Source organism: Bradyrhizobium sp. C9 (assembly GCF_002532045.1).
In the GTDB taxonomy this organism is placed as follows: Bacteria; Pseudomonadota; Alphaproteobacteria; order Rhizobiales; family Xanthobacteraceae; genus Bradyrhizobium.
In genome coordinates this window covers 53,965-110,456 of the sequence record NZ_NWTG01000010.1, presented here as the reverse complement: position 1 = coordinate 110,456, position 56,492 = coordinate 53,965, and the positions used below count along the sequence as shown (strand labels likewise).

Here is a 56,492-nt window from a genome sequence, read left to right as displayed (position 1 = left end):
CGGTCGCCGCCTGCGGCGGCGTCGCAGCGTTCGGGGAGAAGATGCTGTCGATCAAATTGGTCAGGCCGTTGCCGGCCGATTGCGCTTGGGTCGCGCCCGGCAGCAGCAGGGCCAGCGCGATCAGGCTCGCGCTGCATAGCCTGGTCCTTGGTGTTCCGGTCGAGCGCATATGTCGTGTGCCTGTCAAAATCGTGCCGCCTCAGAAGGCCCCGTCACGGTTTCCAATAGCTTAACAAAGCGCAGCATTTGGGGCGTGGCGAAATCGCGCGCGACGGTTTTGACCGGGACAAATTGTCCGGCGCATCAATCCGCTTTCACCTGATCCTTGAGACCGGCCAGAACCGCTTCGGCATTCTCGAAGCAGTCACCACCCGGCGGCGTGGCTTCGATCCGCGCGATCACGGCCTCCAGCCCGGCCTGGGTTTCAGCCAGTCGATGCCGCAAGGCTGCAACCTCGACCACCTTGGCCTTGAGCGCCGCCACCAATCTGTCGCGGCTCCAGTCACCCTTGCCGTGCGGCGGCAGCAGGTTCCGGATCTCGTCGAGCGAAAATCCGGCCTGCTGGGCCATCACGATGATCTCGAGGACCTGCCTGGTTCCGCGCGAATACTGCCGATAGCCGTTCAAGCCGCGATCGATCGATCCGATCAGGCCCTCTCGCTCATAGAAGCGGATGCGCGACGGCGCGAGGCCGGACTCCCGAGCCAGTTCCCCGATCTTCACTGCGACGCTCCATCGGCTGCTTGACCTTAAAGTTTACTTTAAGGTTAGGGTGCGGGCAGATCAACACGGAACTCGATAAGGAAGCCGGCTCATGTCGCCGTTCGATTCACTCACTTTGCCCAACGGGACCAGCGTTCCCAACCGTATCGCCAAGGCGGCGATGGAGGAGAACATGGCTGACGCCGGGCATCTCCCGTCGGCCGAACTGCTGCGCCTCTACCAGGCATGGGCCGACGGCGGCGCCGGCCTCATCATCACCGGCAATGTCATGATCGATCGCCGCGCCATGACTGGACCGGGCGGCGTCGTGCTGGAGGATGGCACCCCGCTCGAAGCGTTCCGGAACTGGGCGCGGATCGGCCGCGCAAAGGGCGCGCAAATCTGGCTGCAGCTCAGTCATCCAGGCCGGCAGATGATGAAAAACATGGGCCAGCCAACCCTCGCGCCATCGGCGGTGGCGCTTGATCTCGGCAAGCATTCGAACCTGTTTGCAATGCCCAAAGAGATGACCGAGCAGGACATCGACGAGGTGATCGCGCGCTTTGTCACGGCCACGAAACTCGCCGAGCAGGCCGGTTTCTCCGGCGTGCAAATCCATGCCGCGCACGGTTATCTGATCAGCCAGTTCCTGTCGCCCTTGAGCAACCGGCGTACCGACGGCTGGGGCGGCTCGCTGCAAAACCGGGCGCGTCTCTTGATCGAGACCGTCAAGGCCGTCCGCGCAGCGGTGTCGCCGGGCTTCTCTATTGCGGTCAAATTGAACTCGGCCGATTTCCAGCGCGGCGGCTTCGATGCAGCCGACGCGAAGACGGTCGTCGAGATGTTGAACGAACTGCCGGTGGATCTGGTGGAACTGTCGGGCGGCAGCTACGAGGCGCCGGCGATGCAGGGCGAAGCGCGCGATGGCCGCACGCTGGCGCGCGAAGCCTATTTCCTCGACTTCGCACGCGACATTGCCGGGGTCGCCAGGATGCCGGTGATGGTCACCGGCGGCATTCGCCGCATCGGCATCGTGCAACAGGTGCTCGACAGCGGCGTCGCCATCGCGGGTATCGCTACCGCGCTTGCCATCAGGCCGGATCTGCCGAATGCGTGGCGCCGGGCTGAGGATCTGCGGCCAGAAGTCGCGCCGATCCGCTGGAAGAACAAGCCGATGGCCTCGCTTGCCGCCATGGCTGTCGTGAAATTCCAGCTGCGGCGATTGAGCCGGGGCCGCACGGCCAATCCGAACGTTTCGCCGCTGAAAGCGTTGGTTCTCGGGCAATTGCGCACCGCGTCGCTCACCCGCAAATATCGCCGCTGGATCGCGACATCTGCCAACGCGACTGCTGCGTCTCACGGCACGTCGGTGCGGTCGCGCGCCAATGTGCGGGCCGTCGGGATGCCGCGGTAAGCCATACGCATGGGTGGAAAAAGACGGATCCGTGCACATCACACATCCGCCTTTGTTCTCGGCTGCAAAACGGGTACCAAGGAGCGATTGCATTTCGCGCCGTCCCACCCGTTGCAAGGCCCCCGATAATCCCATGAAGATCCGCAAAGCCGTATTTCCCGTCGCCGGTCTCGGTACCCGTGTGCTGCCCGCTACCAAGGCGATGCCGAAGGAGATGCTGACGATCGTCGACAAGCCGCTGATCCAGTACGTGGTCGATGAGGCCCGCGAGGCCGGCATCGAGCACTTCGTGTTCGTCACGGGCCGCAACAAGGGCGTCATCGAGGATCACTTCGACCGCATGTTCGAGCTCGACACCACGCTCGCGCAGCGCGGCAAGAAGACCGAGCAGGACATCCTGGCGCAGAACCAGCCTGAAGCCGGCGCGATGAGCTTCACCCGGCAGCAATCGCCGCTCGGGCTCGGCCACGCGGTGTGGTGCGCGCGCGACATCGTCGGCAACGAGCCGTTCGCGGTGGTGCTGCCGGACGAGCTGGTGCTGAACACGCCGGGCTGCCTGAAGCAGATGATCGACGCCGCCAACAAGCTCGGCGAGAAGTCGAACGTGATCGCAGTCGAGGCGGTGCCCGACGAGCTGACCCATCAATACGGCATCTGCGGCGTCGGAAAACGCACCGGCAACATCTTCGAGGTCGACGGCATGGTCGAGAAACCGCCGCAGGGCACCGCGCCGTCGAACCTGTCGATCACCGGCCGCTACATCCTGCAGCCGGAGATCTTCAGCATCCTGGCCACGCAGGAGCGCGGCGCCGGCGGTGAGATCCAGCTCACCGATGCCATGATTGGCCTCGCCAGGACGCAGAAGTTCTACGGCGTCGAGTTCGAGGGCGAGCGCCACGATTGCGGCTCCAAGCCCGGCTTCCTCCGCGCCAACATCGCCTTCGGCCTCAAGCGCCCCGAGCTGCGCGACGGTCTGATCGCCGAGATGAAGAAGTATCTGGAGAAGTAGCGGCGCCGCCTCATCTCGCCATTCGCCGTGAGGATGCGGACGTATCGTCACAGGCCGCGCAACACATTCGATGTCGTCCCTGCGAGGCAGGGACGACAATGGTGAGTGTGGAGCGATGTGTGTGCCAAACGAGGACTGCAACCTAACGCATCGCCCTACCTATCACGCGACCTTCCTTCGCCCCGCGCGCTTCGTGTCCTTCGCCCCATCCTGCATCGGCGCACGCAGCTCGCGGGCGGCGAGCGAGACCACCTCGGCGATCTGCTGCAGCTGCGCGGCGAGCGGGCTGGTCTTGCGCCAGACCATGCCGATGGTGCGCGAGGGCTGCGGGTTCTTGAAGCGCGAGACCGTGACGGGCGCCGAGCGCGTCTCGACCGTCACCGCCATCTCGGGGATCAGGGTGACGCCGATGCCGGCGCCGACCATCTGCACCAATGTCGACAGCGAGCTCGCATCCAGCACCTCGCGCGGCGGCGACGACGATTGCATGTTGCAGAACGACAGCGCCTGGTCGCGGAAGCAATGGCCTTCCTCGAGCAGCAACAGCCGCATCTCGCGCAGCATCTCGGCGCTCGGCACCGGCGTCTTGGCATCCTCGCCTGGCCGCACCAGCAGGAAATTCTCGGAGAACAGCGCGACCTCGGTCAGCGACGGTTCATGCACCGGCAGCGCCACGATCGCGGTGTCGAGCCGGCCTTCGGCGACTTCCTTGATCAGCTTCGGCGTCAGCGTCTCGCGGACATGGATGTCGAGCTCGGGATGCAGCCGCGCCAGCGTCTCGATCACCCGCGGCAGCAGATAGGGCGCAATGGTCGGGATCATGCCGACGCGCAGGCGGCCGGCGAGCTTGTCGCGCGAGGCGCGGGCGAAGTCGCCGAGCTCGTCGACCGAGCGCAGGATGTCGCGCACGCGATGCAGCAGGTCCTCGCCGAACGTCGTCAGCGTGACCTGCCGGGCATTGCGTTCGATCAGCACGCCGCCGACCGCGCGTTCCAACTCGCGGATCTGCATCGAGAGCGCCGGCTGCGACACCGCGCAGGCATCCGCGGCGCGCCCGAAATGCCCGTGCTGGGCCAGCGCATCGAAATACCTCAGTTGCCGGAGTGTGACATTTATCATCAGATAATCTTATCGGCGCGATCACTAAAGTCAATTTCACCTGATGGATTGGGGCGCGTAGAATCGTTCTTGGAAGAGCTCCAGCGCATTCCAGAATCCATCACCTCGGAGAAGAAACATGGACGCAAAAACCGACGACGGCGCGGGCAAATGCCCATTCACGGGCGGGCCCCGCGGGCACGCGAATCGCGACTGGTGGCCGGAGACGCTCGACGTTCAGGTGCTGCATCACAATTCCAACCTGTCCGATCCGATGGGCAAGGGCTTCGACTACGCCAAGGAATTCAAGTCGCTCGATCTCAACGCCGTGATCAAGGACCTCACGGCCCTGATGACGACGTCGCAGGAATGGTGGCCGGCCGACTTCGGCCATTACGGCGGCTTGATGATCCGCATGGCCTGGCACTCGGCGGGTACCTATCGCATCACCGACGGTCGCGGCGGCGCCGGTGCCGGACAGCAGCGTTTCGCCCCGCTCAACAGCTGGCCCGACAACGCCAACCTCGACAAGGCGCGCCGGCTGCTGTGGCCGATCAAGCAGAAATACGGCCGCAAGATCTCGTGGGCCGACCTGATGGTCCTCGCCGGCAACGTGGCGCTGGAATCGATGGGCTTCAAGACCTTCGGTTTTGCAGGCGGCCGCGCCGACGTGTGGGAGCCGGAAGAACTGTACTGGGGTCCGGAAGGCACCTGGCTCGGCGACGAGCGCTACAGTGGCGAGCGTCAGCTCTCCGAGCCGCTCGGCGCGGTGCAGATGGGCCTGATCTACGTCAACCCGGAAGGCCCGAACGGCAATCCGGACCCGGTTGCAGCTGCCAAGGACATCCGCGAGACGTTCTTCCGCATGGCGATGAACGACGAGGAGACCGTTGCGCTGATCGCCGGTGGCCACACCTTCGGCAAGACCCACGGTGCGGGTGATCCTTCGTTGATCGGTCCGGAGCCGGAAGGTGGCCCGATCGAGGATCAGGGCTTGGGGTGGAAGAGCAAGTTCGGCACCGGCGTCGGCGCTGACGCGATCACCGGCGGTCCTGAGGTCACCTGGACCCAGACCCCGACCAAGTGGAGCAACCATTTCTTCGAGAACCTGTTCAAGTACGAATGGGAGCTGACCAAGAGCCCGGCGGGTGCGAAGCAGTGGAAGGCGAAAGGCGCGGCGGCGGACATTCCGGACGCGTTCGATTCGTCGAAGAAGCATGTCCCGACCATGCTGACCACTGACCTCTCGCTGCGCTTCGATCCGGCCTATGAGAAGATCTCGCGCCGATTCTATGAGCATCCGGATCAGTTTGCGGACGCCTTCGCCCGCGCCTGGTTCAAGCTCACGCACCGCGACATGGGTCCGATCCAGCGCTATCTCGGCCCGCTGGTGCCGAAGGAGACGCTGATCTGGCAGGATCCGGTGCCGGCGCTTGATCACGCCGTGATCGACGACAAGGATATCGAGGCGCTCAAGGCGAAGATCCTGGCCTCGGGTCTCTCAGTCTCCGAACTCGTGTCGACCGCGTGGGCCTCGGCCTCCACGTTCCGCGGCTCCGACAAGCGCGGCGGCGCCAATGGCGCGCGCATCCGCCTTGCTCCGCAGAAGGACTGGGATGTCAACGAGCCGGCCCAGCTCAAGGGTGTGCTTGCCAAGCTCGAAGCCATCCAGAAGGAGTTCGGCAAGAAGGTCTCGCTGGCCGATCTCATCGTGCTCGGCGGCGCGGCTGCGATCGAGAAGGCGGCGAAGGACGGCGGCACCAATGTGAAGGTCCCCTTCACGCCGGGCCGCACCGATGCGACGCAGGACCAGACCGACGTCGAATCGTTCGCTCCGCTCGAGCCGCGGGCTGACGGCTTCCGCAACTATATCAGCGGCAAGCATCAGTTCCTGCAGCCCGAAGAGGCATTGGTCGACCGTGCGCAGCTCCTGCGGCTGACCGGACCGGAATTGACGGTCCTCGTCGGCGGCCTGCGCGTGCTCGGCGCCAATGCCAAGAAGTCGAAGCACGGCGTCTTCACCGGCAAGCCGGGGACGCTGACCAACGACTTCTTCCTCAACCTGCTCGACATGGGCACGGTGTGGAGCGATGCCGGCCAGGGCGTCTATGAGGGCCGCGACCGCAGGACCAAGGCGGTGAAGTGGACCGGCACCCGCGTAGACCTGATCTTCGGCTCGCACTCGCAGCTGCGCGCGTTCGCCGAGGTCTACGGCTCGTCGGATGCCAAGGAGCAGTTCGTGAACGACTTCGTCGCGGCCTGGGTCAAGGTGATGAACGCCGATCGCTTCGACCTTGCGAAGTAAGCGGTCGGTACGCAACGACAATTAGTACAGGGCGGCGCTTCGGCGCCGCCCTGTTTCATTTCGGGGACGCCATTGGAAGAGATAAGGCTCTCTGCGCCTTGCTCAGTCGTGCAGCTTCATATCCCGGATCATCTCCTCGAACTCCGCCTGGGTCGGAATCGCCGCTGGCGATTGCGACGCGCTGCTCGTCACGATGGGGGCATCGCACTGCGAGGCCCCGCGCGAAGGCTCGAAGATTGCGGTCAGGCTCGCCCAGCACACGAGGAGAGCCACGATCCAGTCCAGCATATTGGATGCCGTCATTGCAGCACCAGCATCAGCATTTCCATGCACCGATGGTGCAGCCTGTGCGACGCCTGCGCAATTCGGAAGCTACGAAACGTGACTTCGGCGTCACCGAGGGGAGTGTGCCGAAGGCTGGACGCTATCCGGTCCGCGCCCGGCGCCCTTCGATCGGATAGGCGGGATCGTTGAAGCCCGGCGTCGAGGGATGGCCGGCGACGACGAGGCGGTCGATCAGGGCTTCGTCCTCGGCGGTGAAGCGATAATCGAGCGCGCGGATGTAGTCGTCCCACTGCGCTTCGGTGCGTGGGCCTGCGATCACCGCGCTGACGAACGACGAGTTCAGTACCCACGATACCGCGAACTGCCCGGCGGTGATGCCGCGGCTCTCGGCGTGGCGCTTGATTTGCTGCGCGAGCTGCAGCGATTCCGGCCGCCACTCGGTCTGCATCATGCGCTTGTCGTTGCGGCCGGCGCGGGTATCGGCGGGCGGCGCGGCATCGGGCGCATATTTGCCGGTCAGCACGCCGCGCGCTAGTGGGCTGTAGGGCACGATGCCGAGGCCGTAATAGGCGCAGGCCGGGAAATGCTCGACCTCCGGCATCCGGTTCATCGCATTGTAATAGGGCTGGCTCGCGACGGGACGGTCGATGCCGAGCCGGTCGCAGATGTTGCAGATCTCGGCGACGCGCCAGGCGCGGTAGTTGGAGACGCCGAAATAGCGCACCTTGCCGGCGCGGATCAGGTCCCCCATCGCGCGCACCGTCTCGTCGAGCGGCGTGGTGTGGTCTTCCTTGTGCAGATAATAGATGTCGATGTGGTCGGTGCCGAGCCGCCTCAAGCTTTCGTCGGCGGCCTGGAACACCCAGCGCCGCGACAGTCCGCCATGGTTCGGATCGTCGCCGATCGGATTGGCGAGCTTGGTCGCGAGCACCCAGTTCGACCTTCCGTTGGAGATCGCGCGTCCCACGACCTCTTCAGACTTGCCGCCGTTATAGGCGTCGGCGCTGTCGATGAAGTTGATGCCGGCCTCGCGTGCCTTGGCCACGATCCGCGACGAGGTCGCCTCATCGGTCGGGCCGCCGAACATCATGGTGCCGAGGCAGATCGGCGAGACCTTCAGGCCGCTGCGGCCGAGCTGGCGATATTGCATCGATCGTTCCTCCGGAATGACGGGGACTAACTCTCGTTCTTCAGGATCTTGAACACGCCATTGGCCATTGCAATGCAGCGCTTGTCGACGGTCACCTCTGCGGTGATGAAGATCAGGCTGCGGGTCGAGCGTACCACACGGGGGCGCGTGGTCAGGATCTCGCCGATCTTGCCGGCCTCGACGAAATGAGTGTCGAGTTGCACCGTCGCAAGCGTCGGCTTGCCCGAGACGAAGCGTGCGGCCATGCCGCAGGCGCGATCGGCGAAGGTCATGATCACGCCGCCCTGCACCAGGCCGCGGCGGTTGTGATGCTTGTCCTCGGTGATCAGCGCGAGCTCGAGCGCGCCGTCCTTCAACCGCTCCCATAGCGGGCCGATCAGCGTCAGGAAACCCGTGGTGTCGGCGATCTTCCAGCCGTCGGATTTGAGTTTGTCCGCGGCCTTGGCCGTCATGAGGAGGGATTCCTTGCTTGCAAATGATTGATCGCAGGAGGCATGTCGTTCCGCTCATTTCATCAAACGCTGTTGTGTTGTAGTCAAGCTTAATGGCCCGCACATTTGACGATGCCACCCGGCGGAATATCGCAGAGCTCTGTACCGCGTTCGCGCGCCTGGCGCCGGCGGACGCAGCGCCGACGCTGAAGCGCGCGGCGGTCGCGATCGCGCTGACCGAAGGCGATGACGACAGCAGCACCGCCTTCCTGCTGACCCGCCGCAGCGCGCGCCTGCGTGCCCATAGCGCGCAATGGGCGCTGCCGGGCGGGCGCTGCGATGCCGGCGAGACCCAGCCCCAGGCCGCGCTGCGCGAACTGCACGAGGAGCTTGGGCTCGCGCTGTCCGAGCGCGACGTGCTCGGCATGCTCGATGACTATCCGACGCGCTCCGGTTATCTGATCACGCCGGTCGTGGTCTGGGCCGGTGCGGATGCGGCGATTACGGCGAACCCGGACGAGGTCGCTTCGGTCCATCGCATCGGCCTCGATGCGATCGAGCTCGACGATGCTTTCACCTTCGTCACGATCCCGGAGAGCGCGCGGCGCGTGATCCGCTTCCGGCTCGGCGGCCAGCAGATTCATGCGCCGACCGCCGCGCTGATCTATCAGTTCCGTGAGGTGCTCGCCGGCCGCAACACCCGCGTCGCCGATCTCGAGCAGCCGGTGTTCGCATGGAGGTAGGCCGCAACGATACGGCTATTTGTGACGCCGCTCGCGGGCGTTCATCTTCGTTACCTTGCCTTGTGCAACAGGCGGATGCGTCGCGGTCGCGGGTTCCGGCGGCGCCCGCGACACATTCTCGTAACAAGTGAGCCGTGAACGCGTATCCGGAAACGACCCGCAATCCGGACGCTCGGCGCGCGAAGGTGCGGCGAGCGTCAAAGCGCCGGCGGCGGCGAGCCAGAGTGCCATCCTCATCGCAATCTCCAAGGCATTCCTGGGAAGCGCATTCTTCGGAGAACACCGCATTGTGGCGAAAATTCTGGACCTGATCGCGGCATCGGGCCGCTTGCGCTCCGGACATTTCCGGGCTGACTTCGCGGCGGCGCTTGCTACAACGAGGCCATGCGCCCGCAATTGATTCGCCTCGTTCCTGGATTTGTCGCGCTCGCGCTCGCCGCCAGCGCGCCGTCCGTATTGGCCGGCGAGGCCGATGCGTTGCCGCCGTCCGTCGCCAATGCGATGGCGCAGGCCTCGCCGCAGGCGATCATGGAGTATCGCCGCAAGCTGCAGGAATATCAGGCGGCGCGCGACGCCTTCGAGCAGGATGCCAGCGCCTATTGGAGCGCGATCGCGGACAAGCGGCGCGGCCGCAACGCCAAGCGCCGCGACCGCGTGCAGATTTCGCTGGACGATTACGTGCTTCAGCAGCCGCCGGTCTATGAGGGCCCGAAGCGGCCGGTCAATCCGGCGCCGGAAGAAGAGGGCGGCAAGCCGCCGCGTCCGCCCAAGACGATCCCCGTCGTCTCGGATCTCGTCAGGGCGGCGGCCGAACAATTCCAGTTCACGCCGCAGCGCCCGACGAGCGAGGTGGAGTTCAAGCGCGCTTATGCCCGTTACGCGCGCGCCGCGGGGCTGACGCCGGAGCAGGCGGTGCGGGTCTATTCGTTCGAGACCGGCGGCACCGGCAATTACGACGTGCAGGCGGGCATCGAGCACGGCGGCAAGCGCGCGATCTCCACCGCGATGGGCTACAACCAGCTGCTCACCACCAACACCGTCGAGCTTTTGGCCGAGCAGGGCCATGAATTCGTGCGGGATCTGTCCGCGCGGGTGGCCGCGACGCAGGGGCCGGCGCGCAAGGCCATGGAGCACAAGCTCGCGGTGCTGAAGAAGATGGTCGCGTTCACGCTGACCGTGCCCGACGACTGGTCGGCGCATCAGCGCCTCGCCGACACGCCGCAGGGCTGGGCCTGTCACGCCATGGTGCTCGACATCGATATCGGCCCGATGCTGCAGACCCACAAGCTGCTGACCTCCGTGATCTTCGCCCGTAACAAGGGCTATACACGGCCGCTGACCGCGGCCGAGCTCGAGATGATGAACCTGACCGGCGACGGCACCGGGCTCGACATGGTGACCATGCCGCAGGCGATGCGCGAGCAGGTGCCGACCTCGAACTTCTTCCAGCGCTCGGGCTACGAGCGCAATCCGGTCGCGATCCGTCACAACACCGTGGCCAGGCTGCTCGCCGTCACCAACGAGCGGATGGATTTCAACAGCAACAAGCCCGGCGCGCGGGAATTGGCCGCGGCGTTCTGAGGTCTGCCGAAGACGCTAGAGCATTGTCGGTTCTGATTGAATCAGAACCGAAGCTCCAGGCGCTTCTCTTGACGCGTTATCTTCACGCGAACCGGCGTCCACTTCGCTCGAAGACGCGCTAATTCGAGCCGAACATGAACTTGCCGTCACCCTCGAGATAGGGCCCGGAGCGCATGTAGAGCTGGCCGTTATGGCCGATGAAGAACAGCGTCCCCTTCGGCACCTTCTTGGCGCCCTTCAGCAGCGTGTTGGCATTGTTGGTCCCCATCTTGTACGCCCAGGTCTTGCCGTCCTTGTCATAGGCGTAGCCCATGTCGGTCTTCAGCTCCCAGGGCGCAGCCTCCTGCGCGAATGCGCATGTCGTCAGCGCGGCAAACGCCGCAGTCGCAATAAAGGTCTTGGTCAAAAAATGCGTCATGATCCACCTCCGGCCGAAAAACGGCGTCGTCCCCACGCTTTTTGAACAAATCACGAACGGCATTCGCACGTCAATACGACAATCGGCGCGACCGCTGCCATCGATCACTGACTTTGTGATTTCCCGCATCAAGCTTGGCGACTATTTTCGCGTTACCGTTTACAAACGCTTCGGTTGGCGGAAACACTACCTGGGGATGATCGCAATGAACCACGTCATGAAGATCGGTATCGGTGTCGCTCTGTCGTTCATGGCGCTGGCGTCAGTCGCGCGGGCGGACGAGTTCAAGCTCTCCAACAACCAGCGGATCTCCTGCAGCCGCGGCCTGTCGGCCGGCAAGCTCAACACCGCGACCTGCAAGTCCTACGCCTATCTGTTCAACGCCAAGACCTCTGAATATTTCCGCTGCCAGGTCTCGCTGGCGCTGACGCGGGACAACAAGGAGGTCATCAACGTGCAGGCCGACGGCGGCTGCACCAAGAAGCCGCGCATCTTCGAGACCGACGGCAATTATACGTTCGACGCCACCGAGACCGAGCCGCCGAACACCAATTCGTTCTTCGGTCCGGGCGGCTATGCGATCTGGGCCAGCGATACCAACACCCAGAAGATCCGCGGCTGCATCACCATCTCGTCCGGCCTCGGCTCCGACATCTCGAAATGCCTCGACATGACGTTTCAGTGATGGCCGTGCGGGCGGCGTGATGCGCAAGCTGCGCCCGGCCGCGCTGTGCCGCTCCTGGCTGTTTCTCGAAGGCGCTAACGAGGCGGTGCTGCAGAGCGCGGCAGCCGGCGGCGCCGACGTGCTGATCCACGAGCTCGAGGACTTCACCCCGCTGCCGCTGCGCCCGAAGGCGCGGCTGCTCGCGGCCGAGCTCTACGCCGCCTGGCGCGACCGGGGCGTGGTGGTCGCGGTCCGGGTCAATCCGCTGGACCAGGACGGCATGGACGATCTTGCTGCCGTGATGCGTGGCCGTCCGGATATCGTCGCGCTGCCGAAGGTCGCCGAGCCGCATCATGTCGTCAGACTCGACGAGGCGGTGACGCGGTTCGAGCGCGACTATGGCATCGCCGAGGGATCGACGTCGCTGCTGCCGAACATCGAGTTCGCGCGCGGCCTGGTGCAGACCGGCGCGATCGCGGCGGCGAGCCGGCGCACCATCGGTTGCCTGATGGCTTCCGAAGACCTCGCCGCCGATCTTGGCGCCGAGCGCGGCAGCGATGGCCTGGAGCTCGCTTACGCGCGGCAGCGCTTCATCGTCGAATGTCGCGCCGCCAATGTCGTCGCGGTCGACTGTCCCTACACCTGGAGCGACGTTGCAGGCGTCGAACGCGACACGATCTGGGCACGACGGCTGGGTTACACCGCAAAGAGCCTGGTCGATCCCGCGCATGCCGCGATCGTCAACGGCGTGCTCACGCCGAGCGAGGACGAGTTGCATCAGGCGGGCAGGATCGTCGCTGCTTTCGAAGCGGCGCGGTCACAGGGCCTTGGGCGCGTTGAACTTGACGGTTCGCTGCTGGAAGTCCCGACCTATTCCAACGCAAGGCGCCTGATCGCGCGCGGCGAGGCGCTGCGCGCGATCGATCGCAACGCTCGAGCCTGACCGGAGGCCATGCCTCAGGACGCCGGCTGTTTCTCCGAGAAGTGCATGCGCGAGCGGGCGAACTTCTTGACGCCCATCGGCTTGCCGAACAGGTAGCCCTGGACCTGATCGAAATCCATCTCGTGCGCGGCGAGAAAGTCCGCGCGCGTCTCGACTCCCTGCGCAATAACCTGCGCACCGACGTCGTGTGCGAGCTCGACGATGCGCCGGCACACCGTCTGCTTCAGGCGCTGATCCGCGCAACCGGTGACGTATTGATGGTCGACCTTCAGCTGGACGAACGGAAAATTCGGCAATCCCAGCAGGGAGGGCCAGTTCGCGCCGACATTGTCGATCGAGATGCCGATATTGTGCAGGCGAACGCGCCGGGCGACATCGATCGCCAAATCGAGATTGTCGACCACCTCGTTGCTGTCGATCTCGATCAGCAGGCCGGCGAAGGCGGCATGATCCGGAATCCGGTAGCAAAGCTCGCGCACCGCGGCATCGTCGGCGAGAAACGAGATCGGCAGGTTGATCGAGAGATCGACCGGTCCGATCTGTTCGAGCAGATAGCGCCAGTCTTCGATCGCGCGCTCGATCACGAACTCGGACAGCGCATGAAAATGCGGATCGCTTTCGTCGGGGATGAAGTAGGCCGGCGGCACGACGCCCCATGCGGGATGGCGCATCCGGATCAGCGCCTCGGCGCCGCTCGGAACCAATGTCCGCAAATGAATTTTCTGCTGATACCACAGCTCAAGCCAGCCGGCCTTCAGCGCTTCGGGCACATCCACTGCAGGGCTCGGTGCGGGCTCGAGCGGCATCAATGACGCAAGACTGTCACGAAGGGTTCCGGCGCTGAACGGGGTCGAGAGGGCCGGCAGCATGGCGATACCGTACTCGTCGCCGATCTGCCGGACCGCTTTGACGATGATCGAGTCCGGCTGGCCGATGACGAGGACCTTGCCGCCGTAGTCCTTTCTCACCAAAGTCTCGAGAATTTTACTGACTTCGATGCCGTCCACGGACACGCCGAGCACCAGAAGATCGGGCCGTTCCGCGTCCAGCACGGTGTCGAGTTCCAAGGCCTGGCCGCATTCGCTGGTGATGAAGCCGAGGTCTTCCAGCGCCTCTGCGAGGAAGGTCCGAAGGTGTTTTTTGCTGTCCGCAATGCATGCGCGTGGGGTCAGCTTGCGATGTCCGAACCAGCCGGCTCGCGTGCGTTCGATGTGACTGATGTGGTTCATGCCCCGCCTTATCCGTAATTACCCCGCCCTGACTCGTACATCCAAGAGCCGCGGCAATCATGGAAATTTCTGGTTCATACATTGATTGGCTCGCTAACCTTAAAGGATTCAATTCGACTCAAATGATGCCGGAATCGCTACGTCTCGCCGCGGTTACGCGCGCAACAAATGCGTCATCTGGCGTTCATGAGAGCCATCGTGTCCGACTTCGCACCTTGTTGGAAACGTTGCGCGCGTGTGTCATCGCGAGACGGCGTTAATGACTGTGTTGTTGCGTCGATACGGACGCGGAATTGCACCATTGTCGGACATCGGATCGCGTTGCCGTCGAGCACCGCCGCCGAATCAGATCATCCGCTCTGCGGTGCCAATGAAGTCGTGCGTGACGTTGTCGTTGCCGTTCGCAATGTCTCCGGCATCAACGCGCAGTAGCCGATCAATCCGCCACAAGCGACGGCCGCGAGGAACAGGAATGCGGCGCTGTAGCCGGCGTGAACGATGATGAATCCGGCAACCGCCGTGCTCAATGCGCCGCCGAGGCCGGTTGCGGTGGCGATCGCGCCCTGGCTGATGTTGAAATGCCCGGTACCGTGCGTGAGATCGGCGACGACAAGCGGGAACAGCGCGCCGAAAATTCCGGCGCCGACGCCGTCGAGCAATTGCACCGACACCAGCCAGTATGGATTGTCCGACAACGGATAGAGCGCGCCGCGAATAGCCAGCACCGCGAGCGCCATGGCAAAGATCGGCTTGCGGCCCCAGACGTCGGCCTTGCGTCCGACCCGCATCGCGACCGGCACCATCACCAGCTGCGCGGCGATGATGCAGACCGACATCAGCGAGGTCCCGAGGTTGCGGTTGACCAATGCGAGCTTCTGCCCGACCAGCGGCAGCATCGCCGCATTGGCGAAATGAAAGACCACGGTCGCGGCAGCGAAGATCAGCAGCGGCTTGCAGGTCAGCAGCACGCGAAAGCCGGATGGCCGGTCATGCCGCGCGCCATGCTCCTCCGCGCCATCGTCGAGCCCGCGGGCGACCTGGTGATCGATCGCAGCTGGCGGGATCGACAGCGTCGCGGCGATGCTCGCGAGCGCCATCGCCGCGAGCAGCCAGAACACCACGACGGGACCGAACCAGTAGGCGGTGCCGCCGGCGATCGCCGCGGCCACCGCATTGCCGGCATGATTGAACGCCTCGTTGCGGCCGGTCCGCGCCGCGAACGCCTTGGGTCCGACAATGCCGAGTGTCACCGCGGCGATCGCCGGCGCGAACACCGAGCCCGAGGCGGCGGCGAGCGCCTGGGTCGCGGCGACCAGCGCGAAGTGGTCGAGCAGCGGCAACAGCAGGCAGGAGGCAGTCACGGCGACCGCGGCTGCGATCATCAAGGCGCGCTTGGCCCGACTGCGGTCGATCAGGGCGCCGGCCGGTGTCTGGGCGACGATCCCGGCGATTGCCGCGATCGACATCACCGACCCGATCGAGGCCTCGTCCCATCTCCGTTCGGTCAGGAGGTAGATCGCCAGATAAGGGCCGAGCCCGTCCCGCACGTCGGCGAGGAAGAAGTTCAACGCATCAAGCGCGCGCTCAACGGGCGTCCCGGACGGCTGCAAGTGATACCTCGCGGCGAGATTGCGGATCTCAACCCGCTCGCAGGCACTGGGTTCCTGCGCAGGTAAAGTGGTGCTGCCATCAGGGGTTTCGGCCCTGCATGCGTCATTTGGATGGGTTGACCCGGCAGGGGTGTGCGGCCAATTTCCGGCCCGGCTTAGGGGAGAATAATACTCATGAATTCAAGGTTGATGGCTGCCGCGATCGTGGCCGCCAGTGTTTTGTCCGCGCCTGTCGCACAGGCCCAGCAGTTCATTAACGTGCTCACCGGCGGCACCTCCGGCGTCTACTATCCGCTCGGCGTCGCGATCGGGAAGATCTACGGCGACAAGATCCCTGACGTGAAGACCCAGGTGCAGGCGACCAAGGCCTCGGTGGAGAACCTGGTGCTGCTGCAGCAGGGCCGCGGCGAGATCGCCTTCACGCTCGGCGATTCGCTGAAGGCGGCCTGGGAAGGCGACGCCGAGGCCGGCTTCAAGACCAAGCTCGACAAGCTGCGCACCATCGGCGCGATCTATCCGAACTACATCCAGATCGTCGCCACCGCCGAAAGCGGCATCAAGACGCTCGCCGATCTCAAGGGCAAGAGCCTGTCGGTCGGCGCGCCGAAATCCGGCACCGAGCTCAATTCGCGCGCGATCCTCGCGGCCGCCGGCATGAGCTACAAGGATCTCGGCAAGGTCGAGTATCTGCCGTTCGCCGAATCGGTCGACCTGATGAAGAACCGCCAGCTCGCCGCCACGCTGCAGTCCGCCGGCCTCGGCGTCGCCTCGCTGAAGGACCTCTCGACCTCGGGCGAGATCACTGTGGTCGCCGTCCCGAAGGAGACCGTCGACAAGATCGGCCCGCCCTTCGTCTCCGTGATCATTCCGGCCAACACCTATACCGGCCAGGACAAGGACGTGCCGACCGCGGCGGTCGTGAACTACCTCGTCACCTCGAGCGCGGTGTCGGACGATCTCGCCTACCAGATGACCAAGCTGGTCTACGAATCGCTGCCGGAACTCGCCAATGCCCACGCCGCGGGCAAGGAGATCAAGCTCGCGACCGCTGCGACCGGCAGCCCGGTGCCGCTGCATCCCGGCGCGATCCGCTATTACAAGGAAAAGGGCCTGATCAAGTAGGAGAGGGCCACCTATTCCTCACCGTCATTGCGAGGGGCGAAGCGACGAGGCAATCCATTCCTCCGCTTGCGGCGCGATGGATTGCTTCGCTTCGCTCGCAATGACGGGGTGCGTTTTCGTGACGCGGCTTTCGGTAAGCGGACTCAGTGGATATAAGCGTCGCGGGCACGGCGGGGGACTAATCATATGCAGCAGCAGGTTGCGGGCGAGCAGCCCATCAAGGTTGAATTCGACAATTTCGAGCATGGCTTTCCGGAAGGTTTCGGCCCGGGCGCCTGGGGGCATCTGGCCTATGCCATCGGTCTCGCCTTCGCGGTGTTCCAGCTCTATGTCGCGGCTTTCAATTATTTGCCGAGCCAGGTGGTGCGCGGCGTCCATGTCGGCTTCCTGATCCTGCTGACCTTCGGCCTGATCGGCAACTTCACCGCCAAGACCGATTTCGGCCGCGCGGTGAGCTGGATCGTCGGCGCGAGCGGCTTCCTCTGCGGGCTCTATCAGTGGATCTTCTATGCCGACCTGATCGCCCGCGACGGCGATCCGACCCACATGGACCTGGCGGTCGGCACGCTGCTCGCGATCCTGATCTTCGAGGGCACACGCCGGCTGATGGGAGCGGCGCTGCCGCTGATGTGCGGCGCCTGTCTGCTCTACTGGTTCTTCGGACAATATCTGCCGTCGCCGTTTAACCATCGCGGCTATGACTTCGACCAGATCGTCACCCATCTCTCGTTCGGGACCGAAGGCTTCTACGGCGTGCCGATCTACGTCTCGGCGACCTATATCTTCCTGTTCATCCTGTTCGGCTCGTTCCTGGAGCGCGCCGGGATGATCCAGCTGTTCACCGACGTCTCGCTCGGCCTGTTCGGCCGCACCCGCGGCGGCCCGGCCAAGGTCGCGGTGTTCGCCTCCGGCATGATGGGCACGATCTCGGGCTCCGGCGTCGCCAATGTCGTCACCGTCGGCCAGTTCACGATTCCCTTGATGATCAAGTTCGGCTATCGCCGCGCGTTCGCCGCCGGTGTCGAGGCGACTGCCTCGATGGGCGGCCAGATCATGCCGCCGGTGATGGGCGCGGTCGCCTTCATCATGGCCGAGACGCTCGGCGTGCCCTATTCGGAGATCGTCAAGGCGGCCGTGATTCCGGCGATCCTGTATTTCGCCTCGGCGTTCTGGATGGTGCATCTGGAAGCCGGCAAGCATGGCCTCGTCGGCATGAAGCGCTCGGAGATCCCGAGCGCCTGGAAGGCGCTGGTCGCCCGCTGGTATCTCGTGTTGCCGCTCGCGGCGCTGGTCTACATGCTGTTCGAAGGCTTCACGCCGCTCTATGCCGGCAGCATGGGGCTCGCGCTGACGGTCGCGCTGATCCTCGGCGCCAGCATCACGCTCGGCTTCTCCAACACCGTCGTGCGCTACATCTTCTGGATCGGCCTCGCGCTGGTGGTTGCCGCGGTGTCGCGCCACGGGCTCGAGATCGTTCCGGTCGCCAGCGTCGTCGTTGGTCTGATGGTCATCGCTGCGATCACGCGCGGCGGCCGCGCCACGCTCAGAGCCTGCCGTGACTCGCTCGCCGACAGCGCCAAGTCGGCGCTGACCGTTGGCATGGCCTGCGCCATCGTCGGCACCATCATCGGCATGATGACGCAGACCGGCGTCGGCACCATCTTCGGCAGCTGGATCATCGGGCTCGGCGCCAAGAGCCTGTTCCTGGCGTTGATCATGACCATGCTGCTGTCGATCCTGCTCGGCACCGGCATCCCGACGATCCCGACCTACATCATCACCGCGGCGCTGGCGGCGCCCGCGCTCGCCAAGCTCGGCGTGCCCTTGATCGCAAGCCACATGTTTGCGTTCTACTACGGCATCATGGCCGACCTCTCGCCGCCGGTGGCGCTCGCGGCATTGGCGGCGGCACCGATCGCCAAGGAGAATCCGGACAAGATCGGCTGGGAGGCGATGCGGATCGCGCTGGCCGGCTACGTCATCCCCTTCATCTTCGTCTATTCGCCCGCGCTGATGCTGCAGGCCGGCGATCCGATGCAGGCGCGACTCGGCTTCTACGGTGCGGTGGCGCTGGCGACCTTCAAGGCGCTGGTGGCGATCGCTCTGTTCGGCATCGTCGCGATCGGCTTCCTGTTCACGCGGCTGAACCTGATCGAGATCGCAGTTGCCTTCGGGGCCGCGCTCTGCCTGCTCGGGGACTTCCAATTCTCGGATACGGCGGGCTTCACGCTCGCGGCTGCTGTCGTGCTGTGGCAATGGCGGCAGCGTCCGCGCAACGCGGTGGCGGCGGCTTGAGTCTCTGCCTCGCATCCGCCGGTGTCGTGAAGGCGCTGTCGATTGCGGCGTTCACGCTCGCCTGGACGCATTCGATCGAGAAGACCGCCTGGCAGGAAGACTGGCAGGTCGCGCCGGCCGGGCTCACGCTGCAGCGGGCACGCATCAAGGGAACGGGCGCCGGCATGGAGCCGCCGCCGGAGGCGCGGCTCATTGGCGGCTGGTTTCAATGGTCGCCGCAGCCCACGCCAAGGCCGGAGGTCGTGCTCGGCAATTCCGACGCAGCGGGCGAATGGCACCTGTGCCACGCGGGACGCTGCCAGACGCTATCGGAGATTTTCGGGCATCCGATCGGTGCTAATGTCACGACGATGAGAGCTTGCGAGAATCCGTAGCCCGGATGAGCGGAGCGATAGGCGGGGACACCGCCCCCGGGTGTCGCTCCGCTCATCCGGCTACAATGACAACAACAAGGGAGAACAGGCGATGGATCGGCTCAAGGGCAAGGTTGCGATGGTGGTCGGGGCGGGCTCGATCGGGCCTGGCTGGGGCAATGGCAAGGCGACCGCCGTCACCTTCGCGCGCGAGGGCGCCAGCGTGTTCTGCGTCGATCGCAACGGCGCCGCGGCCGAGGAGACGGTCAAGATCATCACCGGCGAGGGTGGCAAGGCGGCCGCGTTCACCGCCGACGTCTCGCGCGCCGGCGAGGTCAAGGCGATGGTCGCGGCCGGCCTGAAGACCTATGGCCGCATCGACGTGCTCGACAACAATGTCGGCATCGCCGAGGTCGGCAGCGTGGTGGAAGTTGCGGAAGCCGAGTGGGATCGCGTCTTCGCGGTCAACCTCAAGAGCGCCTATTTTTCGATGAAGCACGTCATTCCGGTCATGATCAAGCAGGGCGGCGGCTCGATCATCAACATCTCCTCGATCGCTTCGATCCGCCATGTCGGCATTTCCTATGTCAGCTACAATGCGAGCAAGGCGGCGATGAACCAGATGACGCGCTCGACTGCGGTCGAGTTTGCCTCCAGGCATGTGCGCGTCAACGCGATCCTGCCGGGATTGATGAAGACGCCGATGGTCGAACATTCGGCGGGGCTGGCGCAGAGCTACGCCAAGGGCGATGTCGAGGCGATGTGGCGCGCCCGCGATGCGCAGGTGCCGATGGGCCACATGGGCGACGCCTGGGACGTCGCCAATGCCGCGCTGTTCCTGGCGTCGGACGAATCGAAATATGTTACCGGCATCGAGCTCGTGGTCGACGGCGGCATCACCTCGAAGTCGGGCGCCTAAGGAGCCAAGGGTATCACGCCTCGACGCTGAGCTCGGCGCGGTCGAGCTCCTCCTCGACCAGATGGAATGCGTCGTCGCCGATGGTCTCGGTGCGACGCAGATTGAGCAGCGCCTGGCGCGCCGCCGCGATGGCGCGGCGGCGGATCGGATCCGACGGCAGCTCGCGTGAGGTCAGGCCGCCGTCGGGGTCGTTCTCCGCACGCATGAGCACGGCGCGGTATTCGAGCCGGAGGATCTCGGCTTCTTCCGACGGGTCGGCGTCGATCTCCTCGAGCGCTGCACGAAACACCACGCCGCGAGCATGGGCCGCCTCGCGTCCGACCGGATCGTCGTCATCGAAATTCAGTGCCAGGATCAGCGGCCGCAAGGTCAGCCCCTGGATCACGAGCGAGCCCAGCACCACGGCAAACGCCGTCAGCAGGATCAGGTCTCGGTACGGAAACCATTCAGGCAGTGCAAACGCGGCGGCCAGCGTCACGATACCGCGCATCCCGCACCACGACACGATGAAGCCGCGCTTCAAGGTCGGCACGGCCTCCACCACATGGGCGGGCAGCAGGTCGCGTGACTTCAGCAGGCGCAGCAGCGCGCCGTAGGGCATCACCCAGAGGATGCGGGCGAGGATCACGACGGCGAGGATCGCGGCGGCGAAGCTGCAATATTTCCACCGCACCTCGGCGTCGAGCTCGGACCAGATCGGGCGCAATTGCAGGCCGATCAGCATGAAAGCGAGCACGTTGAGCACGAACACGACGGTCTCCCATACCGCATAGGACGATACGCGCAGCCGCGCGGAGGTGCGGGCCGGCGCGGTGCGGGCGATGGTGATCGCATAGGCGATGATGGTGAGGATGCCGGACAGGCCGAGATGCTCGGCGACGATCCACACCATGAAGGTGCCGCCGAATTGCGTGATGATCGCGCTCGGAGCCTCGGTGATGCGGCGGGTGATCATCATCCAGACCCGCGCGAACAAATAGCCGGCGGCGAGGCTGCCGACCAACGCGACCGCGATCGACGGCACGAATTCGCGGATCTTCATGTGCTCGGCGGCGACGAGGCCGACCGCGACGCGATAGATCAACAGCGACGTGGCATCGTTGAGCAGGCTCTCGCCTTCGAGGATCTTCTGGATCCGGTAGGGCAGGTTGACCTGGCGCACGATCGCGGTGGCCGCAGCCGCGTCGGGCGGCGCCACGATGGCACCGAGCGCGATCGCGACCGGCCAGGGCATGTCCGGGCGCAGCCAGTGCGCGACCACGGCGACCGCCGCCGTGGTGACGCCGACCGCGACCACCACCAGCGTCGAGACCGGCAGCCAGTTGTTGCGGAGATCGCGCAGCGAGGTGTCGTAGGCGGCATCGAGCAGCACTGGTGCCACGAACAGCGCCAGCGCCAGTTTCGGTTCCAGTGCCCAGGTCGGGGCCCATGGCAGCAGGGTCAGCAGCACGCCGCCGAGCGCAAGAAAGGTCGGGTAGGGCACTTTGATCCGCCGCGCCAATGCCGACAGTGCCACCGCCGCGAGCAACAGGCCGATGATCCATTCGAATGTCAGCAAGGCGAACCCCCAGGTACGGCTTCAAGTACGGCTTCAAGTACGGCTTCAAGCGTGGCTCCAAGTGCAGCCGATCGTCGCAATTGACGTATAATCCAGCGTGTGGTTTTGCGGCAAATGGCGCCGCCGGTCATCAGAGGTCGGCGGCCAGGTGCGGGAGAACGACGTCTTGTCGGCAATCGGAATGCGACGTAGCTCTGCTGATATGGCTTTCAATCTGGTCCGCAATCTGGCTCTGGCGCTGTTGTGCGTTTCCCTGTCGGGCGCGTTGACATCAGGCGTCGCGCGCGCGGCCGGCAGCGAGCCAGGCAAGGATGTTCAGGCCGATGCCGGACCCTGCATCGCTGCTGCCGCTGCGGCGGATGATGACAAGACCATCGAGGCCTGCGGCGCGCTGATCGACAATGAGAAGGTGGCCAAGCCGGACCGCGTCAAGGCGCTCCTGGCGCGCGCGAGCGCTTATGACCGCAAGCAGATGATCGACCGCGCGATCGCAGACTACGACACCGTCCTTAGGCTCGATCCATCGCTTGCCGACGCCCACAATGCGCGCGGCGAGCTGTGGCGCCGCAAGGGCGACCGGCCGAAGGCGATCATGGATTTCGGCGCCGCCGTCAAGCTCAACCCCGATCACGCCGTCGCCAGGGCCAACTACAAATCGCTGTCGCTGGAACTGGAGCGGATCGGCGCCATGATGGCGGTCGCCGGCAAGCCGAGCTTCGATTGCCGCAAGGCGCGGCGGCCGGTGGAGAAGGCGATCTGTGCCAATCCCGAACTTGCCGATCTCGATCGCGAGATCGGCGCATCGACGTTCCGCACGGTGCGCGAGGCGCAGGACCCGCGCCAGGGGCGCGAGTTGCAGCGTGCGCAGGATCAGTTCATCGCGCGCCGCAACGCGGAATTTGGCAAGCCTGGCTATGACCTGCAAAAGGCGATGCGCGAGCGGTTGCGGCAGATCAACGGTGCCGACGGCTACTAGTGCTAACGTCGGTTAGTTTACGGCTTGAATTATCGGTCGGGCCCATGACAATGACCGTCAAAGAGAGCCAACCATCCATATTCGTCATGCTGACCGCGGCGATGGAGGCGAGGGAGAAGCGCAATGAACGTCCAGCAAAAGAGCCGGTATCATGAGGTGTATGCCCGTTCGCTTCGAGATCCCGAGGGCTTTTGGGCGGACGCGGCGCGTGAGATTGACTGGATCGAGCCGGCGAAGAAAATCTTCGATCCATCGATCGGCGCGTACGGACGCTGGTTCGCCGGGGCCGTGGTCAACACCTGCTACAACGCGCTGGATCGCCATGTCGCCGGCGGCCGCGCCGACCAGGTCGCGCTGATCCACGATTCCCCGCTCACCAATTCGATCACCAAGTTCACCTATTCCGAGCTCCTGAAGGAGGTGCAGGCGCTTGCCGCGGTCATGCAGGATTTCGGCGTGGCCAAGGGTGATCGCGTCATCCTCTACATGCCGATGGTGCCGGAAGCCGTCGTCGCAATGCTGGCCTGCGCGCGGATCGGCGCGGTGCATAGCGTGGTGTTCGGCGGCTTCGCAGCCAAGGAGCTCGCGACCCGCATCGACGACGCCAAGCCCAAGCTGATCTTCTCGGCGAGCTGTGGCATCGAGCCCGGCCGCATCGTGCAATACAAGCCGCTGCTCGACGAAGCGATCCGCCTCGCCGGCGCCAAGCCCGACACCTGCATCATCCTGCAGCGGCCGCAGCAGGCGTGCGAGCTCAGCGCGGGCCGCGACCATGACTGGGCAACGTTGCGCCATGCCGCGCTCGATGCCGGCAAGGCCGCGCCCTGTGTGCCGGTTGCCGCGACCGATCCGCTCTACATCCTCTACACCTCGGGCACGACCGGAATCCCGAAGGGCGTCGTGCGCGACAATGGCGGCCATCTCGTCGCGCTGAAATGGTCGATGGAAAATCTCTACGGCGTGAAGCCCGGTGAGATCTGGTGGTGCGGCTCCGACATCGGCTGGGTGGTCGGCCACTCCTACATCGTCTATGGCCCACTGATCCACGGCGCGACCACGATCATGTATGAGGGCAAGCCGGTCGGCACGCCGGATGCCGGCGCATTCTGGCGCGTGATCTCGGAGCACAAGGCGGTCGCCTTCTTCACCGCGCCGACCGCGTTTCGCGCGATCAAGAAGGAAGACCCCGAAGGCAAGCTGCTGAAAAGCTACGATCTCTCGCGCTTCCGCACGCTGTTCCTTGCCGGAGAGCGCGCCGATCCACCGACGGTGGAGTGGGCCGAGCAGCAGCTCAAGGTGCCGGTCATCGACCACTGGTGGCAGACTGAGACCGGCTGGTGCATCGCCGGCAATCCGATCGGGCTCGGCATGCTGCCGGTCAAGCACGGTTCGCCGACGGTGCCGATGCCGGGTTATCAGGTCGACATCGTCGACGAGGCGGCAAAGCCGGTGCCCGCGGGCACCATGGGCTCGATCGTGATCAAGCTGCCGATGCCGCCGGCCTGTCTGCCGACGCTATGGCAGCAGGATGATCGCTTCAGGGACGCCTATCTCTCGGAATTTCCCGGCTACTACAAGACCTCGGACGCCGGCTACAAGGATGCGGACGGCTATGTCTGGGTGATGGGCCGCACCGACGACATCATCAATGTCGCCGGCCACCGGCTCTCCACCGGCGGCATGGAGGAGATCCTCGCCTCGCATCCCGACGTCGCCGAATGCGCCGTGCTCGGCGTCAAGGATGCGATCAAGGGCGAGGTGCCCTGCGGCTTCCTGGTGCTGAAGGCCGGCGTCACCAAGGCGCCGGATCAGGTCGAGAAGGAAGTCGTGGCGCTGGTGCGCGACAAACTCGGACCGGTCGCAGCGTTCAAGCTCGCGATCACGGTCGGGCGGCTGCCGAAGACTCGCTCAGGCAAGATCCTGCGCGGCACCATCAAGAAGATCGCCGACGGCGAGTCCTGGACCATGCCGGCGACCATCGAGGATCCGAAGGTGCTCGACGAAATCGGCGAAGCGTTGAAGGGCAAGGCGTAGCTCTAGTCGCCTCGCCCCGCCTGCGGGGAGAGGCCGGATCGCATGGCAATGCGATCCGGGTGAGGGGGAGTTTCAGCACACTCGCTGCGTTCATTTTGTGGAGGCGGCCCTCACCCCAACCCGATCCCCGCAAGGGCGGGGCGAGGGAGCGCTGGCACTTCCCGCGCCTGAGGTCGCCACGCGCGGAACAAGACCTGCGCATTCGGAAGCAAAATGGCCTTGATTTTGATGGATTGCCGGGTCATCCCGGCCTTCCCTGTCACATGCCACGAGATACGGACCCACCGGATGCGATCCATTTCCGCACGCGCGCCCCTCGCATTGCTGCTCGCTTTGCCGCTCCTGGCAGGCTGCCTCGAGCGCGGCCGATCGCCGATCGCGGAGAGCATGGGCGACGACGACCAGTACTGCCAGGCCGGCGGCAAGGTCGCAGTCGGTTCAGCGGAATATGTCGCCTGCCGCAAGGACCGCGACGTCCAGCGCCAGAATGCTGAAGTCCGCTCCGATCGTCGGCAGCGCGATCTCGGCGAATACATGATGAACCATCCCGACGTGCATTAGTCGCCCCGCCGAATTCCCTTGAGCTATCGGCTCGGCCGTTTGAATGAGACCAGGTCCTGTGCTTGTGGAAGGCGAGCTCGCGTTGCAGCGTGACAGGATCGGTGAGCTCGACGGGCTGCGCGCGATCGCACTGCTGATCGTCGTCATCTGGCACTATTTCGGCGCGCCGGACGGTCCGCAGGGCTGGCCGTGGAGGTTGCTGCATGTCGGCCGCTTCGGCGTCGACCTGTTCTTCATCCTGTCCGGCTATCTCATCACGGATATTTTGCTGCGCCACCGCGCGGCCGAACGATATTACTCGGCCTTCTACGGCAGGCGCGCGTTTCGCATCTGGCCGCTCTACTACCTGATGTGCGCTTGCGCTCTGATCGGCTGGTATTTTTCGCTAAGCCCCGATCTGTTCGACACCAGGGGCGTGCCCGGCTGGCTGTATCTGTTCGGCTTGCAGAACTTCGGCATGGCCAAGGCGCAGACCGATGGCGCTTACTTTCTGGCCGTAACCTGGTCGCTCGCGATCGAAGAGCAGTTCTATCTGCTGTTTCCGTTGCTGGTCCGGAACATCCCGTCCGAGCGGCTGTTCGCGATCCTGCTCGTGCCGATCCTGATCTGCCCGATCGGACGCCTGATCGATAGCGCGCTGCCGGACGCCTATGGCTGGTACGTGCTGCCGCAATTCAGGATCGATTCGCTGGCGATCGGGGCGCTGATCGCCTGGTGGCGCCTCTATCGCAAGCCGGATGCCGAGGTCTCCAGACGCGTCGCCGCCATCCTCAAATGGTCGAGCATTTCGCTTCCGCTGCTGTGGCTGTTCGGATGGAAGCGCTGGTCGGTGGCGTTCTCGCACACGCAGGTCGAGATCTTCTTTGGTTCCCTGCTGTTCGTCGTACTGGAAAATCGCGGCTCGCCAAAACTCGCAATCCTGCGCAGTTCGGTCGCGACCTTCTTCGCCAGGACGTCCTACGCGGCGTATCTCACCCACCACGTCATCCTGTACCTGCTGTTCGCCGTGCTGCATCAACCGAGGACGGTCGGGAGCCTCGCCGGCATCTCGCTGACCTTCGCCGCGCTCGCGCTGACGTTCGCCCTGTGCGCCCTGAGCTATCGCTATTTCGAACGTCCGCTGCTCGACTTCGCCCACCGGCGTTTCTCGTTCGGGTAGGCCAAAGCGGTCCCCGGCGCGCCGCTCGCGGGACCAAGGCTGCGCGTGCCGCAAACAAAAACGCGGCGGGTTGCCCGCCGCGTTTTGTATTGCGTCTTCGATAAACGGAGCCGGCGCTTTATTCGTCGTCGTCGGCCTTCTTGCCGCCGATCGTCTTCAGCTTGGCGAACACGGCATCGACGTTGAGATCGTCGTGCCGCTCGATCGGCTGATCGTCGAGCTCGTCCTTGCGCGTGGTCTCGGAGGCCGGCAGCAGCGTGGCGCCGCCGTAGACGGTCGTGGTCGGCTTCTCCTTGGCGGCGCGCTGCACCTCGAAATCGAGCTCGATCTGCGAGCACAGGCCGAGCGTCACCGGGTCCATCGGGGTCAGGGTCGAGGCGTTCCAGTGGGTGCGGTCGCGCACGCTCGCGATCGTGGTCTTGGTGGTGCCGACCAGACGCATGATCTGGGCGTCCTTCAGCTCGGGGTGGTTGCGCACCAGCCAGAGGATCGCGCTCGGCCGCTCGTGGCGGCGCGACACCGGGGTATAGCGCGGGCCCTTCTTCTTGGCGGCGGTCGGCAGCACCACCTTGCTCTCCTGGAGCCTGAGGCGGTAGTTCTGGTCCCGCTCGCCGCGCTCGATCTCCTCGCGGGTGAGCTGGCCGTTCGAAATCGGGTCCATGCCCTTGATGCCCTGGGCGGCGTCGCCGTCGGCGATGGCGCGTACCTCCAGGGGGTGCATTTTGGTGAAATCGGCCACCTGATCGAACGTCAGGGCGGTATTATCGACCAACCACACGGCAGTCGCCTTCGGCATCAGCGGTGCGTTGCTCATGGCAAATCTCCTTTGTGCTTCGCCCACCTCTGTAGAGGCGAAGCTGGTAGTCATCGGCGATGACGGGAATTATAGGGCCTATATAAGCCCTCTGGGGGGAATGGCGCAATGGGCCAGCAAAATCGCCTTGACAGCGCCCGAAAGCAGTCCCAAGTCCTTATCCTAACTGGCCGTTCCCCGCCCGCCGGCGAGGGGTGATTCGGTCCCGAGATTGCCCCGAGACAGCCTGATGTCAGCGAAAAAACCCGATCTTAGAATCGTGCTTTGTTCCCCCCGCGGCTTTTGCGCCGGGGTGGTCCGCGCCATCGATACGGTCGAGCGCGCGCTCACCATTTATGGTGCCCCGGTCTACGTCCGGCACGAAATCGTCCATAACAAGTATGTGGTCGACAGCCTGAAGACCAAAGGCGCCATTTTCGTCGAGGAACTGGCCGAAATCCCCGACGATACCAATGCGCCGGTGGTGTTTTCGGCCCATGGCGTTCCCAAGTCGGTTCCGGCCGAGGCCAAATCCCGCAATTTCTTCTCGCTGGACGCGACCTGCCCGCTGGTGACCAAGGTCCACCGCGAGGCGGCCATCCATTTCAAGCGCGGCCGCGAGATCCTGCTGATCGGGCACTCCCATCACCCCGAGGTGGTCGGCACCCTGGGTCAGCTGCCAGAGGGCGCCGTGACCCTCATCGAGACCGCAGAGGATGCCAAAACCTTCGTCCCGAAGGATCCCGACAACCTCGCCTTCGTGACCCAGACCACGCTGTCGATCGACGACACCGCGGAGATCGTGGCGCTGCTCAAGGAGCGCTTCCCGAACGTCAACGGTCCGCACAAGGAAGACATCTGCTACGCCACGACCAATCGCCAGCTCGCGGTCAAGAAGGTGGCGCCGGTGGTCGATGCCCTGATCGTGGTCGGTGCGCCGAACTCGTCGAACTCGCAGCGCCTGCGCGAGGTCGCCGAGCGCGAGGGCTGCCCCATTGCGATTCTTGCCCAACGTGCCAGCGACATCGACTGGAGCAGGTTTGAAGGCATCAAGAGCCTCGGCATCACCGCAGGCGCCTCGGCGCCGGAAGTGATCGTCGAGGAGATCATGGGCGCCTTCGCCGAGCGCTTCGAGCTTCACGTGGAGACGGTCTCGGCCGCGGAAGAGAACGAGTTCTTCCCGCTGCCGCGTTCGCTGCGGCCCGACGCTGCCGCCGCGGAATAGACCATATGGCGGTCTACACCGACGTTGCCGCCGAAGACCTCGCGGAATTCCTCAAGAGCTACGACATCGGCGAATTGCTCTCCTACAAGGGCATCGCCGAGGGCGTCGAGAATTCGAACTTCCTGCTGCACACCAGCGAGGGCGCCTACATCCTCACGCTTTATGAGAAGCGCGTGGCGGAGGACGACCTGCCGTATTTCCTGTCGCTGATGGCGCATCTCGCCGAGCGCGGGGTGTCGTGCCCGCAGCCGGCGCGCAACCGCAAGGGGGAGGTCTACAGCCGCCTCGCCGGCCGGCCCGCGGCGATCATCAACTTCCTCGAAGGCATGTGGCCGCGGCGGCCGAACGTGGCGCATTGCTCCGGCGTCGGCGAGGCGCTGGCCAGGATGCATCTGGCCGGCCGCGACTTTCCGCTGGTCCGCAACAATCCGCTTTCGGTCTCCGGCTGGCGGCCGCTGTTCAATCTTGCCGCCGCGCGGGCCGACAGCGTGCAGCCGGGTCTGCACGACTTCATCGCGCGCGAGCTCGATCATCTCGAAGCCGCATGGCCGGCGGATCTGCCGGTCGGCGTGATCCATGCCGATCTGTTTCCCGACAACGTCTTCTTCCTCAGCGACAAGGTCTCGGGCCTGATCGACTTTCCGTTCGCCTGCAACGACATCCTGGCCTACGACGTCGCGATCTGCCTCAACGCCTGGTGCTTCGAGCCGGATCATTCCTTCAACGTCACCAAGGCGCGCGCGCTGCTCAATGCCTATGGCCGCGAGCGGCAATTGTCGGCGGCGGAACAGGCCGCGCTGCCGCTGCTCGCGCGCGGCGCCGCGCTGCGTTTCCTGCTGACGCGCCTGGTCGATTTCCTCAACGTGCCCGAGGGTGCGCTGGTGCAGCCGAAGGATCCGCTGGAATACGTCCGCAAGCTGCGCTTCCATCAGAACGTCGCGAGCCTCAGCGACTACGGCATCACGCCGGCAGGATGCGTGGCGTGAGCGACAAGCCGCATGTGATTGTCTTCACCGATGGTGCCTGCTCCGGAAATCCCGGACCGGGCGGCTGGGGCGCGATCCTCAGATTCGGCGACGTCGAGAAGGAATTGAAGGGCGGCGAGGCGCACACCACCAATAACCGCATGGAACTGATGGCGGCAATCTCGGCGCTGGAAGCCCTGAAGAAGCCGTGCGTGGTCGACCTCACCACCGACAGCCAGTATGTCCGCCAGGGCATCACCGGATGGATTCACGGCTGGAAGCGCAATGGCTGGCGTACCGCCGACAAGAAACCGGTCAAGAATGTCGAGCTGTGGCAGCGCCTCGACGCCGCGCTGAAGCCGCACGAGGTGCGCTGGCACTGGATCAAGGGCCATGCCGGCCACGCCGAGAACGAACGCGCCGACGAGCTGGCGCGCGAGGGCGTGGCGATGGCGCGGTTGAAGGGGTAGGGCGGCGAGCGCCGGCGGCGCGTCAGCGAGCCCGGCTATCGCCATACCCAAAACCGTCATCGCCCGCGAAGGCGGGCGATCCAGTATTCCAGAGGCGTTCGTAATTGAAACGTGAGGCCGCGGCGTACTGGGTCGCCCGGCCAAGCCGGGCAACGACAGTGTGCGCGCGGCGTCAGCTCAGAGCTGCCCGAGCAGGGTGTCGCCGCCGGAGACTTCGACCTTGCCCGGAGCCGGCTCCTTGTTGAGCTTCTTCACCACGCCGTCTTCGACCAGCATCGAGTAGCGGTGGGAGCGGATGCCGAGACCGTTGCCGGAAGCGTCGAGCTCCATGCCGATCGCCTTGGTGAAGTCGGCATTGCCGTCGGCCAGGAAAACGGCTTCGTCGCGCTGGTCGGTGTCGCGCTTCCAGGCGTTCATCACGAAGGCGTCGTTGACCGAGACGATCGCGATGGTGTCGACGCCCTTGTTCTTCAAGGCATAGGCGTTGAGGAAGATGCTCGGCAGATGCATCTTGTGGCAGGTGCCAGTGTAGGCGCCGGGCACCGCGAACAGGGCGACCTTCTTGCCTTTGAAAATGTCGTCGGTGGTTTTGACCTGCGGACCCTCGGCGGTCATTACGCGAAACTTGGCTTCCGGCAGCTTGTCGCCAACATTGATCGTCATCGTTGTTCTCCCTCGGTGAAGCGGAATTGTCTTAAACCCGGCGGTTGGACCGCACAATACGACCTGCTGCAGGAACGGCAATGCCGAAGGTGAGAGCGTTTTCGAGCGAAGCGGGTACCGGTTTGCGTGAAGAAAACGCGTCAAAACAAGAATCTGGAGCCCCGTTCCGATGCAATCGGAACGAAAAAGGCTCCAGTCACCGTTCCGTCATCAGCCGGAAAACCCGCCGGCGTCGAGGAAGGCCTGCTCTTCCGCGGTGGTTTCCCGGCCCAGCACCCGGTTACGGTGCGGGAAGCGGCCGAACCGGCGGATGATGTCGGCGTGGTCCTCGGCATATTTCAGATTGTCGGGATGGCAGTCATATTGCCGGAACAGCGTCACGCAGCGCTGCTGGTCGTCGAGGTCCTCCGAATGCTCGAAAGGCAGATAGAGGAATTCGCGCAGCACCGGGGCGGTCCGCGCATCGACGCCGCGGTCGATGGCGCGCCTTGCTACCTCACGCGCCAGCGCATCACTTGAAAAGGTCCTGGCGTCGCCTCGAAACAGGTTTCGCGGAAACTGGTCGAGCACGATGGTCAGCGCCAGCGCGCCCTCGTCGCTCCCCTCCCATGACGACAATTCGCCGGCAGCCGCCTTCTGCCAGGTGGCCAGAAACCGGCTGCGGATTTCGGCGTCGAAGGCGTCGTCGTGCCTGTACCAGCGGTCGCGGCCGGCTTTTCGCCAGAACGCGATGACGTCGGCAGGCGTCGCGATGCGAGCGTCAGTCATGTCCGTCCAACGCCCGCATCACCTGGCTCTTGTTTGAGCATAATCTATTCGGAAAACCGCTTCGCACTTTTCCGGATTATGCTCTAGGCCGCGGCCTTCTTCTCGTCGCGCAGCTCGCGGCGCAGGATCTTGCCGACATTGGTTTTCGGCAGGTCGGTCCTGAATTCGATCTGCTTCGGTACCTTGTAGGCGGTGAGCTGGGTGGCGCTGAACTTGATGATGTCGTCCGCCGTGACGTTGGGGTCCTTCTTGACCACGAAGGCCTTCACCGCCTCGCCGGACTTCGCATCGGGCACGCCGATCACAGCGCATTCGAGCACGCCCGGATGGCTCGCGAGCACTTCCTCGATCTCGTTCGGATAGACGTTGAAGCCCGAGACCAGGATCATGTCCTTCTTGCGGTCGACGATCTTGGTGTAGCCGCGCTCGTCCATCACGCCGATGTCGCCAGTGCGGAAATAGCCGTCCGCGGTCATCACGCGTGCGGTCTCGTCCGGCCTGTTCCAGTAGCCTGCCATCACCTGCGGACCCTTGGCGCAGATCTCGCCGGCCTCGCCGAGCGGCAGCTCGTTGCCGTCGTCGTCGCGGATCGACAGATGGGTCGAGGGCACGGGAAGGCCGATCGAGCCGGAGAACTCGTCCGCGTCAGCGGGATTGCAGGTCAATGTCGGTGAGGTCTCCGACAGGCCGTAACCTTCCGACAGCGCGCAGCCGGTGACCTTCAGCCATTTCTCAGCGACCGGCTTCTGCGTTGCCATGCCGCCGCCGAACGAGGTCTTCAGCTTGGAGAAGTCGAGCTTGTCGAAGCCGGGCGTGTTCAACAGGCCGTTGTAGAGCGTGTTGACCGCCGGGAAGCTGTTGACCTGGTACTTCGACAGCTCCTTGATGAAGCCCGCCATGTCGCGCGGGTTCGGGATCAACAGATTGACGCCGCCGGCGCGCACCGCGAGCAAATAGCACGCGGTCAACGCGAAGATATGATAGAGCGGCAGCGCGCAGACGATGAAGAGCTGCTCGACATGCGGCGGCTTCTTCAGCGCCGGCTGCAGCCAGGCGTCATTCTGCAGCACGTTGGCGAGCACGTTCTGGTGGATCAGCGTGGCGCCCTTGGAAACGCCGGTCGTGCCGCCGGTATATTGCAGGAAGGCGACGTCCTGGCGCGTCAGCACGGGCTTGTTGAGCTTCATGCCGCGGCCGGCCGACAGCGCCTCGTTGAAACTGACCGCACCCGGGATCGACCAGGCCGGCACCATCTTCTTCACCCGGCGCACCACCAGGTTGACGATGACGCCCTTGAAGCCGAGCAGGTCGCCCATGCTGCCGACGATCACGGTCTTTACCGCGGTGTTAGGCAGCACCTTCTGCACGGTGGTGGCGAAGTTCTCCAGCACGATGATCGCTTCCGCGCCGGAATCCTTGAGCTGATGCTCGAGCTCGCGCGGGGTATAGAGCGGATTGACGTTGACCACGGCATAGCCGGCACGCAGCACGGCGGCAGTCGCGACCGGATATTGCAGCACGTTCGGCATCATCAGTGCGACCCGTGCGCCCTTCTGCAGCCCCTTGCTCTGCAGGTAGGCGCCGAGCGCGGTCGACATCTCGTCGAGCTCGCGATAGGTGATCGCCTTGTCCATGCAGATGAACGCCTTGCGATCGGCGAACTTCCTGAAGCTCTCTTCCAGCAATTCGACCAGCGACGAATATTGCGTGACGTCGATATCGGCGGGCACGCCGGCCGGATAATGCTTGAGCCAGATGCGCTCCATAATGGTTATTCCCTCTCTCAAATTTTGACTGGCGTCCCGGATTGCTTCCGGTTTTTCCGACCCTTGGTCGTATTATTCTTGGCCGCGGTATTTCGGGCAGTATTGAGCGATGCCGCGGCCGATGGCAAGCCGCTGCGCGCTATCGACGCATTGGAGAATAGAAGGAGCCGCCCGCTCGGTTAGCCGGCCGGCTTGGCGTCGGCTTTCGGCTTCTCAGCCTTGGGCTTCACGGCAGGCTTTGCAGCCGCCGGCTTGCCGGCGGGCTTTGCAGCGGCCGGCTTCGCAGCTGCGGCATCCGGCTTGGCGTTGGCGTGACGCACCGGCTTGGCCGCCGGCTTGCTGTCCGACTTGGAGGCGTTCTTGACGTCACCCTTGGCGTCGTCAGCCGCATCGGGCTTCTTGCCGGCGACACGGGTGTGCTTGCCCTTGGCGCGCTTGGCCGGCTGCAGCTTCTCGGTGTCGGCCTCGACCGCGGCGATCAACGCAGCGCCGGTCTTGGTCGGTCCCGTATAAACCACGACCGGTTCGGATGCCGCCGCCGGCTGCGCCAGCATGTCGGCCGGCTTTGTCGGCATCGCGGCCTGCAGGCCCGAGGCGAAGAAGCTCACGCCGCTGTCACCGTTGGTGCCCGCGCCGGCGCTGGCGACGGTATCTTCTCCGTCCTCGTCGCTGGCGGGCCGCTTGTGCTTGGCGCCGCACATCTCCTCGCGCAGGTTCGGCGGGGTGGTATCGATCGGCACCAGATTGTCGACGGTGCCGAGCGAGGGCCGCAGCCACGCCAGCCCGTTATTGGCAAAGCCGCGATCCAGGAGCTGCGCGGCGCGGATCGCGCGCATGCGGCCTGAGGAGGCGCCGAGCACCACGGCGATCAGTCGCTTGCCGTCGCGCGTCGCCGACGCCACGAGATTGTAGCCGGACGCGCAGATGAAGCCGGTCTTGAAGCCGTCGGCGCCGGGATAGCGGCCGATCAGCTTGTTGAAGTTCTGGGTGACGCGGCGGCCGAAGCGGATCGACGGGATGTGGACGAAATACTCGTATTCCGGCAGATCGCGGATGATGGCGCGGGCGAGGATCGCCATGTCGCGCGCCGAGGTGATCTGGCCGTCGGCGGGCAGGCCGTTCGGGTTGACGTAGCTCGTTTGCGTCATGCCGAGCTTCTGCGCCGTCTGGTTCATTTCGCCGGCAAAGCCGTCGATCGAGCCGCCGATGCCCTCGGCCAGCACCACGGCCATGTCGTTGGCCGACTTCACCAGCATCATCTTCAGCGCGTTGTCGACGGTGACCTGGGTGCCGGGCCGAAGCCCCATCTTCGAGGGTGACTGCGATGACGCGGTCGGCGACACCGTGAGCAGCGTGTCGAGCGACACCCGGCCGTCCTTGACCGCCTTCAGCGTCACATAGGCGGTCATCAGCTTGCTGAGCGAGGCCGGATACCACGGCATCGTCGCATTGTCGGCCTGCAGCACCTTCCCGGTGTCGGCCTCGACGACCAGCAGCGCCTCGGCTTGCGCGACCTGCGGCGTTGCGATGGCAAGCATCGCTGTAGCCAGAATCCATTTCAACGACGGGCGCAGCGGGCGAGGAAAATACACGACGGTTCCGGTCCTTTGAGACCCGCCTTCAAGAAGGAGGTCTTGCGATGTGACGTACGGGTTTCAAGCGTGTCCGGCGCCGCTTTGCGGCGATGCAAACCCTATACCGGCTTGCCAGCAGAGAACAGAGGCCGGCCAATTATATCGTGGACGAAATCGGCTGAATTTCGGCAGCCGCCTCAATTGGAAAGGGGAGAATTATGGTGCCTCGATGCCGGCGCGCGCCTGTTCCTGGACCATGAACTGGGCCCGCGCGAGTTCGGCAAAACGGCCGCCTTTCGCCACCAGTTCATCGAAAGTTCCGCTTTCGATCACCCGTCCCTGGTCGAACAACAGGATGCGGGTTGCGTAGCGGATGGTCGAGAGACGGTGCGCGATCACGAAGGTGGTGCGGCCCTTCATCACTTCGTCGAGAGCGGCATTCACCTTGGCCTCAGTCACGGCGTCGAGCGCGCTGGTCGCCTCGTCGAGGATCAGGATCGGCGGATCCTTGAGCAGCGCCCGCGCAATCGACAGCCGCTGCCGCTCGCCGCCGGACAGCATGCGGCCGCGCTCGCCGGCATGGGTGTCGAACTTCTTTTCGCTGCGCTCGATGAAATCCAGCGCCTGGGCACGTGTCGCGGCGGTACGCAGCTCCTCGTCGGTCGCGTCAGGCTTGCCGACGCGGAGGTTCTCAGCGAGCGAACGGTTGAACAGCAGCGCCTCCTGGAACACCACGCCGATGTTCCGCCGCAGCGCCGTCAGCTTCATCGCGCGTATGTCCATGCCGTCGATCTTGATGATGCCGGATTGCGGATCGAACGCGCGATGCAGCAGTGCGATCGCGGTGGACTTGCCGGCGCCGGTCGAGCCGACCAGCGCGATGGTCTGGCCCGGCAATGCGGTGAAGCTGAGATCTTCGATCGCCGGCCGCTTGCCGTCATAGGAGAACGAGACGTCGTTGAATTCGACGAGGCCGGACAGCCGGCCGGGGTCGATCGCACCGGGCCGGTCGCGCACCGCCGGCACCGCATCGAGCACGTCGAAGAATTCCTGCAGGCGCGGCGCTTCCATGAACACATTGTTGATGAAGCTCACCACCTGCTCGAGCTTCTGGATCAGCATGGTGGCGAACGAGACGAACATCACGATCTCGCCGACCGTGGTGAGGCCTTCGTTGTGGAGCGCGATGCCGACGGTGAAGATCGCGAGCACCGTGATGGTGGTCGAGGCGCGCGTGATCACGGTGACCAGCGCCCACCATGACAGCACCGGCATCTGCACCGCGAGCAGCTTGTCGGCGACGTAGCGCAGGCCCTGCACCTCGGAATCGATCCGCACGAAGCTCTGCACCAGTGCGACATTGCCGAGCGCGTCGGAGGCGCGCGCCGAGAGGTCGCTGTAATAGGCCTCGACCTCGCTCTGCATGCCGTAGGTCTTGCGCACCACCAGCGTGGTCAGCACGGTGAACACGACGCAGAGTGCGAACAGCAGGATCGCCAGCCGCCAGTTGATGTAGAGCGCGAGCGGCAGCAGCACGATCAGCGACATGATCGCGGCGAAATGCTCGCGGAAGAAGCCGAGCCAGAGCCGCCACAACGCGTCGGTGCCGTTCAGCATCACCTTCATCAGCCGCCCGGAATGGGTGCCGGAGTGGAAGGTCAGCGGCAGCTGCAGGATGTGCTCGAAATAGTCCGTCAGCACGGCCTGACGCTGGCGATGCGCGAGCCGGTCGGCCTGCAGTGCTACGATCGCGCTGCAGCCGATCGTGAACAGGCCGAATGCCGCCCAGGCCGCGAGCAGCGGCCATGCCGAGGAGGTCGCAAACAGCCCGGTGACCGGCCGGCCGGACAGCACGTCGACGATCTTGCCGAACAGCACCGGCTCGGCGAATTGCGCGCCGGCGAGCAGCATGTTGGCGGCGGCGAGGATCCAGCCGAGCCGCGCCTCCTTGCCGAGCAGTTCGAGGACGCGGGTATAGAGGCGAAGCATGGACATGCCGGCGGGACTCGTCAGCGGTGGGCGCCCGGTCAGGCGGGATGCAATCTAATCAGGGTTCGCGGGCGAGGGCCAGCGGTGACACCGCGTCATGCTCAGGGTGACGGCGATTGCGGCGAGCGGCTCCCAACGCCGTCGTCCTGGCTTTCGCCAGGACGACGTTGAACATTTGGTGCCGCTCGTCACCTACGCATTCGCATGCTCTCAATTCACCAGCCGGCCATCGATCGGCGGAAGGAATTGGTCGTCGAAGATGTCGGCGGCGTGCGGTCGCTTCTGGAATTTGACGTCCTCCGCGAGCTGGTCGAGCGAGCGCTCGAAGCGCTCCGGCTCGATGCCGCCGAGGCCGTTGCGTTTCACCTCGCCGGTCAGGATGTTGTCGCGGATGATGGCGCCCAGCCGCTCGAGCTCGAGATCGCGCGAGCCGCCGTCCATCCGGCTCACCACCTCGCTCGCCGCGCGGGCCGGGTCCTTGACCGCGAGGTTGGTGCCGCCGATCACGGCGCGCACGAAGCCTTTCACCGCGTCCGGTTTCGCCGCGGCAAGGCGCGGGCTGACGATCACGGCAAAGCCATAGGCTTCGCAGCCAAAGTCGGCGAAGCGCAGCACCGCGAGATCGTCGGCCGGCACGCCGCGATCCCGCAGATTGATCGCCGAGAGATAGGAGAAGCCGGTGACGGCATCGACCTGGCCTGCGGAAAGCATCGGCTCGCGCACCGCGGCGCTGATCGTGTTCTGCTTCACGCTCGCAAGCTTGATGCCGTTCTGCCGGGCGACCGCGGGCCAGAGCCGGATCGAGAGGTCGCCCTCGGCGACGCCGAGGTTCTTGCCCTGGATGTCGGTCAGCGCCTTGATGCCTCGGCTCTTGCGGGCAATGATCGCATAGGGCGCCTGGTTGAACAGTACGAACACCGCCTTGACGGGGGCCGCACCAGGCTTGTCGCGAAAGCGGATCAGCGAGTTGATGTCGACAAGGGCGAAATCGCTCGATCCGTCGGCGACGCGCGCGATTGCGTCCGCCGAGCTGGTGGCGACGTTGGTGCCGACGCTGAGGCCCTCGGCGCTGAACAGGCCGCCGGCCGACGCCATCACGAACGGGGCCGCGGCAGCATCGAGTGGACGGTCGAGCGTGAGCTGGATGGTGAGCGGCTGCGGCGCATCGCCGGCGCGCAGCGGTGTGACGGCCGGCCACACGCCGCCCGAAAGGCCGATCATGCCGGCCAGTATCCAGCGGAGAACGGTGGTCCGACTTACCTGCATCATCACATCCGGGAGGCGAGACAAAGTGCCGCGCCGGCCGCGCCTGCTTCATGACATCGAATGCGCCAGGGCAGGGTGCAATTCAAGCATCAATTTCAAGCGTTGTTTGCACGCATTCTGCCCCAGGCAAGGTGAACGGCCGATGACTGCCATGTTCTCACGTCTGGGTTGTTCAGCTTGCATTCGGTTTGGGGAACCTAATCTAGGGGTAGTGGTTAGCTCATCGAGGCCCGTCGGGCCGGCTTCCACAAAGGATGACTGCAATGTTTGCGCGAAAAGGTGTTTTTTCGTCCATTGGCCGCGCAGCCACATTGGCAACGGTTGCCGCGGTGGCGTTGACGGCCGTTGAGCCGACGATGGCGTTCGCGGGCTCTGCTGCGGCGGGCAGGGCGGCGGCCGTGACCACATCGCACGGCACGAGCGGCGCAACCGACATCAGCGCGCGCCGTCGCTACTATCGCGGCGGAGGCGGTGGCGCGGCCGCTGCGGCCGTATTCGCCGGGATCGTCGGCACGGGTCTGGCAATCGCCGCAGCCCAGAACCGTCGCGACTATTACGACTCCTATGGCTACTACGATGGCGGCCCGGGCTACTACGGCGGACCCGCCTATTATGGTGGTGGGCCGGCTTATTACGGCGGCGGACCGTATTATGGTTATCACGGCTATTACGGGCGCCGCTCGGCACTGCCTTATACGCCGTACTGACACCGTCGTCGGTTCTCAGAACTGTCACAAAAGATCGAATCCACCGGCTGCGAAGCCGGTGGATTTTTCGTTGCCGGCTCGCCCGTTAACACGCTGGCGACGCGTTTCGATTAGCGTCGAAGGATGAGTGATTCGATCGAGCGGCTTTACCAGGCGGTGATCGCGGCCAAGGATCTTGATCCGGCAGTTTCGCGCACGGCACGGCTGTTCCAGCGCGGCCCGGCCAAGATGGCCAAGAAGCTCGCCGAGGAAGCGGTCGAGGTCGTGATCGACGCCGTCAGCGGCAAGCCCGACGCTGTCGTCCGCGAGAGCGCGGACCTGCTCTACAATCTCACCGTTCTCTGGGCATCGGCCGGCGTAAAGCCGGGGGATGTCTGGCGCGAGATGGAGCGGCGCGAGCGACTGCTCGGGATCGCCGAGAAGCTGCCGAAGTCGCCGGTCAAGGTCCCCAAGACTGCGCCCGTTCCGGTGGTTCGGCGTCGAATTGTCGCGCTGGAGAACCGGCTGCGCAAACGGCAGTCGTAAATCAACCAAATTCGATCCATTCCCGGCATGGACAAATCTGCTCCATGATGGTTCATCGCGCCCATGTTGAAACGGATTTACGACTGGTGCGTCGCGGCGGCCGACAAGCCCTACGCACTGTGGATTCTCGCCGCCGTCGCCTTCGCCGAGAGCTCCTTCTTCCCGATCCCTCCCGACATCATGCTGTTGCCGATGTCGTTGGCGCGGCCGAAGCGGGCCTGGTGGTTCGCGGCCGTCTGCACCGTCGCGTCTGTCGCCGGCGGCGTGCTCGGCTACGCGATCGGCGCTCTGCTCTATGACTCGCTAGGACAGTGGCTGATCCATCTCTACGGCCTGTCCGACAAGGTCGACGCGTTCCGCGCCTCCTATGCCGAGTGGGGCGCCGTGATCATCCTCGTGAAGGGGCTGACGCCGATCCCCTACAAGCTCGTGACGATTACGTCGGGCTTTGCCGGCTACAACATCTGGCTGTTCATCCTGTGCTCGATCGTCGCACGCGGCGGCCGCTTCTTCTTCGTCGCGGTGCTGCTCAACCGCTATGGCGATGTCATCCGCGCCGAGCTCGAGAAGCGGCTCGGCCTGTGGGTTGCGCTCGGCGCGATCGTGCTGGTGCTGGGCTTTGTCGTCGCATTCAAGCTGATCTAGAGCTTCGGTTCTGATTAAATCAGAACCGGAGCTCTAGCTTGTTGTTTCGACGCGTTTTCTTCACGCGAACCGGTGCCCACTTCGCTCGAAAACGCTCTAACCAAAGTTCTAGCCGTTCGCGTCTTTGCTCGCGGACGGCTTCGGACTACGGTCGCTGCGTTGGCTGATGGAATCGACCACCGGTGAATCTCGCGAGACTCAATCCCGCCAGGACGTGCGTTGCGATGGCGGGCCTTGCGCTGTCGATGGCGCTGCCTGCGACCGACGGCGCGCGGGCGCAGACAGCGCCGCCCGCGCTCGGCGTGCAGTCGCCGGCGCAGCGGCCTGTTGAAGTCCAGCCGCAGCAGATCGAGTTGCCGCCCGCGCCGGTCGAGCGCGAGAATCCGGGACTGATCAACGAAATCGGAAAGCTGTTCGAGAAGTCGAAGTCGGTGCTGCCGCAGCTGAAGAGCCCCAGCGACACCATGAACGACCTAACCAACATCGCGCGCCCCTCGACGATGGTGACCGGGCGCGCAGCCTGCGTGGTGGCCTCGAACGGTGCGCCGGACTGCAAGATCGGCGCCGACCGGCTGTGCCAGAGCAAGGGATTCAAGGAGGGCAAGAGCATCGACACCGACGCCTCCGAGAAATGCTCGCCGCTGGTCTATCTGCCGGGCCACAAGCGTGGGCCGAACGACTGCAAGACGGAAAATTTCGTGACGCGGGCAGTCTGCCAATAAGGCGGGCAAAATTGCCTCTGGGATGCCATACGCCTGCGAAAAATGCCGCGTGTGGATGAGGTTTTGTCACCCTTTTTGCAGCGCCATAACGCAATACTTGACACTGGAAAGATTGCCTTGTTGGTATGACGGTCAGCATTGAGACCAACCAACTTGAGGATCCGCCGCCAATGTCCATGCCTGCTCTGTTCAAGGGCCGCCTGTCTCTTCCCGTGATCGGGGCGCCGCTGTTCATCATCTCGGTGCCTGATCTCGTCATCGCCCAGTGCAAGGCCGGTGTGGTCGGCTCGTTTCCAGCGCTGAACGCGCGGCCGCCGGAACTGCTCGACGAATGGCTGTACCGGATCAAGGAAGAGCTTGCCGCCTACGACAAGGCGCATCCGGAGCGGCCGTCGGCGCCGTTCGCGGTGAACCAGATCGTGCACAAGTCGAACAACCGGCTCGATCACGACATGGCGCTTTGCGAGAAGCACAAGGTGCCGATGATCATCTCGTCGCTCGGCGCGCGCGAGGAGCTCAACCAGGCCGTCCACGGCTGGGGCGGCATCGTGTTCCACGACGTGATCAACCAGAAGTTCGCGCACAAGGCGATCGAGAAAGGCGCCGACGGCCTGATCCTGGTTGCGGCCGGCGCCGGCGGTCATGCCGGTACGCTGTCGCCGTTCCCGTTCGTGTCGGAGACGCGGCAGTGGTTCGACGGGCCGATCGCGCTGTCGGGCACCATCGCCAACGGCCGCGCCATTCGCGCCGCGCGCATCATCGGCGCCGACTTCGCGTATATCGGCTCCGCCTTCATCGCGACCAAGGAGGCAAACGCGGTCGAGGGCTACAAGAGCATGATCACCAATTCGTCCGCCGAGGACATTGTTTACTCCAATCTGTTCACCGGCGTGCACGGCAACTATTTGAAGCCGTCGATCGTCGCGGCGGGTATGGATCCGGAAAACCTGCCGACCTCCGATCCCTCGAAGATGAGCTTTGGCACCGACTCCTCCGGCGAGCGTGCCAAGCCGAAGGCCTGGAAGGAGATCTGGGGCTCCGGCCAGGGCGTCGGCAGCATCTCCAAGGTGGTGCCCGCGGCCGAGCTGATCGCCCGGTTCAAGAAGGAATACGACGAGGCGGTCGATCCGGCGCTTTGATGGACCCGATCTTTCGCGTCGACGGCGACCGCGTCGTCACCAGTCCCGATGCCGCGGGTCCATGGGACCCGCGGATGCAGCACGGTTCCGCGCCGGCCGCGCTGGTGGTGTGGGCTGCCGAAGCGATCCCCGCGCCGGTGTCGATGCGGATCGCGCGGGTCACGATCGACCTGATGCGTCCTGTGCCGGTGGCGCCATTGACGGTCCAGAGCGAGGTCCTGCGCGACGGCCGCAAAATCCAGCTCTGCGGCGTCAGGCTGTTCGCCGACGGCGTTCTCGTCGTCTCGGCCACCGTGCTGAAGATCAAGCATCAGGCGGCCGAGCTGCCGCTGGATATCGCGGCCCTTCCGGTCGATCTGCCGGGCCCCGACGAAAGTATGGTCGAGCCGGGCAACCTCGCGAACAGTCCGTTCACGAAGAACATTTCGATGCGGGCCGCGCGCGGCCGCTTCGGCGTGCTGGGTCCAGGCGCGATCTGGTTCCGCATCAACCAGCCGCTGATCGCGGGCTCCGCCGTCTCGCAGGCGATGCGTGCGGTGGTCGCTTCGGATTTCTCCAACGGCGTTTCGCCGGCGCTCGATTTCAGCCAGTGGACCTTCATCAACGCCGATCTCTCCGTGAGCTTGGCGCGCGAGCCGCGCGGCGACTGGGTCCTGCTCGACAGCGAAACCTGGATCGGGCCTGACGGTGCCGGGCTTGCGATGTCGCGGCTCGCCGATCAGCGCGGCTATTTCGGCAGGGCCGTCCAGAGCCTGGTGATCGAGCGGCGCTAGCGCCGGACGGCTTCAGCCGCCACGATGGAGTGCAGGGGCGGCCCGCAGCGGCCGCCCGTGCACAAAAATACCCCTGCGGGTCCGGAACGGTTGGCGGCACCAACGAGTTTTGGTCTCGTTAGGGGGTGTCATGACGCGCATCGATCTCGCCGCCGGTTTCCTGGCCAAGGCCGTCCGGTGGCCCTGTCCGTTGCGGGCGGGTGGTATCGGCGCTGCGCGGTGGCTCGGAGCCACGCGGTGAAGCCCGGCCCGTCCTCGGAACGCGCGGTTATCCTCGCCGCGAGCGAGCGGGACGCCGTCAAGACTGCCCACCTGATCAAGGAAGCCGGCTATTACGCCAACATCTGCGGCGATCTCGCCGAGTTCGAGCGCGAGGTCGCAAGCGGGGCCGGCCTTGCCATCATTGCCGATGAGGCGATCAGGACCGGCGACCTTGCCGGCCTGACGCGCTGGCTGAACGAGCAGCCGTCATGGTCGGATTTTCCCATCGTGCTGATGAGCGAGAAGGGCGGGCCCGAGCGCAATCCCGAAGCGGCGCGGCTCGGCCGCGCGCTCGGCAATGTCACCTTTATCGAGCGGCCGTTCCATCCGACCACGCTAGTGAGCCTGGTCGCCGCGGCGGTGCGCGGCCGCCGCCGCCAGTACCAGACCCGCCAGATTCTGGAAGACCTGACCGAGAACGAAGACCTGTTGCAGACCGCGCTAGATGCCGGCCATCTCGGCGCGCTCGAACTTCATCTGCCGGAGTTCGAGCTCGAGGCGTCGCCGACCTGCAAGACCTTCTTCGGGCGCAAGCCTCGCGATCCCTTCACCTATCGGGATCTGCTCGACGCCGTGCATCCCGATGACCGCGCCCGCCGCAGTGAAACCGTCGAGCAAACGCTGCGCACCGGCGCGGACTACCGGATCGAGTATCGCAACATCTGGCCCGACGGCACCCAGCACTGGCTCGACGTGCGCGCTCGCGCGGTGCGCCGGGCCGACGGCAGCATCCGATCGCTGGTCGGGGTCTGCTCCGACATCACCGCGCGCAAGACCGCGGAGATCGAGCGCGAGGCGCTGCTGGCGCAGCTCGCCGCGGAGCGCACCGCGCTCGCCGAACTCACCGCGACGCTGGAGCAGCGGGTCGAGCAGCGCACCGCCGACCTGATGAAGGAGGTCGCCGCGCGCGAGCGGGCGCAGGAACAGCTTCGCCATGCGCAGAAGATGGAGGCGATCGGCCAGCTCACCGGCGGCGTCGCGCACGACTTCAACAATCTGCTGATGGCGGTGATGGGCAATCTCGATCTGCTGCGCAAGCGGATGCCGGAGGATCCGCGCCTGCGCCGGCTGGTCGACGGCGCGTTGCAGGGCGCCGAGCGCGGGGCCTCGCTGACTCAGCGGCTCTTGGCATTCGCACGGCAGCAGGATCTGCGCGCGGTGCCGGTCGATCTCGGCGCGCTGGTGCGCGACATGAGTGAGTTGCTCGAACGCTCGCTCGGGCCGCGTATCGCGCTGCGGCTCGATATCCCGGACGGACTGCCGGCGGCTTGCGTCGATGCCAATCAGCTCGAGCTAGCCGTGCTCAACCTTGCGATCAATGCGCGCGATGCGATGCCGGATGGCGGCGTGATCGAGATCCGCCTCGCTGTCTGGCAGGCCAAAAACGATCCCGCGCTGCAGCCGGGCAATTACCTGAAGCTGTCGGTGGTTGACAGCGGCAGCGGCATGCCGCCGGACGTGCTGAAGCGGGCGATCGAACCGTTCTTCTCGTCAAAGCCGGTGGGCAAGGGGACCGGGCTCGGCCTGTCGATGGTGCATGGGCTCGCGGTGCAACTCGGCGGCGCGCTGCAGCTGTCGAGCGCGGTCGGCAAGGGCACCACAGCCGTGCTGGTGCTGCCGGTCGCGACTGCCGTGCCGGCGGTGGAGGTCCCGGCGCCTGCGGCGCAGAAGATCAGGCGCTCGGCGGTGATCCTGCTGGTCGACGACGATCCGCTGATCGCGATGTCGACCATGGAGATGCTGGAGGACCTCGGTCACCGCGTGATCGGCGCCAATTCCGGACCGCACGCCCTCGATATCCTCAGGAGCGACCAGGAGATCGACCTGATGATGACCGACCACGTGATGCCCGGCATGACCGGCCTCGAACTCGCCGCGGCCTCGCGCGAGTTGCGCCCGCATCTCGTCGTGCTGCTCGCCACCGGCTATGCCGAGCTGCCCGACGGCACCCAGGTCGACCTGCCGCGGCTGGCCAAGCCCTACCACCAGGATCAGCTGCGTGAGCGGCTCGATCAGCTGCTGGGGCAGGGTGCTGGTCCGCACACTGCCGCCGGCGCCGACAGTCTCGCCACGCCTTCCAATCTCTCCCCGTCACACTGAAAGCCCCGCTTGCGCGGCGCCTCGACACGGTGCCGCGAACCGCGGCCGCGCGGCTGACAATGTCGGAAACGTGATCTGCGCGCGATCGCCGCGCCGGAGGATAAGCGCGTCACGGGTGTTGCTTACATCACGTCGAAGAACGACGAGCACCACGTGGGAGCTGCGTTATGAAAGTATTCACCCGACTGGCGATCTCTGCCGTTCTCGCCGGCATGGCCATGCAGGTTTCGGCAAGCGACCTGCAATCGAGCCGGCGATCGGTTTCGTATCACACGGTGGAGGTTCTTGGCCTCAACATCTTCTACCGCGAAACCGGGCCGCCCGATGCACCGGTCGTGCTGTTGCTGCACGGGTTTCCTTCCTCATCGCGGATGTGGGAGCCGCTGCTGCCTCTGCTGGCGGATAAATATCACATCATCGCCCCTGATTATCCCGGATTCGGCAACAGCAGTGCGCCTGCGCCGTCCAATTTTGAATACACCTTCGACAATCTCGCGCGCGTGACGAGCGAGTTCGCGACAAAGCTCGGTCTTGGTCACTATGTGCTGTTCATGCAGGACTATGGCGGGCCCGTCGGCTTCCGCCTGGCACTTGCCCATCCCGAACGTATCAGCGCCATCATCATCCAGAACGCGGTCGCCCACGAACAGGGTTTGGGCCCGGTTTGGGAAGCGCGCAGGAAATTCTGGGCGGATCCGGCCGGCGAGCTCGACAAGCTGAAGGCCAACTTCACGTCCGCCGAAGCGACCCGCCAGCGTCATGTCGGCACGAGCCCGCATCCCGATCGCTACGATCCGGATCTGTGGATCGACGAATCGGCGTTTCTGTCCCGACCGGGCCAGGCCGACATCCAGGCCACGCTGTTCCTGGATTACCGGACCAACGTTGCTTCCTATCCGCTCTGGCAAAAATGGCTTCGCGAGACGCAGCCGCGAACCCTCGTCCTCTGGGGCAAATACGACCCGTCGTTCACCGTCGCCGGCGCAATCGCCTATGCCGGCGATGTACCGAAAGCCGAAGTGCACATCCTAGATGCGGGACATTTCGCGCTCGACGAAGCGACCGACGAGATCGCCACACTGGTTCGCGACTTCCTTGCGCGTCTCGACCGGCACAAGCAATGACGGCGACAGGTTTGCGCGATCGTCGCTTCACCCCACCATGCGGTCGCGGCCGGACCAGAAGCGCGCCTTCAGCACCTTCTTGTCGACCTTGCCGACGCCGGTCATCGGCAGCTCCTTGACGAACTGGATCTGCTTCGGCGCGTGTGCCGAGCCCTTCTTTGCCTTGACGAGGCCGATCAGCTCGTCGGCGTTCGGCGTCGTGCCCTCGCGCGCCACCACGACGGCGGTGACGGCCTCGCCCCATTTGTCGTCGGGCACGCCGACCACGGCAACCATCGCCACATCAGCATGCTGCGACAGCACGTCCTCGACTTCGCGCGGAAAGATGTTGAAGCCGCCGGAGACGATCATGTCCTTCTTGCGGTCGAGGATGAACATGTAGCCGCGCTCGTCCTTGCGGGCGATGTCGCCGGTGTGCAGCCAGCCGCTCTTCAGCGTCTCCGCCGTGATGTCGGGCCGCTTCCAGTACTCGGCCATCACATGGGTGGCGCGCACGCAGATCTCTCCGGCCTCGCCGGTCGCGACCTCCTGGTCGTCCTGATCGAGGATCTTCACCTGGCAGGCGGCGATCGGGAAGCCGCAGGACAGGAACAGCTCCGGCGTCTTCGGGTCATGGTCCGCCTTGCGCAGCACCGAGACCGGATAGCATTCGGTCTGGCCGTAAAGCTGCGAGAACACCGGACCGATGCGCTCGATGCCTTCGACCAGCCGGCTCGGCGACATTGCGGAGGCGCCGTAGAGCAACAGCTCGAGCGAGGAGAGGTCGGTCTTGGGAAGCGCGGGATGGTCCAGCATCACATAGATCATGGTCGGCACGAACAGCGTGAAGTTGATCTTCTCGCGCTCGATGGTCGTGAACACGGCCTCCGGATCGAATCCCTTCAGCATGTGCACGGTGCCGCCACGCATCAGCGTCGGCAGCACTTTCGTACCCGCGACATGGCTGATCGGCGCCACCGTGAGATAGCGCGGCGTCTCGGGAATCTCGAAGTCGGCGAGGATGGCGGCGGCGAAGCCGCCATACTCGCGGTGATAGCGCAGCGCGCCCTTGGATTTGCCGGTCGTGCCGCCGGTGTAGTTCAGGGTCGAGATGTCGTCCTCGCGGGCGAAGTTCGTCGCGGTCGCGCTGCCGGCATCCTCGACGACCTGCAACAGGTCCGCACCGTAATCCGCCGGGCCGAGCGTGAACACGGTCTTCAGGCTCGCCGCCTTCGCCGCGAGCTCGCCGCCACGATCCCGAAACGTGATGCCGTCGATGATCAGCATCTCGGCCTCGGAATCCTCGATCTGGAACAGCTGGTCGTCGAGCGAGCCGAGCGGGTGCAGCCAGGTGATCGCGAGCCGCGACAATTGCGCGGCAACTCCGGCGCACCAGGTGTCGGCCCGGTTGGCGGTGAGCATCGCGACGCGGGTGCCCGGCGCAAAGCCGAGTCGCGTGAATACGCTCTGCATCCGTCCGATCAGGTCGGTCGCGCCCTGATAGCTGAGCGAGCCGCCCGGCCATGCGAAGGCCGTGCGCGACGGATAGCGCGCCAGCGCGCGCAAGGTCTGCTCGCACACCGCCGGAAATGCATAGAGCGGATTGCTCATCTGGTGGTCTCCTCCCGCTTTGCCTCTGGCCTCTTGCGTGCCAATGTTGGCGCAACGCTAACACAATGATGCAGGGATGAAACGACTTGTCCGCTGATCCTCTCTCGCGTTTTCGCGATCGCCTCCGGTTGCCGCTGATTGCTGCGCCGATGTTTCTGGTGTCGGGTGTCGAGCTGGTGGTAGCGGCCTGCCGCAACGGCGTGATCGGCTCGTTTCCGACGGTGAATTGCCGTGAGACGGAACAGCTCGATGCATGGCTCGGCGACATCGCGCGCCGCCTGCAGGCGCATGCCGATGCAAGCGGCAGCGCGGCGGCGCCGATCTGTCCGAACCTGATCGTGCACCGCTCCAACACGCGGCTGGCGCAGGATCTCGCGGTGCTGTTGCGACATAAGCCCGAGCTCGTGATCACCTCGGTCGGCTCGCCCGCGCCGGTGCTCGCACCGCTGCATGACGCCGGCGCGCTTGTTTTCGCCGATGTCGCCTCGATCCGCCATGCAGAGCGCGCGGCAGCAGCCGGCGCCGACGGGCTCGTGCTGCTCACCGCGGGCGCCGGCGGGCAGACCGGCTGGCTCAACCCGTTCGTGTTCGTCCGTGCGGTGCGCGCCTTCTTCGACGGCCCGATCGTGCTGGCCGGCGGCATCAGCGACGGTCACGCGCTGCGCGCCGCGGAGGCGCTCGGCTGCGATCTCGCCTACATGGGCACCAAGTTCATCGCGACGCGCGAGAGCATGGCGGACGCCAGATACAAGCAGATGCTGGTCGAGGCGACGGCCGACGACATCCTGCTCACGACGGCGTTCACCGGCTTGCAGACCAACATGCTGCGGCCCTCGATCGAGGCTGCCGGCCTCGATCCCGATGACCTGCCGGCGCGCGGCGCGATCGACATCGGCAAGGACATCGACATCGGCGCCCGCGAAAGCCGGCCCAAGCGCTGGCGTGATATCTGGAGCGGCGGTCACTCCACCTCAGGGGTGACTGGGGTGCTTGGCGTCGACGAACTCGTGGCCCAGACGATCGCGGAGTACGAGGCGGCGAGCGCGCGGGTGCGGCTCGCCTGATCCATCAAGTCCCGTCTGTCCGCTTAACGCGGCATTAACCATGCCAGTCCCAACTATGCGCCACGGGATGGTCCGCCGCCGCGGCTGGCCGCCCGGGAGTAGTGGGAATGCGACATGGCTTTTGAGGCGCTCGCCAAAACCCCGGCATCGCTCGACGATCTCCGGACCCGCGTGTTCTACGCCCTGCAGCGGCATCCGCTGTGCCGTCAGGTTGAATTCGACATCGTCAGCACGCCGCGCACCCGCCGCACCAACTGGACCGTCAGCCTGCACTCGGTCCAGCCTGGTGCCCTCTGGACGGCGCATGAGATTGTGGCCGACATCCAGGAAGCCTATGAGCTTGACGCTGCGGCCTGATTTTCGGGCCGTTTCGGGACGATTTCACCTATTTGGCGCTGTCGCGGCACGCTAGCGCCGCATTTCGCGCGCAGTTTGCGGCGACATCGGCCGGGAATGGAGTAGTTTTTGACCAGAGCCATCACCCTCGCCGCGCTGACCTGCCTCCTCCTCGCCGGCGCCGCGATAACAGCCATTTTGGGCCGTGACAGCCTGCCGGCGGCGCAGGCCGACATTGGACCGGTCGCCAATCGCGCCGGCAAGCAGGACAAACTCGCGGTCACGACGCTCGCGACCGCTGCCTTCGAGGCGCCGCGGCCTGCCGAGCCTCCCGCCAGCCCATCGCCGCTCCTGCTGCGGGCGCAAGCCGCGATCCCGGGCGCGACCGATACCGTGCGCCAGGCTTATGCCTCCGTTGAGCCTGCCGATATCGGCCTTCCGACGATCACCGACCCTGCCGTTGCGGCCCAGCCGCAGATCGCCGAGCCCGCCGCTCCCGCGCAGATCGCCCCTGCCCCGCCGAAGCCAAAGGTTGCCGCCAAGCCGGTGCAGAAGACCTACGCGCTGCTCAGCGATGCGCAGATCGCCGGCATCAAGGACCGGCTGAAACTGTCGTCTTCGCAGGAGTATTACTGGCCGGCGGTCGAGACTGCGCTGCGCGCCGTCGCGCGCAAGATCCACGCCAAGCGCCAGGGCGATCCCGCTTCGGGAACCATGCCGATCGATCCCGACTCCGAGGAAGTCCAGCAGCTGAAGTCGGCGGCGATGCCGCTGCTGTTCCAGCTCCGCGAGGATCAGAAGAACGAGGTCCGCTCGCTGGCCCGCCTGATCGGCCTCGAACGCGTCGCCTCGATGATCTGAGCGCAGGGGTCGGCCGGGCCGAACCTGCGGCCGCCCTGTCGCAGGATCGAATCGAGGTTTTCCAGGCATTCGTGATAGCGCTGCAGCAGATCGTCCCCTCGCTTGGCGCTGAAGTCATCGTCGAGGTCCACGACTTGCGTTGTACAGCGGTTCGTTGGTGCGGATGAAGATCAGGCAGTCGGCCTTCGCCGTGTCGTCGATCATCCATTGCCGCCATTCCGCGCCGCCGGGAATTTCCTCGCAGACAAAGCATTCCACCGAGCGCTGACCGTCCAGGCTGCTGAGATATTCGAGCCGCGCTTTCAAGCGACGCGCGAGAAATCTGTCTTCGTTGCGATGGCTGACAAAGACCGAGAAATCATTTGGCACGGCAAAATCCGATCTGCACGAATTTGATGCGACGGCTGGCCGCGTCTCGTCGGCCGAATGCTGCGGCTGCACGTCTTGCCGCGGATAGGATGATAGCTCGTCTCTTAAATCTGCGATCGCCGGGCGGGAAAGAGAAAAAGCCGCCAACGAGTGACGTATCTCACTATACCTTAGGGTGTACCATGTGCAAGATGCCCACGGAGCCGGCGCGCGATGCTTGTCGTGCTCCGGAGCGGACTGGCTAAAACTTTTCGAAACTCGGCTGATGTGTCGACGTGGGCGCATCGCTTCATTTTCATGGCCCAGGCGTGGTTCGCGCCCGGATGCACGACCTATTGAGCCTTCGACCGTGATCGGTCGACCGTATCGAGATCAGCAAAAGTCATAGTCGGGGGTAAATATGCCGAAGACCAAGCTGCAGCATCTTGATCGTGACGACGGACCAAAGCGGATATTGGCGCTCGACGGCGGCGGCATCCGCGGCGTCCTGACGCTCGAATACCTGGCCGCGATTGAGACGCAGTTACGCGAGCGGCACAAGAACAACGACCTGTTGCTGTGCGACTACTTCGATCTGATCGGCGGCACCTCGACCGGATCGATCATCGCGGCGGGGCTTGCCTGCGGCATGACCGTGGACGCCCTGAAGAAGCTCTATCGGTCGATCGGCGCCGACATCTTTCAGGAGTCATTCTGGCGGCGGGGACTGCTGGCGCCGAAATTCGATTCCGACGCCTTGCAGCACGCGCTCGATGCGCAACTCGGCGCCGATACGGTGCTCGGCGGCGATCGCATCCGCACCGGCCTGATGATCATGACCAAGCGCCTCGACACCGGCAGTCCCTGGCCGCTGCACAATCATCCGGACGCGACCTTTGCCAGGCAGGACGGCGCGTTGCGGCTGACCGAGGTGGTGCGCGCCAGCACCGCGGCGCCAACCTATTTCAAGCCCGAGGAGATCACGATCTCGGCGCGCAACGGCAACACGGTCAACGGCGCCTTTGTCGACGGCGGCGTGAGCCCGTTCAACGATCCGGCCCTGCAACTCCTGATGCTTGCGGCACTCCATGGCCACGGCTTCCGGTGGCACACCGGCAAGGACAAGCTCCTGCTGATCTCGGCGGGTACCGGCGTATTCAAGGCAACGTATTCGACCGAGCAGATTGTCCGCATGCCGGCGACCGAGCAGGGCGTGCGGTCGCTGCAATCGCTCATGGACGATTGCAGCCGGCACAATCACGGCATGCTGCAATGGCTGACCAACTGCCTGACGCCATGGCCGATCGATCGCGCGGTGACCGATATGATCGCGGACAGCCAGAACGGGCCGCAACTCGCGACCTATGCGCGCTTCAATGTGCTGCTGGAAACGGCTTGGCTGAAGGAGAAGCTCAGCATCGATCGGACGTCGGACGCGCTCGCGAAGGTCGCAGCGATGGACGACCCGAGGAACATGGACGAACTCGCCGGGATCGGACAGTTCGCCGCGAAGGAGCAGGTCAAGCCGGAACATTTCCCACTAGCCTTCGATCTCAGCGTGTCGTGATGCCGCGCGGAGCGGCATCACGACACGCTGATCCCCGCTTCGACAAGGAATTCGCCTTCAGTTAGGTTCGTCACCTGGACGCAATGATCCAATCATGAGTCGAGGTGTCGCGATGGCCACGGAACAAGACGCCAAATCACCGAACACGGTGGTTCTCTTCAGCGGTCACATGATCGATGCGCCAGATCGAAAGACGCCACGATTTCCACCGGACAAGGAGCCCGCGGCCGCCGCTGCGATTGCCGACGCACTTGCGAAGATCGGTGTCACCAAAGGTGATCTCGCCATTTGCGGCGGCGCCTGCGGTGGCGACCTGTTGTTTGCGGAAGCTGCACTCGCGCAGGGCATGCGGCTTGAGATCTATATTCCGTTCGATGAACCAACGTTCCTTGCCGGTTCGGTCGATTTCGCCGGCGGCAATTGGCGAGCGCGGTATTTCGCCGCGAAATCGAAGGCCACGCTCCATGTCATGCCCGACGAACTGAGGCCGCTGCCGGCCAGTGAAAACGCCTACGAGCGCGACAATCGATGGATGCTCGAACGCGCCGCGCGATTTGGCGACAAGAAGCTCGCCTTCATCTGCCTGTGGAACGGTGAGGGCGGCGACGGTCCAGGCGGCGCCAAGCATCTGATGGATGAGGCCGGGCGCAAGACGACGTGGGTTTACTGGCTGGATACGAAAAAATTATGGGACTGAAGGAATTGCAAAATGCCGTCGTGTTTCATGATCATGCCTTACGGTCGCAAGCCGACCCAGGCTGAGCCCGGGCGCGGGCCGGCCGAGATCGATTTCAACGCGCTGTGGGATCGTGCCTACGTTCCGGTTATCAAGGCGCTCAAGTATGAGCCGGTGCGCGCTGATCAGGACACTAGCGCATTGATTATCAGCGAGATGCTGGAGCGGCTCTACTTCGCCGATCTGGTGCTCGCCGACATGACGATCCCGAACGGCAATGTGTATTACGAGGTCGGTATTCGTCATGCATCGCAGGAGACAGGATGTGTCCTGCTCGCGGCCGACTGGTCCAAGCCGCTGTTCGATGTCGCGCAGATGCGAACCATTCGATATCCGCTGCCCGAGGGAGAGATTACCGAGGCAACCGCCACCGCTGTGCAGAGCGCGATCAAGGATCAAATCGAGGCGCGTCGTGACGGAGTTTCGCCGATGCACCAATCGATCCCGGGCTATCCCTGCAAGGTCGATCCGGAGAAGGCGATAACCATGCGAGATCAACTCGCCGAGCAAGCCGAATTCCAGACCAAAATCCGGGCAGTGCGCGCAGCACCGAAGGCCGAGCGCATGAAGCGCGCGCAGGCGTTGGTCGCCGCGGAGGGAAATCCACCCCTAAGCTACGCGAAGGCCCTCGCTTTGTTGCTGTTGTTGCGCGATTGCGTCGATACCAACGCGGATTGGAACGCGCTGCTCGACTACACCCGCGGGCTTCCCAAGCGCTTCGCGAACCAGCCGGAAGTACAGGAAAATCGTGCATTCGCTGTTGCCCAGATAGGGGACGATGTTCGGGCCGTCGCCGAAATCCAGACACTGATTGATCTTGCGGGGCCCACACCGGAACGCTTGGGCCTGATGGGTGGTCGCTACAAGCGTCTCTCCAAGGCTCCGACGGCCAGTGCATCCGAACGCAAGGGAGCCCTTTCCAAGGCGATCGACTGCTATGAGCAGGGAATGGACCTCGATCTCAACGCCTATTATTGCTCCAGCAATCTGCCGCGACTCTATCGGACGCGGGGAAAAGCAGGCGATGAGGAGCGCGCGCAGACGGCCCTTCGTGCAGTTATCGCCGCCTGCGAGCGCGCCAGACGGCTGCAGATCGCCGACAGATGGTATCGCCCGACGCTGCTTGTTGCGGCATTTGACTTGGGCGAGGCCGACAAGGCCGACGACCTTGCCGAGGATGTGATTGCCGAAGGCAAGGCCAAATGGGAAGTCGATAGCGTGCTCGACGACCTCGAAACCACCGTTGCGCAGGTCACCGACGCCGCAAAGCGCGCGCGATTGTCTGCCATCGTTGACAAGATCAAGACAGCCTGATCGCGCGCGTCTTGCATTTCGGCGTCAGCCCAGCCGCATCGACAGCTCGACATCCTCGCCGAACGGCACCGACAAATAGCCGTTCGCCGGCGAGCGCACCCGCGCCAGATAGTACGGGCTGGAATCGGCATTGTCGGCGACGACGAAGGCGCCCGGCTTCAGGCGGTTCTCCATGAGATCGAGGATGTCGGGGTAGAGCGCCTTGGCGCCGTCGAGCAGCACGAGGTCGATCGTCTCGGGCAGGTCGGCGCGCAGCGTCGTCAGTGCATCGCCCTCGCGGATTTCGACCAGGTCAAGGAGACCGCCGGCGACGAGATTATTCCGGGCGCGCGCCACCTTGGACGGCTCGAACTCGGATGTGATCAGCCGGCCACCGCCATTGTCGCGCAGCGCGGCGGCGAGGTGCAGCGTCGAGATGCCGAACGAGGTGCCGAACTCGACGATGTTCCGCGCCCGCGCACCCCGTGCGAGCATGTAGAGCAGCGTGCCGGTCTCGCGCGAGACCGCGAGCGGCACGTTGTTGAAGCGGCTGTAGAGCGCGCGGTAGTCGGTCCTGCTGCGCATCAGGCCCGCCTGCTCCTCGTCGGAAAGGTCGGCCACCGCGCGCCGGGTTTCTTCCCTCGCGGCGGAAGCTTGCTTGAACAGGCGGTCGAGCAGGTCCGCGAACTCAGGTGAAACGAGGGTGGTCATGGGGGTCTCCGGTCAAAATCGGCGCATCCTTGCGCCTCGCTTGAAATACGAATAATTAGTCGCATTCGCTAATCGCATTCCCTAGGGCGTTCATGACCGGACGGCGAAGCTCTTCAATTTCCTCGCGAAAACAGCCGCAACAGGCCCGCTCGGCCGAGCTCGTTGCGGCGATTCTCGATGCCGCTGTTCAGGTTTTGACCAAGGAGGGCGCGCAGCGCTTCACCACGGCGCGGGTGGCCGAGCGGGCCGGCGTCAGCGTCGGCTCGCTCTACCAATATTTCCCGAACAAGGCGTCGATCCTGTTCCGGCTGCAGAGCGATGAGTGGCGGCAGAACTCCAGCCTGCTGCGCAACATTCTCGAAGACCGATCGCGGCCGCCATTGCAGCGGTTACGTTCGCTGGTGCACGCCTTCATCCGCTCCGAATGCGAGGAGGCCGCGGTGCGCGTCGCACTCAACGATGCCGCGCCGCTCTATCGCGATGCGCCCGAAGCGCGCGAGGTGCGGGCATCCGGCGAGCGTATCGTCGAAGTCTTCATGCGTGAGGCATTGCCGAAGACGTCGGACGCCGTGCGTGCGATGGCGGGCGACCTCATCTCGACGACGATGAGCACGGTCGGCAAGAATTTTTCGGAGGGCCCGCGGAGTCAGGCCGAGATCGAGAGCTACGCCGACGCGATGGCCGACATGTTCTGCGCGTATCTGAAGGGTCTCGGAAAGCGCTGAAACGCGCACCGTCGATCCGGCCGTCGTTCACGTGTAGTGCTTGGCGACGAGCAGAAATCCGAGCACGCCGCCGGTCACAGCGAAAACGGCCGCGCCATTGCAGAAACTCAGGTAAGCGGCGGACCAATAAGGCGCAGTCCGGGAGGCGGTCGCAATTTTCTTCGGTTTCCGAGGCAAACCAATGCATTCCTGAAAAAGGCGCCGCCACCAGGTCAACGCAGGTGACGGCGCCCGTCTGAGGGCTTCAGGGCGAAACCCCGCTTGAACGTAAGCCGCGATGATGAACGGTTCGTATACCGCTGAACGTCGCCGGCCTGCATGTCAGCAGAAGCGTTCGAGAGTTCCCTTAGAACGAAGCGTAGGCGTTTCGGAACGCGATGGCGCCGGCCAGCGAGCGCGGTCGCGTGCGCACGGCATGCCCGTCGTTGCCGCTCTGGACGATCCATTGGCCGTTCTCGTGGCCCACGATCTTGCCGACATGGTGACGCCAGACGACGATCGCGCCGACCGAAGGGCCGCCTGCATTGCTGCCGTATCGTGCCCACGAGCGCGCCAGATTGTATTGCGGACCCGGATCGCTGCCGACCTGCGTGCGCATGAACCACCCGCACCACGCCGCGGGGCGACCGGAATGTGCAGTGTGCCGATGATGGTGATGACGGCCGCGAGCTTCAGCAGCAGACGAAGCGAAGGCCAAAAGCACGGCGACAGCCGCGAGAGTTTTACGCATTACAAAGTCCTCTTGTTGTTGGCAGACCATCCTGATTCTGGGAGGGGCGCAGCGATGATCTGCGATTTGGTTGCGAAGCGACCGCACCGGCCAGGCGACGCAAAACAGAGGCGGGGACATAGCCCGCACGGGCCTTTAAGAAACGGGCTATGGCCAAAATATGGCCGCGGAATCCCGTCTGGCGGTAAGACATGGCCGGCATGTTCCACGCGCCGGAAGAGCCTCACGCAGCGCTGAAACAAGCAGAATTGCTCCGAGAGCATGTTCGTAGGTGCCGCGTCGCGCAGAACCGGGTTAACAGAAGCGCCCGGCAGCAGAGGGAGCTTCGTTTCGTACCAAGGCCGCGGCGATCCGACAGGAGGGCCAGCTCGCTGGTATGCAATCGTGAACCTCGAGCAACGTCTGAACGAACTCAACATCGAGCTGCCGATGTCGGCGGCGGCCGGCGGCGCCTATGCGCCGGTCGTGGTCCATGGCGACACGATCTATGTCAGCGG

At 64.7% G+C, this 56,492-nt stretch carries 55 protein-coding genes (2 of these 55 only partly in view); 34 read left to right on the top strand and 21 right to left on the bottom strand.

The features are described from left to right. Together CO675_RS20810 and CO675_RS20805 are read right to left on the bottom strand one after the other, a co-directional pair. Positions 1-169, bottom strand: the 5' portion of a protein-coding gene (locus tag CO675_RS20810) for a lytic murein transglycosylase (RefSeq protein WP_097673744.1). 1,211 nt of this gene lie to the left of the window's left edge; 169 of the gene's 1,380 nt are visible here — the first part of the coding sequence; it begins with the start codon at positions 167-169; its stop codon lies off the left edge, out of view. A gap of 134 nt (positions 170-303) precedes the next feature. Beyond that, on the bottom strand, positions 304-723 hold the full coding sequence (locus CO675_RS20805; protein WP_097673743.1) for a MerR family transcriptional regulator: 420 nt from the start codon (positions 721-723) through the stop codon (positions 304-306). Between the two features lie 91 nt (positions 724-814). Here CO675_RS20805 and CO675_RS20800 point away from each other — a divergent pair, with 91 nt between their 5' ends. Beyond that, positions 815-2,116 carry an NADH:flavin oxidoreductase/NADH oxidase family protein gene (locus CO675_RS20800; protein WP_097673742.1) on the top strand — a complete coding sequence of 434 codons (1,302 nt, stop codon included), beginning with the start codon at positions 815-817 and terminating at the stop codon, positions 2,114-2,116. A 133-nt stretch (positions 2,117-2,249) separates the two neighbouring features. Beyond that, on the top strand, positions 2,250-3,125 hold the full coding sequence (galU, locus tag CO675_RS20795; protein ID WP_097673741.1) for a UTP--glucose-1-phosphate uridylyltransferase GalU: 876 nt from the start codon (positions 2,250-2,252) through the stop codon (positions 3,123-3,125). Positions 3,126-3,287: 162 nt separating this feature from the next. Here galU and CO675_RS20790 read toward each other — a convergent pair whose 3' ends face one another. After that, positions 3,288-4,244, bottom strand: a complete 957-nt coding sequence (locus tag CO675_RS20790; RefSeq protein ID WP_097673740.1) for a LysR substrate-binding domain-containing protein — start codon at positions 4,242-4,244, stop codon at positions 3,288-3,290. A gap of 118 nt (positions 4,245-4,362) precedes the next feature. Here CO675_RS20790 and katG point away from each other — a divergent pair, with 118 nt between their 5' ends. Next, complete coding sequence (gene katG / locus CO675_RS20785) at positions 4,363-6,528, top strand: catalase/peroxidase HPI (RefSeq protein WP_097673739.1); 2,166 nt, start codon at positions 4,363-4,365, stop codon at positions 6,526-6,528. 102 nt (positions 6,529-6,630) lie between these two features. On the opposite strand, the gene CO675_RS20780 is transcribed toward katG, so the two are convergent. From CO675_RS20780 to CO675_RS20770, 3 genes are all read right to left on the bottom strand, one after another. Further along, a complete protein-coding gene (locus CO675_RS20780) occupies positions 6,631-6,831 on the bottom strand; it encodes a hypothetical protein (RefSeq protein WP_097673738.1) in 201 nt (66 codons plus the stop codon). A gap of 121 nt (positions 6,832-6,952) precedes the next feature. Then, positions 6,953-7,963 (bottom strand): aldo/keto reductase, encoded by a 1,011-nt coding sequence (locus CO675_RS20775; protein WP_097673737.1) that lies wholly within the window; start codon positions 7,961-7,963, stop codon positions 6,953-6,955. A gap of 26 nt (positions 7,964-7,989) precedes the next feature. Next, a complete protein-coding gene (locus CO675_RS20770; RefSeq protein ID WP_092118828.1) occupies positions 7,990-8,415 on the bottom strand; it encodes a PaaI family thioesterase in 426 nt (141 codons plus the stop codon). Positions 8,416-8,507: 92 nt separating this feature from the next. Here CO675_RS20770 and CO675_RS20765 point away from each other — a divergent pair, with 92 nt between their 5' ends. Both CO675_RS20765 and CO675_RS20755 read left to right on the top strand, forming a co-directional pair. Then, positions 8,508-9,137: an NUDIX hydrolase gene (locus CO675_RS20765; RefSeq protein WP_097673736.1), complete on the top strand. Its 630-nt coding sequence runs from the start codon at positions 8,508-8,510 to the stop codon at positions 9,135-9,137. A 384-nt stretch (positions 9,138-9,521) separates the two neighbouring features. Further along, on the top strand, positions 9,522-10,718 hold the full coding sequence (locus CO675_RS20755; RefSeq protein WP_097673735.1) for a hypothetical protein: 1,197 nt from the start codon (positions 9,522-9,524) through the stop codon (positions 10,716-10,718). Between the two features lie 118 nt (positions 10,719-10,836). On the opposite strand, the gene CO675_RS20750 is transcribed toward CO675_RS20755, so the two are convergent. After that, positions 10,837-11,136, bottom strand: coding sequence for a hypothetical protein (locus tag CO675_RS20750; protein WP_097673734.1), 300 nt, complete (start codon positions 11,134-11,136; stop codon positions 10,837-10,839). A 205-nt stretch (positions 11,137-11,341) separates the two neighbouring features. Here CO675_RS20750 and CO675_RS20745 point away from each other — a divergent pair, with 205 nt between their 5' ends. After that, the gene (locus CO675_RS20745; protein WP_097673885.1) at positions 11,342-11,821 is read left to right on the top strand and encodes a hypothetical protein; all 480 of its coding nucleotides are present in this window, start codon (positions 11,342-11,344) and stop codon (positions 11,819-11,821) included. A gap of 19 nt (positions 11,822-11,840) precedes the next feature. Further along, positions 11,841-12,743 (top strand): HpcH/HpaI aldolase/citrate lyase family protein, encoded by a 903-nt coding sequence (locus CO675_RS20740; RefSeq protein ID WP_245452836.1) that lies wholly within the window; start codon positions 11,841-11,843, stop codon positions 12,741-12,743. Positions 12,744-12,757: 14 nt separating this feature from the next. Here the strand turns inward: CO675_RS20740 and CO675_RS20735 are convergent, their stop codons facing one another. Together CO675_RS20735 and CO675_RS20730 are read right to left on the bottom strand one after the other, a co-directional pair. Next, a complete protein-coding gene (locus CO675_RS20735; protein WP_198964675.1) occupies positions 12,758-13,972 on the bottom strand; it encodes an EAL domain-containing response regulator in 1,215 nt (404 codons plus the stop codon). Between the two features lie 350 nt (positions 13,973-14,322). Continuing rightward, a complete protein-coding gene (locus CO675_RS20730) occupies positions 14,323-15,582 on the bottom strand; it encodes an MFS transporter (protein WP_097673732.1) in 1,260 nt (419 codons plus the stop codon). A 174-nt stretch (positions 15,583-15,756) separates the two neighbouring features. Between CO675_RS20730 and CO675_RS20725 the strand changes: the two genes are divergently transcribed. The 4 genes from CO675_RS20725 to CO675_RS20710 all read left to right on the top strand — a co-directional run bounded on the left by CO675_RS20725 (position 15,757) and on the right by CO675_RS20710 (position 20,271). Continuing rightward, positions 15,757-16,704, top strand: coding sequence for a TAXI family TRAP transporter solute-binding subunit (locus tag CO675_RS20725; RefSeq protein WP_097673731.1), 948 nt, complete (start codon positions 15,757-15,759; stop codon positions 16,702-16,704). A 186-nt stretch (positions 16,705-16,890) separates the two neighbouring features. After that, positions 16,891-18,999, top strand: coding sequence for a TRAP transporter permease (locus CO675_RS20720; protein WP_097673730.1), 2,109 nt, complete (start codon positions 16,891-16,893; stop codon positions 18,997-18,999). Further along, positions 18,960-19,373 (top strand): DUF1850 domain-containing protein, encoded by a 414-nt coding sequence (locus CO675_RS20715; protein ID WP_097673729.1) that lies wholly within the window; start codon positions 18,960-18,962, stop codon positions 19,371-19,373. The genes CO675_RS20720 and CO675_RS20715 overlap by 40 nt, the downstream gene beginning before the upstream one ends. A gap of 91 nt (positions 19,374-19,464) precedes the next feature. Continuing rightward, complete coding sequence (locus CO675_RS20710; RefSeq protein ID WP_097673883.1) at positions 19,465-20,271, top strand: SDR family NAD(P)-dependent oxidoreductase; 807 nt, start codon at positions 19,465-19,467, stop codon at positions 20,269-20,271. Positions 20,272-20,284: 13 nt separating this feature from the next. On the opposite strand, the gene CO675_RS20705 is transcribed toward CO675_RS20710, so the two are convergent. Beyond that, positions 20,285-21,829: a cation:proton antiporter gene (locus CO675_RS20705; RefSeq protein WP_097673728.1), complete on the bottom strand. Its 1,545-nt coding sequence runs from the start codon at positions 21,827-21,829 to the stop codon at positions 20,285-20,287. A 202-nt stretch (positions 21,830-22,031) separates the two neighbouring features. Between CO675_RS20705 and CO675_RS20700 the strand changes: the two genes are divergently transcribed. The 4 genes from CO675_RS20700 to CO675_RS20685 all read left to right on the top strand — a co-directional run bounded on the left by CO675_RS20700 (position 22,032) and on the right by CO675_RS20685 (position 26,559). Further along, on the top strand, positions 22,032-22,805 hold the full coding sequence (locus CO675_RS20700; RefSeq protein ID WP_097673727.1) for a tetratricopeptide repeat protein: 774 nt from the start codon (positions 22,032-22,034) through the stop codon (positions 22,803-22,805). Between the two features lie 123 nt (positions 22,806-22,928). Continuing rightward, positions 22,929-24,839 carry a propionyl-CoA synthetase gene (locus CO675_RS20695; protein ID WP_097673726.1) on the top strand — a complete coding sequence of 637 codons (1,911 nt, stop codon included), beginning with the start codon at positions 22,929-22,931 and terminating at the stop codon, positions 24,837-24,839. Positions 24,840-25,127: 288 nt separating this feature from the next. Then, positions 25,128-25,400 (top strand): hypothetical protein, encoded by a 273-nt coding sequence (locus tag CO675_RS20690; protein ID WP_097673725.1) that lies wholly within the window; start codon positions 25,128-25,130, stop codon positions 25,398-25,400. A gap of 43 nt (positions 25,401-25,443) precedes the next feature. Then, a complete protein-coding gene (locus tag CO675_RS20685) occupies positions 25,444-26,559 on the top strand; it encodes an acyltransferase family protein (RefSeq protein ID WP_097673724.1) in 1,116 nt (371 codons plus the stop codon). Positions 26,560-26,677: 118 nt separating this feature from the next. Here CO675_RS20685 and CO675_RS20680 read toward each other — a convergent pair whose 3' ends face one another. Continuing rightward, on the bottom strand, positions 26,678-27,373 hold the full coding sequence (locus CO675_RS20680) for a DUF1013 domain-containing protein (protein WP_198964674.1): 696 nt from the start codon (positions 27,371-27,373) through the stop codon (positions 26,678-26,680). A gap of 229 nt (positions 27,374-27,602) precedes the next feature. On the opposite strand from CO675_RS20680, the gene ispH reads away from it, so the two are divergent. From ispH to rnhA, 3 genes are read left to right on the top strand one after another with little or no spacing between them, the layout of a single operon-like run. Beyond that, on the top strand, positions 27,603-28,577 hold the full coding sequence (gene ispH, locus CO675_RS20675) for a 4-hydroxy-3-methylbut-2-enyl diphosphate reductase (RefSeq protein WP_097673722.1): 975 nt from the start codon (positions 27,603-27,605) through the stop codon (positions 28,575-28,577). Positions 28,578-28,582: 5 nt separating this feature from the next. Then, positions 28,583-29,563 carry a homoserine kinase gene (locus tag CO675_RS20670; protein WP_097673721.1) on the top strand — a complete coding sequence of 327 codons (981 nt, stop codon included), beginning with the start codon at positions 28,583-28,585 and terminating at the stop codon, positions 29,561-29,563. Next, entirely contained in the window at positions 29,551-30,012 is a 462-nt protein-coding gene (rnhA, locus tag CO675_RS20665) for a ribonuclease HI (RefSeq protein ID WP_171947839.1), read from the top strand. Before CO675_RS20670 ends, rnhA begins: the two co-directional genes overlap by 13 nt. Before the next feature lie 177 nt (positions 30,013-30,189). Here the strand turns inward: rnhA and CO675_RS20660 are convergent, their stop codons facing one another. The 6 genes from CO675_RS20660 to CO675_RS20630 all read right to left on the bottom strand — a co-directional run bounded on the left by CO675_RS20660 (position 30,190) and on the right by CO675_RS20630 (position 37,993). After that, positions 30,190-30,675, bottom strand: a complete 486-nt coding sequence (locus CO675_RS20660) for a peroxiredoxin (protein WP_097673720.1) — start codon at positions 30,673-30,675, stop codon at positions 30,190-30,192. 210 nt (positions 30,676-30,885) lie between these two features. After that, positions 30,886-31,443 (bottom strand): DUF924 family protein, encoded by a 558-nt coding sequence (locus tag CO675_RS20650; protein WP_097673719.1) that lies wholly within the window; start codon positions 31,441-31,443, stop codon positions 30,886-30,888. 83 nt (positions 31,444-31,526) lie between these two features. Further along, entirely contained in the window at positions 31,527-33,209 is a 1,683-nt protein-coding gene (locus tag CO675_RS20645) for a long-chain fatty acid--CoA ligase (protein WP_097673718.1), read from the bottom strand. A 179-nt stretch (positions 33,210-33,388) separates the two neighbouring features. After that, positions 33,389-34,747, bottom strand: coding sequence for a D-alanyl-D-alanine carboxypeptidase family protein (locus CO675_RS20640; protein WP_245452835.1), 1,359 nt, complete (start codon positions 34,745-34,747; stop codon positions 33,389-33,391). 252 nt (positions 34,748-34,999) lie between these two features. Beyond that, positions 35,000-36,778 (bottom strand): glucan ABC transporter ATP-binding protein/ permease, encoded by a 1,779-nt coding sequence (locus tag CO675_RS20635; RefSeq protein ID WP_097673716.1) that lies wholly within the window; start codon positions 36,776-36,778, stop codon positions 35,000-35,002. 204 nt (positions 36,779-36,982) lie between these two features. Beyond that, complete coding sequence (locus CO675_RS20630; RefSeq protein WP_349644027.1) at positions 36,983-37,993, bottom strand: ABC transporter substrate-binding protein; 1,011 nt, start codon at positions 37,991-37,993, stop codon at positions 36,983-36,985. Between the two features lie 308 nt (positions 37,994-38,301). On the opposite strand from CO675_RS20630, the gene CO675_RS20625 reads away from it, so the two are divergent. From CO675_RS20625 to CO675_RS20590, 8 genes are all read left to right on the top strand, one after another. After that, complete coding sequence (locus CO675_RS20625) at positions 38,302-38,745, top strand: hypothetical protein (protein ID WP_097673881.1); 444 nt, start codon at positions 38,302-38,304, stop codon at positions 38,743-38,745. 123 nt (positions 38,746-38,868) lie between these two features. Continuing rightward, complete coding sequence (hisE, locus tag CO675_RS20620; RefSeq protein ID WP_097673715.1) at positions 38,869-39,270, top strand: phosphoribosyl-ATP diphosphatase; 402 nt, start codon at positions 38,869-38,871, stop codon at positions 39,268-39,270. Between the two features lie 63 nt (positions 39,271-39,333). Next, on the top strand, positions 39,334-39,915 hold the full coding sequence (locus tag CO675_RS20615; protein WP_097673714.1) for a YqaA family protein: 582 nt from the start codon (positions 39,334-39,336) through the stop codon (positions 39,913-39,915). Between the two features lie 224 nt (positions 39,916-40,139). Beyond that, positions 40,140-40,637: a hypothetical protein gene (locus CO675_RS20610; RefSeq protein WP_097673713.1), complete on the top strand. Its 498-nt coding sequence runs from the start codon at positions 40,140-40,142 to the stop codon at positions 40,635-40,637. Between the two features lie 170 nt (positions 40,638-40,807). Continuing rightward, complete coding sequence (locus CO675_RS20605) at positions 40,808-41,776, top strand: NAD(P)H-dependent flavin oxidoreductase (protein WP_097673880.1); 969 nt, start codon at positions 40,808-40,810, stop codon at positions 41,774-41,776. After that, positions 41,776-42,549, top strand: a complete 774-nt coding sequence (locus CO675_RS20600; protein ID WP_097673712.1) for a thioesterase family protein — start codon at positions 41,776-41,778, stop codon at positions 42,547-42,549. Before CO675_RS20605 ends, CO675_RS20600 begins: the two co-directional genes overlap by 1 nt. Before the next feature lie 219 nt (positions 42,550-42,768). Then, a complete protein-coding gene (locus tag CO675_RS20595) occupies positions 42,769-44,910 on the top strand; it encodes a hybrid sensor histidine kinase/response regulator (protein ID WP_245452834.1) in 2,142 nt (713 codons plus the stop codon). A gap of 212 nt (positions 44,911-45,122) precedes the next feature. Next, complete coding sequence (locus CO675_RS20590; RefSeq protein ID WP_349644028.1) at positions 45,123-46,034, top strand: alpha/beta fold hydrolase; 912 nt, start codon at positions 45,123-45,125, stop codon at positions 46,032-46,034. Positions 46,035-46,061: 27 nt separating this feature from the next. Here CO675_RS20590 and CO675_RS20585 read toward each other — a convergent pair whose 3' ends face one another. Further along, entirely contained in the window at positions 46,062-47,624 is a 1,563-nt protein-coding gene (locus tag CO675_RS20585; RefSeq protein WP_097673709.1) for an AMP-binding protein, read from the bottom strand. An 86-nt stretch (positions 47,625-47,710) separates the two neighbouring features. Here CO675_RS20585 and CO675_RS20580 point away from each other — a divergent pair, with 86 nt between their 5' ends. The 3 genes from CO675_RS20580 (at position 47,711) to CO675_RS20570 (ending at position 49,885) form a co-directional block, all read left to right on the top strand. Next, entirely contained in the window at positions 47,711-48,688 is a 978-nt protein-coding gene (locus tag CO675_RS20580) for an NAD(P)H-dependent flavin oxidoreductase (protein ID WP_097673708.1), read from the top strand. A 114-nt stretch (positions 48,689-48,802) separates the two neighbouring features. Further along, on the top strand, positions 48,803-49,045 hold the full coding sequence (locus CO675_RS20575) for a hypothetical protein (protein ID WP_050405529.1): 243 nt from the start codon (positions 48,803-48,805) through the stop codon (positions 49,043-49,045). A 108-nt stretch (positions 49,046-49,153) separates the two neighbouring features. Then, positions 49,154-49,885, top strand: a complete 732-nt coding sequence (locus CO675_RS20570) for a hypothetical protein (RefSeq protein ID WP_097673707.1) — start codon at positions 49,154-49,156, stop codon at positions 49,883-49,885. Between the two features lie 114 nt (positions 49,886-49,999). Here the strand turns inward: CO675_RS20570 and CO675_RS41475 are convergent, their stop codons facing one another. Further along, the gene (locus CO675_RS41475) at positions 50,000-50,401 is read right to left on the bottom strand and encodes a toll/interleukin-1 receptor domain-containing protein (RefSeq protein WP_245452833.1); all 402 of its coding nucleotides are present in this window, start codon (positions 50,399-50,401) and stop codon (positions 50,000-50,002) included. Positions 50,402-50,654: 253 nt separating this feature from the next. On the opposite strand from CO675_RS41475, the gene CO675_RS20560 reads away from it, so the two are divergent. From CO675_RS20560 to CO675_RS20550, 3 genes are all read left to right on the top strand, one after another. Then, positions 50,655-51,800 carry a patatin-like phospholipase family protein gene (locus CO675_RS20560; protein WP_097673706.1) on the top strand — a complete coding sequence of 382 codons (1,146 nt, stop codon included), beginning with the start codon at positions 50,655-50,657 and terminating at the stop codon, positions 51,798-51,800. 94 nt (positions 51,801-51,894) lie between these two features. After that, positions 51,895-52,497: a hypothetical protein gene (locus CO675_RS20555; RefSeq protein WP_245452832.1), complete on the top strand. Its 603-nt coding sequence runs from the start codon at positions 51,895-51,897 to the stop codon at positions 52,495-52,497. A 12-nt stretch (positions 52,498-52,509) separates the two neighbouring features. Continuing rightward, positions 52,510-53,850: a tetratricopeptide repeat-containing protein gene (locus tag CO675_RS20550; RefSeq protein ID WP_143279057.1), complete on the top strand. Its 1,341-nt coding sequence runs from the start codon at positions 52,510-52,512 to the stop codon at positions 53,848-53,850. A gap of 24 nt (positions 53,851-53,874) precedes the next feature. Here the strand turns inward: CO675_RS20550 and CO675_RS20545 are convergent, their stop codons facing one another. Then, positions 53,875-54,540 (bottom strand): O-methyltransferase, encoded by a 666-nt coding sequence (locus CO675_RS20545; protein WP_097673704.1) that lies wholly within the window; start codon positions 54,538-54,540, stop codon positions 53,875-53,877. A gap of 92 nt (positions 54,541-54,632) precedes the next feature. On the opposite strand from CO675_RS20545, the gene CO675_RS20540 reads away from it, so the two are divergent. Then, positions 54,633-55,265 (top strand): TetR/AcrR family transcriptional regulator, encoded by a 633-nt coding sequence (locus CO675_RS20540; protein ID WP_097673703.1) that lies wholly within the window; start codon positions 54,633-54,635, stop codon positions 55,263-55,265. Between the two features lie 346 nt (positions 55,266-55,611). On the opposite strand, the gene CO675_RS20535 is transcribed toward CO675_RS20540, so the two are convergent. Continuing rightward, on the bottom strand, positions 55,612-55,863 hold the full coding sequence (locus CO675_RS20535; protein ID WP_097673702.1) for a C40 family peptidase: 252 nt from the start codon (positions 55,861-55,863) through the stop codon (positions 55,612-55,614). 516 nt (positions 55,864-56,379) lie between these two features. Here CO675_RS20535 and CO675_RS20530 point away from each other — a divergent pair. Next, a protein-coding gene (locus CO675_RS20530) for a RidA family protein (RefSeq protein WP_097673701.1) crosses the window boundary here: on the top strand, positions 56,380-56,492 show its 5' end (the start). Its footprint extends 352 nt past the window's final position; 113 of the gene's 465 nt are visible here — the first part of the coding sequence; the start codon lies at positions 56,380-56,382; its stop codon lies off the right edge, out of view.

Bases quoted from the DNA above. Each gene is read 5' to 3' on its own strand.
- CO675_RS20800 (WP_097673742.1), top strand. From the start codon at position 815: ATGTCGCCGTTCGATTCACTCACTTTGCCCAACGGGACCAGCGTTCCC.
- galU (WP_097673741.1), top strand. From the start codon at position 2,250: ATGAAGATCCGCAAAGCCGTATTTCCCGTCGCCGGTCTCGGTACCCGT.
- CO675_RS20790 (WP_097673740.1), bottom strand. From the start codon at position 4,244: ATGATAAATGTCACACTCCGGCAACTGAGGTATTTCGATGCGCTGGCC.
- katG (WP_097673739.1), top strand. From the start codon at position 4,363: ATGGACGCAAAAACCGACGACGGCGCGGGCAAATGCCCATTCACGGGC.
- CO675_RS20780 (WP_097673738.1), bottom strand. From the start codon at position 6,831: ATGACGGCATCCAATATGCTGGACTGGATCGTGGCTCTCCTCGTGTGC.
- CO675_RS20775 (WP_097673737.1), bottom strand. From the start codon at position 7,963: ATGCAATATCGCCAGCTCGGCCGCAGCGGCCTGAAGGTCTCGCCGATC.
- CO675_RS20770 (WP_092118828.1), bottom strand. From the start codon at position 8,415: ATGACGGCCAAGGCCGCGGACAAACTCAAATCCGACGGCTGGAAGATC.
- CO675_RS20765 (WP_097673736.1), top strand. From the start codon at position 8,508: ATGGCCCGCACATTTGACGATGCCACCCGGCGGAATATCGCAGAGCTC.
- CO675_RS20755 (WP_097673735.1), top strand. From the start codon at position 9,522: ATGCGCCCGCAATTGATTCGCCTCGTTCCTGGATTTGTCGCGCTCGCG.
- CO675_RS20750 (WP_097673734.1), bottom strand. From the start codon at position 11,136: ATGACGCATTTTTTGACCAAGACCTTTATTGCGACTGCGGCGTTTGCC.
- CO675_RS20745 (WP_097673885.1), top strand. From the start codon at position 11,342: ATGAACCACGTCATGAAGATCGGTATCGGTGTCGCTCTGTCGTTCATG.
- CO675_RS20740 (WP_245452836.1), top strand. From the start codon at position 11,841: ATGCGCAAGCTGCGCCCGGCCGCGCTGTGCCGCTCCTGGCTGTTTCTC.
- CO675_RS20735 (WP_198964675.1), bottom strand. From the start codon at position 13,972: ATGAACCACATCAGTCACATCGAACGCACGCGAGCCGGCTGGTTCGGA.
- CO675_RS20725 (WP_097673731.1), top strand. From the start codon at position 15,757: ATGAATTCAAGGTTGATGGCTGCCGCGATCGTGGCCGCCAGTGTTTTG.
- CO675_RS20720 (WP_097673730.1), top strand. From the start codon at position 16,891: ATGCAGCAGCAGGTTGCGGGCGAGCAGCCCATCAAGGTTGAATTCGAC.
- CO675_RS20715 (WP_097673729.1), top strand. From the start codon at position 18,960: ATGGCGGCAGCGTCCGCGCAACGCGGTGGCGGCGGCTTGAGTCTCTGC.
- CO675_RS20710 (WP_097673883.1), top strand. From the start codon at position 19,465: ATGGATCGGCTCAAGGGCAAGGTTGCGATGGTGGTCGGGGCGGGCTCG.
- CO675_RS20700 (WP_097673727.1), top strand. From the start codon at position 22,032: ATGGCTTTCAATCTGGTCCGCAATCTGGCTCTGGCGCTGTTGTGCGTT.
- CO675_RS20695 (WP_097673726.1), top strand. From the start codon at position 22,929: ATGAACGTCCAGCAAAAGAGCCGGTATCATGAGGTGTATGCCCGTTCG.
- CO675_RS20690 (WP_097673725.1), top strand. From the start codon at position 25,128: ATGCGATCCATTTCCGCACGCGCGCCCCTCGCATTGCTGCTCGCTTTG.
- CO675_RS20685 (WP_097673724.1), top strand. From the start codon at position 25,444: ATGAGACCAGGTCCTGTGCTTGTGGAAGGCGAGCTCGCGTTGCAGCGT.
- CO675_RS20680 (WP_198964674.1), bottom strand. From the start codon at position 27,373: ATGAGCAACGCACCGCTGATGCCGAAGGCGACTGCCGTGTGGTTGGTC.
- ispH (WP_097673722.1), top strand. From the start codon at position 27,603: ATGTCAGCGAAAAAACCCGATCTTAGAATCGTGCTTTGTTCCCCCCGC.
- CO675_RS20670 (WP_097673721.1), top strand. From the start codon at position 28,583: ATGGCGGTCTACACCGACGTTGCCGCCGAAGACCTCGCGGAATTCCTC.
- rnhA (WP_171947839.1), top strand. From the start codon at position 29,551: ATGCGTGGCGTGAGCGACAAGCCGCATGTGATTGTCTTCACCGATGGT.
- CO675_RS20660 (WP_097673720.1), bottom strand. From the start codon at position 30,675: ATGACGATCAATGTTGGCGACAAGCTGCCGGAAGCCAAGTTTCGCGTA.
- CO675_RS20650 (WP_097673719.1), bottom strand. From the start codon at position 31,443: ATGACTGACGCTCGCATCGCGACGCCTGCCGACGTCATCGCGTTCTGG.
- CO675_RS20645 (WP_097673718.1), bottom strand. From the start codon at position 33,209: ATGGAGCGCATCTGGCTCAAGCATTATCCGGCCGGCGTGCCCGCCGAT.
- CO675_RS20640 (WP_245452835.1), bottom strand. From the start codon at position 34,747: ATGCTTGCCATCGCAACGCCGCAGGTCGCGCAAGCCGAGGCGCTGCTG.
- CO675_RS20635 (WP_097673716.1), bottom strand. From the start codon at position 36,778: ATGTCCATGCTTCGCCTCTATACCCGCGTCCTCGAACTGCTCGGCAAG.
- CO675_RS20630 (WP_349644027.1), bottom strand. From the start codon at position 37,993: ATGATCGGCCTTTCGGGCGGCGTGTGGCCGGCCGTCACACCGCTGCGC.
- CO675_RS20625 (WP_097673881.1), top strand. From the start codon at position 38,302: ATGTTTGCGCGAAAAGGTGTTTTTTCGTCCATTGGCCGCGCAGCCACA.
- hisE (WP_097673715.1), top strand. From the start codon at position 38,869: ATGAGTGATTCGATCGAGCGGCTTTACCAGGCGGTGATCGCGGCCAAG.
- CO675_RS20615 (WP_097673714.1), top strand. From the start codon at position 39,334: ATGTTGAAACGGATTTACGACTGGTGCGTCGCGGCGGCCGACAAGCCC.
- CO675_RS20610 (WP_097673713.1), top strand. From the start codon at position 40,140: ATGGCGGGCCTTGCGCTGTCGATGGCGCTGCCTGCGACCGACGGCGCG.
- CO675_RS20605 (WP_097673880.1), top strand. From the start codon at position 40,808: ATGTCCATGCCTGCTCTGTTCAAGGGCCGCCTGTCTCTTCCCGTGATC.
- CO675_RS20600 (WP_097673712.1), top strand. From the start codon at position 41,776: ATGGACCCGATCTTTCGCGTCGACGGCGACCGCGTCGTCACCAGTCCC.
- CO675_RS20590 (WP_349644028.1), top strand. From the start codon at position 45,123: ATGGCCATGCAGGTTTCGGCAAGCGACCTGCAATCGAGCCGGCGATCG.
- CO675_RS20585 (WP_097673709.1), bottom strand. From the start codon at position 47,624: ATGAGCAATCCGCTCTATGCATTTCCGGCGGTGTGCGAGCAGACCTTG.
- CO675_RS20575 (WP_050405529.1), top strand. From the start codon at position 48,803: ATGGCTTTTGAGGCGCTCGCCAAAACCCCGGCATCGCTCGACGATCTC.
- CO675_RS20560 (WP_097673706.1), top strand. From the start codon at position 50,655: ATGCCGAAGACCAAGCTGCAGCATCTTGATCGTGACGACGGACCAAAG.
- CO675_RS20555 (WP_245452832.1), top strand. From the start codon at position 51,895: ATGAGTCGAGGTGTCGCGATGGCCACGGAACAAGACGCCAAATCACCG.
- CO675_RS20550 (WP_143279057.1), top strand. From the start codon at position 52,510: ATGCCGTCGTGTTTCATGATCATGCCTTACGGTCGCAAGCCGACCCAG.
- CO675_RS20545 (WP_097673704.1), bottom strand. From the start codon at position 54,540: ATGACCACCCTCGTTTCACCTGAGTTCGCGGACCTGCTCGACCGCCTG.
- CO675_RS20540 (WP_097673703.1), top strand. From the start codon at position 54,633: ATGACCGGACGGCGAAGCTCTTCAATTTCCTCGCGAAAACAGCCGCAA.
- CO675_RS20535 (WP_097673702.1), bottom strand. From the start codon at position 55,863: ATGCGCACGCAGGTCGGCAGCGATCCGGGTCCGCAATACAATCTGGCG.